Annotated in this window: 51 protein-coding genes and 2 pseudogenes (1 of these 53 only partly in view); 26 read left to right on the top strand and 27 right to left on the bottom strand. The window is 59.1% G+C overall.

Annotation, left to right across the window (positions count from 1 at the left end; translation table 11 throughout):
- Positions 1–326 precede the first annotated feature (326 nt).
- The 7 genes from hslV to AC07OG_RS03550 all read left to right on the top strand — a co-directional run bounded on the left by hslV (position 327) and on the right by AC07OG_RS03550 (position 8,154).
- Positions 327–857: an ATP-dependent protease subunit HslV gene (gene hslV, locus AC07OG_RS03520; RefSeq protein ID WP_007975582.1), complete on the top strand. Its 531-nt coding sequence runs from the start codon at positions 327–329 to the stop codon at positions 855–857.
- A gap of 55 nt (positions 858–912) precedes the next feature.
- Positions 913–2,250: an ATP-dependent protease ATPase subunit HslU gene (gene hslU, locus AC07OG_RS03525; protein ID WP_060542614.1), complete on the top strand. Its 1,338-nt coding sequence runs from the start codon at positions 913–915 to the stop codon at positions 2,248–2,250.
- Between the two features lie 114 nt (positions 2,251–2,364).
- On the top strand, positions 2,365–2,742 hold the full coding sequence (locus AC07OG_RS03530) for a gamma-butyrobetaine hydroxylase family protein (protein WP_060542613.1): 378 nt from the start codon (positions 2,365–2,367) through the stop codon (positions 2,740–2,742).
- Positions 2,743–2,999: 257 nt separating this feature from the next.
- Positions 3,000–4,679, top strand: coding sequence for a class II poly(R)-hydroxyalkanoic acid synthase (gene phaC, locus AC07OG_RS03535; RefSeq protein WP_495066234.1), 1,680 nt, complete (start codon positions 3,000–3,002; stop codon positions 4,677–4,679).
- 162 nt (positions 4,680–4,841) lie between these two features.
- Entirely contained in the window at positions 4,842–5,696 is an 855-nt protein-coding gene (gene phaZ / locus AC07OG_RS03540) for a poly(3-hydroxyalkanoate) depolymerase (RefSeq protein WP_060542611.1), read from the top strand.
- A 127-nt stretch (positions 5,697–5,823) separates the two neighbouring features.
- Complete coding sequence (gene phaC / locus AC07OG_RS03545; RefSeq protein ID WP_218424233.1) at positions 5,824–7,506, top strand: class II poly(R)-hydroxyalkanoic acid synthase; 1,683 nt, start codon at positions 5,824–5,826, stop codon at positions 7,504–7,506.
- Positions 7,507–7,533: 27 nt separating this feature from the next.
- The gene (locus AC07OG_RS03550; protein ID WP_060542609.1) at positions 7,534–8,154 is read left to right on the top strand and encodes a TetR/AcrR family transcriptional regulator; all 621 of its coding nucleotides are present in this window, start codon (positions 7,534–7,536) and stop codon (positions 8,152–8,154) included.
- Between the two features lie 186 nt (positions 8,155–8,340).
- Here AC07OG_RS03550 and AC07OG_RS03555 read toward each other — a convergent pair whose 3' ends face one another.
- The 3 genes from AC07OG_RS03555 to AC07OG_RS03565 form a co-directional block, all read right to left on the bottom strand.
- Positions 8,341–9,129, bottom strand: coding sequence for a phasin family protein (locus tag AC07OG_RS03555; protein WP_060542608.1), 789 nt, complete (start codon positions 9,127–9,129; stop codon positions 8,341–8,343).
- A gap of 10 nt (positions 9,130–9,139) precedes the next feature.
- Positions 9,140–9,562 carry a phasin family protein gene (locus AC07OG_RS03560; RefSeq protein WP_060542607.1) on the bottom strand — a complete coding sequence of 141 codons (423 nt, stop codon included), beginning with the start codon at positions 9,560–9,562 and terminating at the stop codon, positions 9,140–9,142.
- Positions 9,563–9,744: 182 nt separating this feature from the next.
- Positions 9,745–10,020: a polyhydroxyalkanoic acid system family protein gene (locus tag AC07OG_RS03565; RefSeq protein WP_060542606.1), complete on the bottom strand. Its 276-nt coding sequence runs from the start codon at positions 10,018–10,020 to the stop codon at positions 9,745–9,747.
- Positions 10,021–10,174: 154 nt separating this feature from the next.
- Between AC07OG_RS03565 and ubiE the strand changes: the two genes are divergently transcribed.
- From ubiE to AC07OG_RS03625, 12 genes and pseudogenes are all read left to right on the top strand, one after another.
- Entirely contained in the window at positions 10,175–10,945 is a 771-nt protein-coding gene (gene ubiE / locus AC07OG_RS03570) for a bifunctional demethylmenaquinone methyltransferase/2-methoxy-6-polyprenyl-1,4-benzoquinol methylase UbiE (RefSeq protein WP_060542605.1), read from the top strand.
- Positions 10,945–11,568: a ubiquinone biosynthesis accessory factor UbiJ gene (locus tag AC07OG_RS03575; RefSeq protein ID WP_495066235.1), complete on the top strand. Its 624-nt coding sequence runs from the start codon at positions 10,945–10,947 to the stop codon at positions 11,566–11,568. Before ubiE ends, AC07OG_RS03575 begins: the two co-directional genes overlap by 1 nt.
- Positions 11,565–13,169, top strand: coding sequence for a ubiquinone biosynthesis regulatory protein kinase UbiB (gene ubiB, locus AC07OG_RS03580; RefSeq protein ID WP_060542603.1), 1,605 nt, complete (start codon positions 11,565–11,567; stop codon positions 13,167–13,169). Before AC07OG_RS03575 ends, ubiB begins: the two co-directional genes overlap by 4 nt.
- A gap of 80 nt (positions 13,170–13,249) precedes the next feature.
- Positions 13,250–13,651 (top strand): phosphoribosyl-AMP cyclohydrolase, encoded by a 402-nt coding sequence (gene hisI, locus AC07OG_RS03585; protein ID WP_033045332.1) that lies wholly within the window; start codon positions 13,250–13,252, stop codon positions 13,649–13,651.
- A complete protein-coding gene (locus tag AC07OG_RS03590) occupies positions 13,644–13,976 on the top strand; it encodes a phosphoribosyl-ATP diphosphatase (protein WP_046816939.1) in 333 nt (110 codons plus the stop codon). Before hisI ends, AC07OG_RS03590 begins: the two co-directional genes overlap by 8 nt.
- Positions 13,977–14,001: 25 nt before the next feature.
- Complete coding sequence (locus AC07OG_RS03595; RefSeq protein ID WP_495066236.1) at positions 14,002–14,274, top strand: twin-arginine translocase TatA/TatE family subunit; 273 nt, start codon at positions 14,002–14,004, stop codon at positions 14,272–14,274.
- Between the two features lie 10 nt (positions 14,275–14,284).
- Complete coding sequence (gene tatB / locus AC07OG_RS03600; RefSeq protein ID WP_495066237.1) at positions 14,285–14,734, top strand: Sec-independent protein translocase protein TatB; 450 nt, start codon at positions 14,285–14,287, stop codon at positions 14,732–14,734.
- Entirely contained in the window at positions 14,731–15,525 is a 795-nt protein-coding gene (gene tatC, locus AC07OG_RS03605; RefSeq protein WP_060542601.1) for a twin-arginine translocase subunit TatC, read from the top strand. Before tatB ends, tatC begins: the two co-directional genes overlap by 4 nt.
- Complete coding sequence (locus AC07OG_RS03610) at positions 15,522–16,229, top strand: 16S rRNA (uracil(1498)-N(3))-methyltransferase (protein ID WP_495066238.1); 708 nt, start codon at positions 15,522–15,524, stop codon at positions 16,227–16,229. Before tatC ends, AC07OG_RS03610 begins: the two co-directional genes overlap by 4 nt.
- Before the next feature lie 80 nt (positions 16,230–16,309).
- Positions 16,310–17,371: pseudogene (locus AC07OG_RS03615) on the top strand (methyl-accepting chemotaxis protein); the annotation flags it as partial.
- Between the two features lie 141 nt (positions 17,372–17,512).
- Entirely contained in the window at positions 17,513–18,226 is a 714-nt protein-coding gene (locus AC07OG_RS03620) for a methyl-accepting chemotaxis protein (RefSeq protein ID WP_495066359.1), read from the top strand.
- A 238-nt stretch (positions 18,227–18,464) separates the two neighbouring features.
- Entirely contained in the window at positions 18,465–19,319 is an 855-nt protein-coding gene (locus AC07OG_RS03625; protein ID WP_495066239.1) for a PI-PLC domain-containing protein, read from the top strand.
- Positions 19,320–19,412: 93 nt separating this feature from the next.
- Here the strand turns inward: AC07OG_RS03625 and AC07OG_RS03630 are convergent, their stop codons facing one another.
- From AC07OG_RS03630 to AC07OG_RS03640, 3 genes are all read right to left on the bottom strand, one after another.
- Positions 19,413–20,147, bottom strand: coding sequence for an amino acid ABC transporter ATP-binding protein (locus AC07OG_RS03630; protein ID WP_060542597.1), 735 nt, complete (start codon positions 20,145–20,147; stop codon positions 19,413–19,415).
- Positions 20,140–21,099 (bottom strand): amino acid ABC transporter permease, encoded by a 960-nt coding sequence (locus AC07OG_RS03635; protein WP_495066240.1) that lies wholly within the window; start codon positions 21,097–21,099, stop codon positions 20,140–20,142. The genes AC07OG_RS03630 and AC07OG_RS03635 overlap by 8 nt, the downstream gene beginning before the upstream one ends.
- Positions 21,100–21,230: 131 nt before the next feature.
- Entirely contained in the window at positions 21,231–22,028 is a 798-nt protein-coding gene (locus AC07OG_RS03640; protein WP_218424229.1) for a transporter substrate-binding domain-containing protein, read from the bottom strand.
- A 340-nt stretch (positions 22,029–22,368) separates the two neighbouring features.
- Between AC07OG_RS03640 and AC07OG_RS03645 the strand changes: the two genes are divergently transcribed.
- The gene (locus AC07OG_RS03645) at positions 22,369–24,621 is read left to right on the top strand and encodes a YncE family protein (protein WP_495066241.1); all 2,253 of its coding nucleotides are present in this window, start codon (positions 22,369–22,371) and stop codon (positions 24,619–24,621) included.
- A gap of 73 nt (positions 24,622–24,694) precedes the next feature.
- Here AC07OG_RS03645 and mdoH read toward each other — a convergent pair whose 3' ends face one another.
- From mdoH to hutC, 14 genes are all read right to left on the bottom strand, one after another.
- Positions 24,695–27,265: a glucans biosynthesis glucosyltransferase MdoH gene (mdoH, locus tag AC07OG_RS03650; RefSeq protein WP_495066242.1), complete on the bottom strand. Its 2,571-nt coding sequence runs from the start codon at positions 27,263–27,265 to the stop codon at positions 24,695–24,697.
- Positions 27,258–29,042, bottom strand: a complete 1,785-nt coding sequence (locus AC07OG_RS03655) for a glucan biosynthesis protein G (protein WP_256352597.1) — start codon at positions 29,040–29,042, stop codon at positions 27,258–27,260. The genes mdoH and AC07OG_RS03655 overlap by 8 nt, the downstream gene beginning before the upstream one ends.
- A gap of 351 nt (positions 29,043–29,393) precedes the next feature.
- On the bottom strand, positions 29,394–29,831 hold the full coding sequence (gene dtd, locus AC07OG_RS03660) for a D-aminoacyl-tRNA deacylase (RefSeq protein ID WP_060542593.1): 438 nt from the start codon (positions 29,829–29,831) through the stop codon (positions 29,394–29,396).
- A complete protein-coding gene (gene pip, locus AC07OG_RS03665) occupies positions 29,828–30,799 on the bottom strand; it encodes a prolyl aminopeptidase (RefSeq protein ID WP_060542592.1) in 972 nt (323 codons plus the stop codon). Before pip ends, dtd begins: the two co-directional genes overlap by 4 nt.
- A gap of 208 nt (positions 30,800–31,007) precedes the next feature.
- Positions 31,008–31,811, bottom strand: a complete 804-nt coding sequence (gene hutG / locus AC07OG_RS03670; RefSeq protein ID WP_495066243.1) for an N-formylglutamate deformylase — start codon at positions 31,809–31,811, stop codon at positions 31,008–31,010.
- A 9-nt stretch (positions 31,812–31,820) separates the two neighbouring features.
- Positions 31,821–33,026 carry an imidazolonepropionase gene (gene hutI / locus AC07OG_RS03675; RefSeq protein ID WP_495066244.1) on the bottom strand — a complete coding sequence of 402 codons (1,206 nt, stop codon included), beginning with the start codon at positions 33,024–33,026 and terminating at the stop codon, positions 31,821–31,823.
- Between the two features lie 422 nt (positions 33,027–33,448).
- Positions 33,449–34,981, bottom strand: coding sequence for a histidine ammonia-lyase (gene hutH / locus AC07OG_RS03680; RefSeq protein WP_495066245.1), 1,533 nt, complete (start codon positions 34,979–34,981; stop codon positions 33,449–33,451).
- Positions 34,982–35,111: 130 nt separating this feature from the next.
- Positions 35,112–36,635 carry an HAL/PAL/TAL family ammonia-lyase gene (locus AC07OG_RS03685; protein WP_495066246.1) on the bottom strand — a complete coding sequence of 508 codons (1,524 nt, stop codon included), beginning with the start codon at positions 36,633–36,635 and terminating at the stop codon, positions 35,112–35,114.
- A 134-nt stretch (positions 36,636–36,769) separates the two neighbouring features.
- A complete protein-coding gene (locus AC07OG_RS03690) occupies positions 36,770–37,600 on the bottom strand; it encodes a quaternary amine ABC transporter ATP-binding protein (RefSeq protein ID WP_060542587.1) in 831 nt (276 codons plus the stop codon).
- On the bottom strand, positions 37,597–38,448 hold the full coding sequence (locus tag AC07OG_RS03695; protein ID WP_008018927.1) for an ABC transporter permease: 852 nt from the start codon (positions 38,446–38,448) through the stop codon (positions 37,597–37,599). Before AC07OG_RS03695 ends, AC07OG_RS03690 begins: the two co-directional genes overlap by 4 nt.
- A 70-nt stretch (positions 38,449–38,518) precedes the next feature.
- Complete coding sequence (locus AC07OG_RS03700; RefSeq protein WP_060542586.1) at positions 38,519–39,487, bottom strand: ABC transporter substrate-binding protein; 969 nt, start codon at positions 39,485–39,487, stop codon at positions 38,519–38,521.
- A 326-nt stretch (positions 39,488–39,813) separates the two neighbouring features.
- The gene (hutU, locus tag AC07OG_RS03705) at positions 39,814–41,481 is read right to left on the bottom strand and encodes a urocanate hydratase (RefSeq protein WP_156465531.1); all 1,668 of its coding nucleotides are present in this window, start codon (positions 41,479–41,481) and stop codon (positions 39,814–39,816) included.
- 534 nt (positions 41,482–42,015) lie between these two features.
- The gene (locus AC07OG_RS03710) at positions 42,016–42,585 is read right to left on the bottom strand and encodes a HutD/Ves family protein (RefSeq protein ID WP_495066247.1); all 570 of its coding nucleotides are present in this window, start codon (positions 42,583–42,585) and stop codon (positions 42,016–42,018) included.
- A complete protein-coding gene (gene hutC, locus AC07OG_RS03715) occupies positions 42,582–43,292 on the bottom strand; it encodes a histidine utilization transcriptional repressor HutC (RefSeq protein WP_177336984.1) in 711 nt (236 codons plus the stop codon). Before hutC ends, AC07OG_RS03710 begins: the two co-directional genes overlap by 4 nt.
- 146 nt (positions 43,293–43,438) lie before the next feature.
- On the opposite strand from hutC, the gene AC07OG_RS03720 reads away from it, so the two are divergent.
- A complete protein-coding gene (locus AC07OG_RS03720; protein ID WP_495066248.1) occupies positions 43,439–44,803 on the top strand; it encodes a formimidoylglutamate deiminase in 1,365 nt (454 codons plus the stop codon).
- Between the two features lie 123 nt (positions 44,804–44,926).
- On the opposite strand, the gene AC07OG_RS03725 is transcribed toward AC07OG_RS03720, so the two are convergent.
- Together AC07OG_RS03725 and AC07OG_RS03730 are read right to left on the bottom strand one after the other, a co-directional pair.
- Positions 44,927–45,496, bottom strand: coding sequence for a lipocalin family protein (locus tag AC07OG_RS03725; RefSeq protein WP_060542581.1), 570 nt, complete (start codon positions 45,494–45,496; stop codon positions 44,927–44,929).
- A gap of 31 nt (positions 45,497–45,527) precedes the next feature.
- Positions 45,528–45,782, bottom strand: a complete 255-nt coding sequence (locus AC07OG_RS03730) for a hypothetical protein (protein ID WP_060542580.1) — start codon at positions 45,780–45,782, stop codon at positions 45,528–45,530.
- Positions 45,783–45,811: 29 nt separating this feature from the next.
- Here AC07OG_RS03730 and AC07OG_RS03735 point away from each other — a divergent pair, with 29 nt between their 5' ends.
- The 3 genes and pseudogenes from AC07OG_RS03735 to AC07OG_RS03745 all read left to right on the top strand — a co-directional run bounded on the left by AC07OG_RS03735 (position 45,812) and on the right by AC07OG_RS03745 (position 47,957).
- The gene (locus tag AC07OG_RS03735; RefSeq protein ID WP_495066249.1) at positions 45,812–45,964 is read left to right on the top strand and encodes a hypothetical protein; all 153 of its coding nucleotides are present in this window, start codon (positions 45,812–45,814) and stop codon (positions 45,962–45,964) included.
- Between the two features lie 235 nt (positions 45,965–46,199).
- Positions 46,200–47,102, top strand: a pseudogene (locus AC07OG_RS03740) (HAMP domain-containing protein); the annotation flags it as partial.
- Positions 47,103–47,192: 90 nt separating this feature from the next.
- Positions 47,193–47,957 carry a methyl-accepting chemotaxis protein gene (locus tag AC07OG_RS03745; RefSeq protein ID WP_412071740.1) on the top strand — a complete coding sequence of 255 codons (765 nt, stop codon included), beginning with the start codon at positions 47,193–47,195 and terminating at the stop codon, positions 47,955–47,957.
- A gap of 421 nt (positions 47,958–48,378) precedes the next feature.
- Here the strand turns inward: AC07OG_RS03745 and AC07OG_RS03750 are convergent, their stop codons facing one another.
- The 3 genes from AC07OG_RS03750 to AC07OG_RS03760 form a co-directional block, all read right to left on the bottom strand.
- Positions 48,379–48,981 (bottom strand): DUF924 family protein, encoded by a 603-nt coding sequence (locus AC07OG_RS03750; protein WP_060542578.1) that lies wholly within the window; start codon positions 48,979–48,981, stop codon positions 48,379–48,381.
- Positions 48,982–48,984: 3 nt separating this feature from the next.
- A complete protein-coding gene (locus AC07OG_RS03755; RefSeq protein ID WP_218424220.1) occupies positions 48,985–49,995 on the bottom strand; it encodes a class 1 fructose-bisphosphatase in 1,011 nt (336 codons plus the stop codon).
- A 326-nt stretch (positions 49,996–50,321) separates the two neighbouring features.
- Positions 50,322–52,772 (bottom strand): glycogen/starch/alpha-glucan phosphorylase, encoded by a 2,451-nt coding sequence (locus AC07OG_RS03760; RefSeq protein ID WP_218424219.1) that lies wholly within the window; start codon positions 52,770–52,772, stop codon positions 50,322–50,324.
- A 249-nt stretch (positions 52,773–53,021) separates the two neighbouring features.
- On the opposite strand from AC07OG_RS03760, the gene AC07OG_RS03765 reads away from it, so the two are divergent.
- Positions 53,022–53,459: a YkgJ family cysteine cluster protein gene (locus tag AC07OG_RS03765; RefSeq protein WP_060542575.1), complete on the top strand. Its 438-nt coding sequence runs from the start codon at positions 53,022–53,024 to the stop codon at positions 53,457–53,459.
- Between the two features lie 429 nt (positions 53,460–53,888).
- Here AC07OG_RS03765 and typA read toward each other — a convergent pair whose 3' ends face one another.
- Together typA and thiI are read right to left on the bottom strand one after the other, a co-directional pair.
- Positions 53,889–55,709: a translational GTPase TypA gene (gene typA / locus AC07OG_RS03770; RefSeq protein WP_060542574.1), complete on the bottom strand. Its 1,821-nt coding sequence runs from the start codon at positions 55,707–55,709 to the stop codon at positions 53,889–53,891.
- Between the two features lie 139 nt (positions 55,710–55,848).
- The gene (gene thiI / locus AC07OG_RS03775) at positions 55,849–57,303 is read right to left on the bottom strand and encodes a tRNA uracil 4-sulfurtransferase ThiI (RefSeq protein WP_060542573.1); all 1,455 of its coding nucleotides are present in this window, start codon (positions 57,301–57,303) and stop codon (positions 55,849–55,851) included.
- Between the two features lie 328 nt (positions 57,304–57,631).
- Here thiI and glnA point away from each other — a divergent pair, with 328 nt between their 5' ends.
- On the top strand, positions 57,632–57,671 hold the 5' end (the start) of the coding sequence (glnA, locus tag AC07OG_RS03780) for a type I glutamate--ammonia ligase (RefSeq protein WP_060542571.1). 1,367 nt of this gene lie beyond the right edge of the window; only the first 40 of its 1,407 coding nucleotides appear in the window; the start codon lies at positions 57,632–57,634; its stop codon lies off the right edge, out of view.

Here is a 57,671-nt window from a genome sequence, read left to right on the forward strand (position 1 = left end):
GGGTGCGAAGCGCCCCCAAAACCCCTGTGGCGAGGGGGCTTGCCCCCGCTGGGGTGCGAAGCGCCCCCAAAACCCCTACACCGCGTTGCCTCAGGCAAATCCGGGATACTGATTTTGCGGCCGCTGCGCGACCGAACGGGGGCAAGCCCCCTCACCACAGGCAAGCCCCCTCACCACAGGCAAGCCCCCTCACCACAGCAAGCCCCTCGCCACAAGTTAGTGCACGCCATTCGTCCCCCATCGCTTCTCTCAGTTGAAATCCACTCCACCACCCCCATATGAATGGGCATAAGGCATTTTCGCCCCGCTGCGTGGAGACTCTTCCCTTGACCACCATCGTTTCAGTTCGCCGCCACGGCAAAGTCGTCATGGGCGGCGACGGCCAGGTTTCCCTTGGCAACACCGTGATGAAAGGCAACGCGAAAAAAGTTCGTCGCCTGTATCACGGTCAGGTCATCGCCGGTTTTGCCGGCGCTACAGCTGACGCCTTTACCCTCTTCGAGCGCTTTGAAGGCCAGCTGGAAAAACACCAGGGCCATCTGGTTCGCGCCGCTGTCGAACTCGCCAAAGAATGGCGCACCGACCGCTCCCTGAGCCGCCTGGAAGCCATGCTCGCGGTTGCAAACAAAGATGCGTCCCTGATCATCACCGGTAACGGCGATGTGGTTGAGCCCGAAGACGGCCTGATCGCCATGGGTTCCGGTGGAGCCTACGCTCAAGCCGCTGCCAGCGCGCTGTTGAAAAAAACCGACCTGTCTGCCCGGGAAATCGTCGAAACCGCCCTCGGCATCGCCGGCGACATCTGTGTATTCACCAACCACACCCAGACCATTGAGGAGCAGGACTGCGCCGAGTAAGCCCGTGCAGGCCATCGCGCCACGGCTCATTCTTGCTTGAGGTCCGCCAAATATTATGTCCATGACTCCCCGCGAAATCGTCCACGAACTCAATCGCCATATCATCGGCCAGGACGATGCCAAGCGCGCCGTCGCCATTGCCCTGCGCAATCGCTGGCGCCGGATGCAGCTGCCCGAAGAGCTGCGCGTTGAAGTGACGCCCAAGAACATCCTGATGATCGGCCCGACCGGCGTCGGCAAAACCGAAATCGCCCGTCGCCTGGCCAAGCTGGCCAATGCGCCGTTCATCAAGGTTGAAGCGACCAAGTTCACCGAAGTCGGCTATGTTGGCCGCGATGTCGAATCGATCATCCGTGACCTCGCCGATGCCGCCATCAAACTCCTGCGCGAACAGGAAATCGTCAAGGTCCGCCACCGCGCCGAAGACGCCGCCGAAGAACGCATCCTCGATGCACTGCTTCCTCCGCCGCGCATGGGTTTCAGCAACGACGACACCCCGACTGCCGACTCCAACACCCGCCAGCTGTTCCGCAAGCGCCTGCGTGAAGGTCAGCTGGATGACAAGGAGATTGAAATCGAAGTCGCCGAAATGGCCGGCGTCGATATCTCCGCGCCTCCGGGCATGGAAGAAATGACCAACCAGCTGCAAAGCCTGTTCGCCAATATGGGCAAGGGCAAAAAGAAAGCTCGCAAGCTCAAGGTCAAAGAAGCGTTGAAACTGGTGCGCGACGAAGAAGCCAGCCGTCTGGTCAACGATGAAGAGTTGAAGGCCAAGGCTCTGGAAGCGGTCGAGCAGCACGGCATCGTGTTCATCGACGAAATCGACAAGGTCGCCAAGCGCGGCAATTCCGGTGGCGTCGACGTGTCCCGCGAAGGTGTGCAGCGCGACCTGCTGCCGTTGATCGAAGGCTGCACCGTCAACACCAAGCTGGGCATGGTCAAGACCGACCACATCTTGTTCATCGCTTCCGGTGCGTTCCACCTGAGCAAACCGAGCGACCTGGTGCCCGAACTGCAAGGTCGTCTGCCGATTCGCGTGGAGCTCAAGGCGCTGTCGCCGGAAGACTTCGAACGCATCCTCAGCGAGCCGCACGCATCGCTCACCGAGCAATATTGCGCTCTGCTGAAAACCGAAGGCCTGGGCATCGAGTTCCAGCCGAGCGGGATCAAGCGTATCGCCGAGATCGCCTGGCAGGTCAACGAAAAGACCGAAAACATCGGTGCCCGCCGCCTGCACACCCTGCTCGAGCGCCTGCTCGAAGAGGTGTCGTTCAGTGCCGGCGATCTGGCCAGCAGCCATGACGGCAAGGTCATCCAGATCGACGCCGACTACGTCAACAGCCACCTGGGCGAATTGGCGCAGAACGAAGACCTGTCCCGTTATATCCTGTAGGTCATGTGATTCCTTGTAGGAGCCGGCTTGCTAGCGATGGCGCACCTCAGATCGCCATCGCCAGCAAGCCGGCTCCTACAAGGTCAGGCCACGCATACAAACGGACATTTGGTCATGACCCAACTCCCCACCGACATCAAACTGCACAAAGCCTCGAAAACCCTGTCGCTGAAATACGCGTCCGGCGAGGAGTACACCCTGCCTGCCGAATTCCTGCGCGTGCACTCGCCTTCCGCCGAGGTCCAGGGCCACGGCAACCCCATCCTGCAATTCGGCAAAATCAACGTCGCTCTCACCAAGATAGAACCGGCCGGTCAGTACGCACTGAAACTGACATTCGACGACGGTCACGACAGCGGCTTGTTCACCTGGGAATACCTGTACGAATTGGCGCGACGTTATGACGCACTCTGGGACGATTATCTTGGCGAGCTCAAAGCGGCCGGAAAAACCCGCGACCCGGACCAGTCCGTGGTCAAGCTGATGCTCTAATCCGAGCCTGTCGTTCTTTAGAAGGCATTTTCTAATTTCATCTGTTTGAATGCTCGGCTCCAGCGCCACAGATCGGCCTGCTTGCGAAAAAAATAAAACTCGGGTAACCAATGGAACTGGCAAGTTCCCTGCAGTGATCTCTGAACTGAAAAGCAGCGATGCAGTATTAACGGTCACCTGGGCGGGAGTACCTGGCATTAGCTGTGTGAGTACACAGCAGGACCCGGTACTGGTCTCAGGACAATGGAGCGTCGTAGATGAGTGACAAGAATAACGATGACTTGAAATACCAAGCCTCGGAAAACACCCTGGGTTTGAATCCAGTCGTTGGATTACGTGGAAAGGATCTACTGGCTTCTGCTCGCATGGTGCTCAGGCAGGCCATCAAACAACCAATTCACAGCGCCCGGCATGTTGCCCATTTCGGCCTGGAACTCAAGAACGTATTGTTGGGCAAATCCCAGTTGAACCCGTCGAGCGATGACCGTCGCTTCAACGATCCGGCCTGGAGCCAGAACCCGCTCTACAAACGTTATCTGCAGACTTACCTGGCGTGGCGCAAGGAGCTCCACCAGTGGATCGATGAAAGCAACCTGTCTGCCGGTGACGTCAGTCGCGGGCACTTCGTGATCAACCTCATGACCGAGGCCATGGCCCCGACCAACACCGCCGCCAACCCGGCTGCGGTCAAACGCTTCTTCGAAACCGGCGGCAAAAGCCTGCTCGACGGCCTTTCGCATCTGGCCAAGGATCTGGTACACAACGGCGGCATGCCGAGCCAGGTCAACATGGGCGCATTCGAGGTAGGCAAGACCCTGGCTGTGACCGAAGGTGCGGTGGTGTTCCGCAATGACGTACTGGAGTTGATCCAGTACAAACCGACCACCGAGCAGGTCCATGAACGGCCGTTGCTGGTGGTACCACCGCAGATCAACAAGTTCTATGTTTTCGACCTGAGTCCGGAAAAAAGCCTGGCGCGCTTCTGCCTGCGCAGCAACGTACAGACCTTTATCGTCAGCTGGCGCAACCCGACCAAGGCGCAACGCGAGTGGGGCCTCTCGACCTACATCGAGGCGCTCAAGGAAGCGGTCGACGTGATTAGCGCAATCACCGGCAGTAAAGACATCAACATGCTCGGCGCCTGCTCCGGCGGCATCACCTGTACCGCGCTGCTGGGTCATTACGCGGCGCTCGGTGAAAAGAAGGTCAACTCCCTGACTCTGCTGGTCAGTGTGCTCGACACCACCCTGGACAGCGACGTGGCCCTGTTTGTCGACGAGCAAACCCTCGAATCCGCCAAGCGCCAGTCCTACCAGGCCGGCGTTCTTGAAGGCCGTGACATGGCGAAAGTTTTCGCCTGGATGCGCCCCAACGACCTGATCTGGAACTACTGGGTCAACAACTACCTGTTGGGTAACGAGCCTCCGGTATTCGACATCCTGTTCTGGAACAACGACACCACCCGCTTGCCGGCCGCGTTCCACGGCGACCTGATCGAAATGTTCAAAAACAACCCGCTGATTCGACCTAATGCACTGGAAGTGTGCGGCACGCCGATCGATCTCAAGCAGGTCACGGTCGATGTGTTTTCCCTGGCCGGTACCAGCGACCACATCACCCCGTGGCGCTCGTGCTACAAGTCGGCACAACTGTTCGGCGGCAAGGTTGAATTCGTACTGTCCAGCAGCGGCCACATCCAGAGCATCCTCAACCCGCCAGGCAATCCGAAGTCGCGCTACATGACCAGCACCGAAATGCCCGTCAATGCCGATGACTGGCAGGAAGAGTCGACCAAACACACCGACTCCTGGTGGCTGCACTGGCACGCATGGCTGGGCGAGCGCTCGGGCAACCTGAAAAAGGCTCCACTGAAACTGGGCAACAAGGCTTATTCGGCAGGCGAAGCTGCACCGGGCACTTACGTACACGAGCGGTAACAGACACACCCCGCCCCCCTTTGTGGGAGCGGGCTTGCTCGCGAAAGCTATGGATCATCAACATCAACATCAATGTCGACTGACCTGACGCCTTCGCGGGCAAGCCCGCTCCCACAGGGGATCGAGGCAGAATTCGAAACTGCGACTCACAAGGCCTGAAGCATGCCGCAACCCTTTATATTCCGTACCGTCGATCTGGATGGCCAGACGCTCCGCACCGCGGTACGCCCCGGCAAGCCTCATTTGACGCCCCTGCTGATTTTCAACGGCATCGGCGCCAACCTGGAGCTGGTATTTCCGTTCATCGCGGCCCTGGACCCGGACCTGGAAGTCATCGCCTTCGATGTTCCCGGTGTCGGCGGTTCATCGACGCCGAGTCGGCCATATCGCTTTCCCGGACTGGCCAAGCTCACGGCACGCATGCTCGATTATCTCGACTACGGACAAGTCAATGTAATCGGCGTTTCCTGGGGAGGCGCCCTCGCCCAGCAGTTCGCCTATGACTATCCCGAGCGCTGCAAGAAACTGGTACTGGCTGCGACAGCGGCGGGCGCAGTGATGGTGCCGGGCAAGCCGAAAGTGCTGTGGATGATGGCCAGCCCTCGACGCTACATCCAGCCCTCCCACGTTATCCGCATTGCACCGCTGATCTATGGCGGCTCGTTCCGTCGCGATCCGACCCTGGCCGCCAATCACGCGGCAAAGGTCCGTTCGGCGGGCAAGCTCGGCTACTACTGGCAGCTGTTTGCCGGCTTCGGCTGGACCAGCGTTCACTGGCTGCACAAAATCAACCAGCCAACCCTGGTGCTGGCAGGGGATGACGATCCACTGATTCCGCTGATCAACATGCGCCTGCTGGCCTGGCGAATTCCCAACGCCCAGTTGCACATCATCGACGACGGACACCTGTTTCTGATTACCCGGGCCGAAGCAGTGGCGCCGATCATCATGAAATTCCTTGAGGAGGAGCGCCAGCGTGCGGTAATGCATCCGCATCCGGCACCATTGGGCGGCTAAACCGGCCTGGCTTTTGCTTGCGCAAAGGCATTGGCAGGACGCCGCGCCGCGCAACAACCCATTACAGTGTCTATGTTTGTTCTGGTTCGGTGTTTTGTTTGGCCTGAAGACGAAGGAGTGTTGATTCATGCGCGAGAAACCAGCGAGGGATTCCCTACCCACTCCCGCCGTGTTTATCAATGCACAAAGTGCGATTAGCGGCCTGAGTGGGCGAGATCTGTTATCGACCCTGCGCAGCGTTGCCGCCTACGGCGTACGCAATCCGCTGCACAGCGCACGACATGCCTTGAAACTCGGTGGTCAGCTTGGCCGCGTGCTGCTGGGGGATACCCTGCACCCGACCAATCCGCATGACGCTCGTTTCGCCGACCCGGCATGGAGCCTCAACCCGTTTTACCGTCGCAGTCTGCAGGCCTACCTCAGCTGGCAGAAACAGACCAAAACCTGGATCGACGAGAGCAACATGAGCACGGATGATCGCGCCCGGGCTCACTTCGTTTTTACCTTGCTCAACGACGCGGTGTCGCCGTCCAACAGCCTGCTCAATCCGCTGGCGATCAAGGAGATCTTCAACTCCGGCGGCAACAGCCTGGTCCGCGGCATCAGCCATCTGATCGACGATCTTCTGCACAACGACGGCCTGCCCAGGCAAGTCACCAAGCAGGCATTCGAGGTCGGCAGGACCGTCGCCACCACCACGGGTGCCGTGGTGTTTCGCAACGAATTGCTGGAGTTGATCCAGTACAAGCCGATGAGCGAAAAGCAGTATTCCAAACCGCTGCTGGTGGTGCCGCCGCAGATCAACAAATACTACATATTCGATCTGAGCCCCCATAACAGCTTCGTCCAGTACGCACTGAAAAACGGTTTGCAAACCTTCATGATCAGTTGGCGCAACCCGGATGTGCGTCACCGCGAGTGGGGGCTGTCGACCTACGTTGCAGCCGTGGAAGAAGCCATGAATGTCTGCCGGGCGATCACCGGTGCGCGCGAGGTCAACTTGATGGGCGCCTGTGCCGGCGGGCTGACCATTGCCGCGTTGCAGGGCCACCTGCAGGCCAAGCGTCAGCTTCGGCGGGTGTCCAGCGCAACCTATCTGGTGAGCCTGCTGGACAGCCAGATGGACAGTCCGGCGGCGCTCTTTGCCGATGAACAGACCCTTGAAGCCGCCAAGCGCCGCTCGTATCAGAAGGGCGTGCTGGACGGGCGCGACATGGCCAGGATTTTCGCCTGGATGCGCCCCAACGATCTGATCTGGAGCTACTTCGTCAACAACTACCTGTTGGGCAAGGAGCCGCCAGCGTTCGACATCCTCTACTGGAACAACGACAACACGCGCCTGCCGGCCGCCCTGCATGGCGACCTGCTGGACTTCTTCAAGCACAACCCGCTGACTCACCCCGGCGGGCTGGAAGTCTGCGGCACACCAATCGACTTGCAAAAGGTAAATGTCGACAGCTTCAGCGTGGCCGGCATCAACGATCACATCACGCCGTGGGACGCGGTGTACCGCTCCGCCCTGCTGCTGGGTGGGGAGCGGCGCTTTGTCCTGTCCAACAGCGGTCATGTGCAGAGCATTCTCAATCCGCCGGGCAACCCGAAGGCCAACTACGTCGAAAACGGCAAACTGAGCAGCGATCCACGGGCCTGGTACTACGACGCCAAGCATGTCGATGGCAGCTGGTGGACTCAATGGCTGCTCTGGATTCAGGAGCGCTCCGGCGCGAAGAAAGAAACCCACATGGCTCTCGGCAATCAGAATTATCCACCGATGGAGGCGGCGCCCGGTACTTACGTGCGCGTACGCTGACGCTAAACGAACCATTAAGAAGACTGGATGAAAACCCGCGACCGGATTCTCGAATGTGCCTTGCAGTTGTTCAACCAGAAGGGTGAACCGAACGTCTCGACCATGGAAGTTGCCAACGAAATGGGCATCAGCCCGGGCAACCTGTACTACCACTTCCACGGCAAGGAACCGCTGATTCTTGCGCTGTTCGAACGCTTTCAGAGCGAGCTTTCACCGCTGCTCGATCCACCGGCCGATGTCGAGCTGGCGCCAGAGGATTACTGGCTGTTCCTGCACCTGATCGTAGAACGCCTGGCGCACTACCGGTTTCTGTTCCAGGACCTGTCCAACCTCGCCGGACGCCTGCCGAAACTGGCCAAGGGCATTCGTAATCTGCTCAATGCACTCAAGCGCACCATGGCGTCGTTGCTCGCGCGATTGCAGGCTCGGGGGCTGGTGGTCAGCGATACCCAGGCGCTGGGACAGCTGGTGGAGCAGACCACCATGACGCTGCTGTTTTCCCTGGACTATCAGCGAATTCTCGATCGCGAAGGTGAAGTGCGACTGGTGGTTTATCAAGTGATGATGCTGGTGGCACCACACCTTTTGCCGTCGCTCAAGGCTGCGACTGAGCAGATGGCGATGCAGTATCTCGACGAGCACGGATAACTCTGACAATGCAGTCCCTGTAGGAGCGAGCCTGCTCGCGAAAAACCTGAGGGCGCCGCAGGCATTCAGGAAACCCGCGTTATCGTTGACGACCATCGCGAGCATGCTCGCTCCTACAGGGGAAATGCGACGCATAAAAAAACGCCCGACCTTCGCAGGCCGGGCGTTTTCTTGAGCCCTGAAGAATCAGGACTGACTGGTTGGCGTCGATGGAGCTGGCGCGACAGTCGGGGTCACAGCAGGGGTCGGCGCGGTAGCGGAGTTCGATGCGCTGACTGGTGCTGCCGGCTTGGCGGCAGGCACTGCTGGTTTTGCTGCGGCGGCCTTCGGAGCTGCCGGCTTCTTCACTGCAGGTTTTTTTGCGGCCGGTTTGGCTGCAGGTTTGGCTGCTGCAGTTTTAGCCGCTGGCTTGGCGGCGGCCGGCTTGGCCGCTGCTTTGGCTGCAGCAGGTTTGGCAGCGGCAGTTTTCGCCGCAGGCTTGGCAGCCGCCTTGGTCAGTGGCTTGGCAGCGGTTTTAGCTGCTGGCTTGGCTGCCGCGGTTTTGGCCGCAACAGGCGCAACCTTGGCACCGGTCAGTTTTTCGATTTGCTTGGTCAGGGTATCAACCTTGCTGTGCAGAGCCTTGACTTCATTGCGGCTTGGTACGCCCAGACGCGAAATGGCGCTGTTCAGACGCTTGTCGAAAGCACCTTCCAGCTCATCCCATTTGCCCAGGGCACGATCTTTCACGTCGCTGATACGCGACTTGGCGGAAGAAGCGGAATCCTTGGCGGCGTCGACTTTTTTGCCAACAGCGTTTTTGGTGAGCTTCTCGGCTTTCTCGCCGTCTTTTACCAATGCATCGAAGAGTTTGCTGCCGTCAGTGTCGATCTTCGAGTACACACCCAAGCCAGCCAGCCAGATCTTACGGGAGTAGTCTTCGACTTTCCCGATCCACGAGCTGCCTTCTTTCTCGGTGTTCTTTTTAACAGCCATCCCGTTCTCCTTAAGATTTACGCGCGACGCGTTCGAGCAATGCCGTCAGCTCATCGAGCTTGGCAGAGAGTGTCTCAACGTCATGTTTAGACGCAATACCGATACGATTCAAGGTACTTGCGACACGCGTGTCAAAGGCCTTCTCGACGCGGTCGAGCTGAACTTCAACCTTGCCTTTGAAAGTGCTGACTTCGCTCTTGGCTTCGTCGATCTCGCTATTGGCCGCTTCGATTTTCTCAGCGACTACTTTTTTGCCTTTCTTTTCAACAGCTTGACCGGACTTGACCAGCTCTTGAAAGTATTCGCCGCCCTCTTGGCCGACCTTGGCGTAGGCACCCAGCCCTGCCAGCCAGATCTTGCGGGCGTAGGATTTGACGTCGCCCAGAGCGCTGGTCGATGCGTCGATTTTTTTCTTCAGAATAACTTTGGCCATGGTGCACCTCACGCGCAAAAGGTTTGAGGAACTGCCCGGATAGGTGTCGGGCTCTGGCACAAAGTAGGGAGAAAAATTAGAAACGGCACCCTAACAACGAACTTGAAAGCTCGCACGCACCTGAAAACAGATGTGGGAGCCAGCCTGCTGGCTCCCACAAGGGATGTGGTTCGACCCGCAAATCAGACCAGGGCTTTATCCAGCGCCTTTTCGATTTCCGATTTGATCATGCCACTCATGGCCGACATCATCAGGCCCAGTTCGACATCGACCTTGATCGAGTCTTCACTGACATGCACCGCGCCTTTGACCCCGGAGCGCTTGAGGTTCAGGGTATCGCCTGACCACTGCGGCTCCAGGCCATACTGATCGGAGAGTTTCTGTGCCAGTTGGTCGGCCTTCTCGCGCGCCGCTTCCTTACCCAGGCCGTGGGCACGTTCAACACTAATTCGGGCCATTGAATGACTCCTGCTTTATGAATGCTTGGTCAGGACATTTGACCCGCGCTGCGTCAAATCGTCCCGGCGATTGCCTATCTTACCTTTAGCCATTCCAAGACAAAGCATGCCTTGGGGATTAGAATGGCGCGCATTCTCTTCTGGTGACAGCGATATGACTGATCAGCGCAAAGGCAGCGATGCCGAACCCACCACTCACTTCGGCTTCAAAAACGTTCCGGAAAGCCAGAAAGCGGAAAAAGTCGCCGAGGTTTTCCACTCGGTAGCCGCCAAGTACGACTTGATGAATGACCTTCTGTCGGGCGGCATGCACCGTCTGTGGAAGCGTTTTGCAATCGAACTGTCCGGCGTGCGCAGCGGTAACCGCGTACTTGACATCGCCGGCGGCACCGGTGACCTGACCAAAAAGTTCTCGCATCTGGTAGGCCCGACCGGCCAGGTCGTACTGGCCGACATCAACGAATCCATGCTCAAGGTCGGTCGTGACCGCCTGCTGGATCTGGGTGTGGCCGGCAACGTCGAGTTCGTCCAGGCCGACGCGGAAAAACTGCCGTTCCCGGACAACCATTTCGACTGCGTGACCATCGCCTTCGGCCTGCGCAACGTGACCCACAAGGAAGACGCCCTGCGCTCGATGCTGCGCGTGCTCAAGCCAGGCGGCCGCCTGCTGGTTCTGGAGTTCTCCAAGCCGACCAACGCGCTGATGTCCAAGGCCTACGACGCTTACTCGTTCGCCTTCATGCCGCTGATGGGCAAGCTGATCACCAACGACTCGGAAAGCTATCGCTACCTGGCCGAATCGATCCGCATGCACCCGAACCAGGAAACCCTGAAGTCGATGATGGTCGAGGCCGGTTTCGACCGCGTGACCTATCACAACATGACCGCAGGCATCGTTGCCCTGCACCGCGGCATCAAGCCCTGATGCTGCTCGCCGGCCTGCTCGCCAGCGTTGAACCCGGCCTGAACCGGGTGCTGCGCCTCGACAGCACGGCGCTGCCGCGGTTGGCGCATTTGAGCGGCAAGGTAATAGCCGTCGACTGCCGCAGCCCGGCGCTGCAACTGTTCATCCTGCCCAGTGATGAAGGCCTGATGCTCGCCTCCCAGTGGGAAACCGGCGCTGACTGCACCTTGCGTGCACCGGCCTCGAGCCTGCTGAAACTGGCCATGAGCAAGGACAAGACTGCGGTGCTGCACGCCCCGGAAGTCGAACTCGACGGTGACAGCGGCGTGCTGCTGGAACTGGCGGCGATCCTTCAGGACCTTGAGCTGGACTGGGAGTACGAACTCTCGCGCTGGCTGGGGCCGGTCGCCACCCAACTGGTCGGTGGTCACCTGCGCAGTCGCGCCCGCTGGTATCAGCAAGGGTTCGCCAGCCTGAACCAGAACCTGGGTGATTACCTGGCCGAAGAATCGCGCACCCTCGTCGGTCAGCGCGAAGCCGAGGCCCGCTTCAGTGAACTGGACCGGATCAAACTCGATCTGGAACGACTTGAGGCGCGCTTCGAGCGCCTTTCCCGATCCCTCGACCCAAGCGATAACGCATGAAGCTGCTTGCCGTCCGCCGTTTGTTGCGCATCCAGCGCGTTGTGATCCGCTACCGTCTCGATGACCTGCTGTTCGCCCTGCCGCTGCCCTGGTTTTTACGGGCGTTGCGGTATGCGCTGCCGTGGCGCTGGTTCCCGCGCAAGACTCTGGACCTGAGCCGTGGCGCGCGCCTGCGCCTGGCACTGCAGGACCTGGGGCCGATTTTCATCAAGTTCGGGCAGATTCTGTCCACTCGCCGCGACCTGCTGCCCGAGGATATTGCCGATGAGCTGATGAAGCTGCAGGACCGCGTGCCGCCGTTCGACTCGCAGGTGTCGGTCAAGCTGATCGAAGAACAGCTCGGCAAGAAAATCAGTGAAGTGTTCAGCCGTTTCGACGTCGAACCGCTGGCCTCGGCCTCGGTGGCACAAGTGCACGCCGCGCAGTTGAAAACCGGCGAAGAAGTGGTGGTCAAGGTGATCCGCCCGGGCCTCAAACCGGTGATCGCCCAGGACCTGGCGTGGCTGTTCATTCTCGCTCGCGCCGCTGAGAAACTTTCCGCCGATGCGCGCCTGCTGCATCCGGTCGACGTGGTTCAGGACTACGAAAAAACCATCTACGACGAACTCGACCTGCTGCGCGAGGCGGCCAACGCCAGCCAGTTGAAGCGCAACTTCGAAGGCTCGCCGCTGCTGTACGTACCACAAGTCTATTGGGACTGGTGCCGGCCGAAAGTACTGGTGATGGAGCGTATCTACGGCATCCAGGTCACCGATCTGGCCACCCTCGCCGACCAGCGCACCGACATGAAAATGCTCGCCGAGCGCGGCGTGGAGATTTTCTTCACCCAGGTGTTTCGCGACAGTTTCTTCCACGCCGACATGCATCCCGGCAACATCTTCGTCAGCACCGTGAACCCATGGAGTCCGCAATACATCGCGATCGACTGCGGCATCGTTGGCAGCCTCACGCCGGAGGACCAGGATTACCTGGCGCGAAACCTGTTCGCTTTCTTCAAGCGCGATTATCGCCGCGTGGCACAGCTGCACATCGATTCGGGCTGGGTGCCGGCGGAAACCAAACTCAACGAGTTCGAAGCCGCGATCCGTACCGTGTGCGAACCGATCTTCGAAAAACCGTTAAAAGATATTTCCTTCGGCCAGGTGCTGATGCGCCTGTTCCAGACCGCGCGGCGCTTCAACATGGAAGTGCAACCGCAGCTGGTGCTCTTGCAGAAAACCCTGTTGAACATCGAAGGCCTGGGCCGCCAGCTGTACCCGGACCTCGATCTGTGGAACACCGCGCAACCGTTCCTCGAACGCTGGATGCGCGAACGGGTCAGCCCCAAAGCTCTACTGGGCAATGTGCAGAGCCAGTTCGAACAGATCCCGCACTTGGCCAACATGGCCCGCGACCTGCTCGAACGAATGTCCCAGCCCCACGCCTACGACCCGCCACCACCGTGGCACCGTCGCCACGACGACTGGTTCCTGCGCCTGCTCGGCACGGCCCATCTGGCCGGTGGCGCGGTCCTCGCCGCAGGCGGGCCGTTGAACGATCTGGCCTACTGGCCGGCGGGCATCATGATGGCTGTCGGTTTGTATCTGGTCGTACGCCGATAGCCAGTTGTGCTGCGCACTGGCACACTGTTTCAACGTTGAGCCTGACTCATGAAATGTCGGGTTCGCTGTCGGAGTCGAAAATGAAAAACTGGCTGGACGAGATCAAGTGGGACGCAGATGGCCTGGTGCCGGCGATTGCCCAGGATCACAAGACCGGGCGCGTCCTGATGATGGCCTGGATGAATCGTGAAGCACTGGAACTGACTGCAGCCGAGAACCGCGCCATTTACTGGTCACGCTCGCGTGGCAAACTGTGGCGCAAGGGTGAAGAGTCCGGCCACGTGCAGACCCTGCACGAGATGCGCCTGGACTGTGATGCCGACGTGATTATCCTGATGGTCGAGCAGATCGGTGACATTGCCTGTCATACCGGTCGCCAGAGCTGCTTCTATCGCGTTTTCGAAAACGGCGACTGGACGACTGTCGACCCCGTCCTGAAAGATCCGCACGCCATCTATTGCGCAGGACACAAACATGAGTGACACGCTGACCCGTCTGGCCCAAGTGCTGGAAGAGCGCAAAGGCGCCGCCGCCGACAGCTCATATGTCGCCAGCCTGTACCACAAGGGCTTGAACAAGATTCTGGAAAAAGTCGGCGAAGAGTCGGTCGAAACCATCATTGCAGCCAAGGATGCCGCCGTCAGCGGTGACTGCAGCGATGTAATCTACGAGACTGCCGACTTATGGTTCCACAGCATGGTCATGCTCGCCCAACTGGGGCAGCATCCACAGGCTGTACTCGATGAACTGGACCGTCGTTTCGGTCTGTCCGGACACGCCGAGAAAGCCTCGCGCCCGTCCGCCTGAATAACGATTAGAGAGGAGCAGCAGCATGGGCATTTTTGACTGGAAACACTGGATCGTCATCCTGGTTGTCGTGGTGCTGGTATTCGGTACCAAGAAACTGAAAAACCTTGGCACCGACGTCGGTGAATCGATCAAGGGCTTCCGCAAAGCCATGAACGATGACGAAAAACCGGCCGATCCGACCGCGACCCCAGCCCAACCGGTTCCGCCGGTTCAGCCACAGGCCTCTGTAAACCAGCCGCACACCATCGACGTGCAGGCACAGAAAGTCGAAGAGCCGATCCGCAAAGACGTGTGAGCACTGACTAATGTTTGGTATCAGCTTCTCTGAATTGCTGCTTGTCGGCCTCGTGGCCCTGCTGGTGCTGGGCCCCGAGCGTCTGCCGGGCGCTGCGCGCACCGCAGGCCTGTGGGTCGGGCGACTGAAGCGCAGCTTCAATGCGATCAAACAGGAAGTTGAACGTGAGATCGGTGCCGACGAAATTCGTCGGCAACTGCACAACGAACACATCCTGTCGCTTGAGCAGGAGGCGCGGAAGATCTTCACGCCGACCCAGCAGGAGCCGACGCCGGTCGAACACGTTGGAGCGCAGACGATTCACACTGCCGCCGCGCCAACACCTGCGCCGGCGCCCGCTGTCGCCACAACTGAAGCTGCGCCAGTCGTTGTGGCGACCCCGGAAGAACCTGTTGCTCCAGCCGCCGCGCCGACCACGGCAGCGCCCAACGACACTACTTTGCCGCCGCGAGCCCCATGAGCGACCTTCCTGAAAATGACCAGCACATGCCGCTGGTTTCGCACCTCACCGAGCTGCGTACCCGCCTGCTGCGTTGTGTAGCGGCGATCTTCATCATCTTCGCCGGGTTGTTCGCTTTCACCCAGCAGATCTACACCTTCGTCTCCACGCCGCTGCGCGAGTACCTGCCGGTCGGCGCGACGATGATCGCCACCGACGTGTCGTCGCCGTTCCTGACGCCGCTGAAGCTGACCATGATGGTCTCGCTGTTCCTGGCCATCCCGGTGATCCTGCATCAGATCTGGGGCTTCATCGCCCCGGGCCTGTACAAGCATGAAAAGCGCATCGCCGTGCCCCTGCTGGTTTCGAGTATTTTGCTGTTCTACGCTGGCATGGCGTTCGCCTATTACCTGGTGTTCCCGCTGATCTTCAAATTCTTCGCCGCCGCCACCCCGGCCGGAGTTGAAATGATGACCGACATCAGCAGCTACCTGGATTTCGTCATGACGCTGTTCTTCGCCTTCGGCGTGGCGTTCGAGATTCCGGTGGCCGTGGTGCTGCTGGTGTGGATAGGCGTGGTCGACGTCAAATACCTGAAGAAAATCCGCCCGTACGTGATCATCGGCTGCTTCGTGGTCGGGATGATCCTGACGCCGCCGGACATCTTCTCGCAGACACTGCTGGCCGTGCCGATGTGGATGCTGTTCGAGGTTGGCATCCTGTTCGGCAGCCTGATCAGCAAGCGCGGCGAACATCCGGACGACCAACCGGCTGACGATCACAACGACCAGCCGCCAGCGACTCAAGCGTGAACCTGCTGCTCCTCGAGGAGGCCGACTTCATCGCGGCTGACCGGGTGGTCCTGCGCGACCGTCGTTTGACTCACATGCAGCAAGTACATCGCTGCGAAGTCGGCGACAGCATGCGTGTCGGGCGGATCGGCGGGCTGATGGGATCGGCCGAGGTGTTGCGCCTGGACGCCGCTGAAGCGGAGTTGCGCGTCACACTCGACCAATCGCCGCCGGCCAAGCTGCCGCTGACCCTGGTACTGGCCCTGCCACGACCCAAGATGCTGCGCAGGGTGTTTCAGACCGTGGCCGCCATGGGAGTGCCACGCATCGTGCTGGTCAACAGCTATCGCGTCGAGAAGAGCTTCTGGCAGACACCATTCCTTGAGCCTGAAGCGATTCGCGAGCAATTGATCCTCGGCCTGGAACAAGCCCGGGACAGCGTGCTGCCACAGGTTATTATCGAGAAGCGCTTCAAGCCGTTTGTCGAAGACCGCCTGCCGGCGATTAGCGAAGGCACCCTGGGCCTGGTCGGGCACCCGGGCAACTACCCGCCCTGCCCTCGTGCGCTGAACGAGCCGGTGACCCTGGCGATCGGCCCCGAGGGCGGCTGGATCCCCTACGAAATCGACCTGCTGGGCAAGTCCGGCCTGCAACCGGTGCAGTTGGGCGAGCGTATCCTTCGCGTCGAAACCGCCGTAACCGCGCTATTGGCCCGCCTCTTCTAAATTCACACAGCCCTACAGAATATCTGCGCGCCGCCGATATACCCCCCACAAAACCAATTTGCGGTCCGGGGAGAAGTAGCATGTACAGTTGGCTAGCCGAGAATCTTGGGCACATACGTGTCAAACGCAAACTGGGAATCGGTTTTGGCCTGCTGTTATTGCTGACACTGCTGATCACCTTCACCGGCTGGTCCGGTCTGAGCGGCGTGATCAGCCGTGGCGACAAGCTTGGCTTCATCGCCACTGTCAACGAGCTGACCAAGGATCTGCGCCTGGCGCGCATGGACTATGAAATGCGTCGCGGCGAGCAAGGCCCCGCAGCCGTCAACGACCTGTTAGGCAAGCTCGAAACCGGCCTGCATACCGCGCGCAGCCTGATCGAGCAACCAGCTGACGCCGCCATGGTGGATCAACAACTGGCCGCTGTCGCCGAGTACCGCCGCGCGTTCAGCGACATGACCCGGGCAGGCGCCCAGCGCGAGGACGCCCGCAGCAAACTCGGCGCCACTGCCGACACCGCAGCGGCCCGTGTCGCCGAAGTGGAAAAATCCATGCTGCAAGGCGACAGCGTGAGCGCCTTCAACAGCGTGATCAACCTCAGCAAGCTGATCCAGCAGGCACGCTTCCAGGTACGCGGCTACACCTACAGCGGCAAGAGCGAAGCTGCACAGCCCGCCCTGGACGCGATCGACAATGCCCTGAAAAACCTCGAGAGCCTTCCAGCCACATTGCCCGAAGAGCACCTGGCCAACCTGCAACAGGCCACCGACGCCCTCAAGGCCTATCGCGCCGCTGTCAGCCAGTTCAGCGATTCCCAGATGGCCACGACCCAATCACTGGCGCGCATGGCCGCCCAAGGCGACATCCTGCTGGACCTGAGCAAGAAACTCACCGTTTCGCAAACCGTTGTCCGCGACACCGATGCCGCTCACGCCAAGAACATGCTGACCCTGGTTACCGCGCTGGCGATTGCCTTCGGCTTGCTGGCGGCATGGGCAATTACCCGGCAAATCGTCATCCCCCTGAACCAGACCCTGGCAGTGGCCGAACGCGTGGCCGCCGGTGACCTGACGCAAAACCTTGTGTCCCTGCGCCGCGATGAGCTTGGTCAACTGCAACGCGCCATGCAAGGCATGACCCGGGGTCTGCGCGAACTGATCGGTGGGATCAGTGATGGCGTCACCCAGATCGCCAGCGCTGCCGAGGAGTTGTCCGCCGTCACCGAGCAGACCAGCGCCGGGGTTAACAGTCAGAGAGTCGAGACCGATCAGGTCGCCACCGCCATGAACGAAATGGCCGCCACCGTGCAGGAAGTCGCACGCAACGCCGAGGAAGCATCCGAAGCGGCGGTCGCCGCCGACCAGCAGGCCCGCGAAGGCGACAAGGTGGTCGGCGAAGCGATCGCCCAGATCGAGCGCCTGGCCAGGGAAGTCGGTAACTCCACCGAAGCCATGGGTGAGCTCAAGCGCGAGAGTGACAAGATCGGCAGCGTATTGGACGTGATCAAATCCGTGGCCCAGCAAACCAACCTGCTGGCACTCAACGCGGCGATTGAAGCGGCCCGTGCCGGGGAGGCCGGGCGCGGTTTTGCCGTGGTCGCCGACGAAGTCCGCAGTCTGGCCCAGCGCACCCAGAAGTCCACCGAAGAGATCGAAGAACTGATCGTCGGCCTGCAAAACGGCACCCAGCAAGTGGCGACCATCATGGACAACAGCCGCAACCTGACCGACAGCAGCGTCGAACTGACCCGCCGTGCCGGTACTTCACTGGAAAGCATTACCCGTACCGTATCGACCATTCAGGCGATGAACCAACAGATTGCAGCGGCGGCCGAGCAGCAAAGCGCCGTGGCCGAGGAAATCAACCGAAGCGTGTTGAACGTACGGGATGTGTCGGATCAGACGTCAGCGGCGAGTGAAGAAACGGCAACGTCCAGTGTTGAGCTGGCGCGGTTGGGTACACATCTGCAAATGTTGGTGGGGCGCTTTAAAGTTTGAATATTTAAAGAGGGCTTGCCCAACGCGGACAAGCCCTCCCTCACTCAACAATATAAAAACACTAACTTACGACTGTAGAAAAACTGAATACAAAGGCGCCGAACACAAACCAAAAACCCGGCATGCTAAGTTCACTCCTCAATCAAAGGAACCACAGCAAAGCACTATGTTAATAGCGCAGACGCGATTATTACGCATAGACATGCTTGTTGTTGGCTAATCACAAGGAGTGAACATCATGAACGTAACAAATTTTACACTTGGCAATGCCTGGATGACGGGCATCTATGAACATATCAAGAACCTGCGCGTGCACCAGCTCGCTCTACCCTCTGCCCATAATTCCGGTGTGGATAAAGGCTCACTGGATCCTGTTTTCGGCAATTGGATGGCATGCCAGGACTATTTTTTCGGCACCCAATTGAACCAGGGTGCCCGTGTCCTCGATTTGCGCGTTACCGACTACAGTTACAGAAAAGATGTTGGTGGCTCGAAGGTCCCTCGATACAAATTCATCGAGGAGTTCAAGTGTGTACATGGTTTACCTGGAAGAAATTTCGACCAATGCCTTGCGGAGGTCAAAAGGTTCGCGGAGTCAAATCGTGGCGAGCTGATAATACTGGACATTCACAAGTTTGACCGTGGCAGAAATCTTAATGACAGCATTGGACGCTTTCGAAACAAGTTAAGCCAACTGAATCATTTACTGATCCCACCCACCGCTAGAAACCTGACTTTGGCCGAAATCAAAAAGAGCCACCCTAATCGCAATGTAATCATTTGCTGGGAAGGCGGCACCTACTGGAATACCATCCAGCACATATGGGAAGGCGATCAGACAACTCGAGCACAACTTGAAAGTTTCATCAACAGAGCCAGGGCAAGAGTTTCCAGCAGTACATTCAGCTCACTGTCAGCGACCATTTATAACACCGGAGGCCCAATGCGCCTGAGGCGAGGCGAGAAAGTCTGGACAGACGTGTTCCATCCGCAACATAGCGTTTTCAACATCATCAATGCAGACTTCATTCAAGACACAGGCATCGTCGAAAAATGCATTGAGCTTAACAAGGCCAGAGGCGCGCGCAGCTAATTGATATCGGCTGATATCAGCATCCGCCCCCACGTCGCCGAGCCTGCTCACGGCAAAGCGACGTGCTGGATAACCTGGCTACAGGCGCTTGCGCTATAGAACCTGGCGCAAAAATGCCTGAGCCCGCGGATCTTTCGGGGCATCGAAAAACTGCGCTGGCGATGCATCTTCCAGCAACTTGCCATGATCGAAGAACAGCACACGATCGGCTACTTCCCGGGCAAAACCCATTTCGTGGGTGACGCACACCATGGTCATGCCTTCCACGGCCAGGTTCTTCATCACATCCAGCACTTCGCCGACCATTTCCGGGTCCAACGCCGAGGTCGGCTCATCGAACAGCATCACCTTTGGCTCCATCGCCAGCGCCCGGGCGATCGCCACGCGCTGTTGCTGACCGCCGGACAGGCGTGACGGAAACTCGTTGGCCTTCTGCGCAATCCCGACCTTTTCCAGCAGCGCCAAGGCCTTGGCTTCACGCTCCTTCTTGCCGCGTTTGCGCACGACTTTCTGCGCCAGGCAAAGGTTTTCCAGAACGGTCATGTGCGGGAATAGATTGAAGTGCTGGAACACCATGCCGACCTCTCGGCGATAGGCGTTCACATCGGTTTTCGGATCGGCCAGTTGCAGACCATCGATGCTTACCGAGCCCGAATCAAACTCTTCCAGGCCATTGAGGCAGCGCAGAAAGGTCGACTTGCCGGAACCGGACGGGCCGATCACCACCAGTACTTCGCCCTTGGCCACCGTGGTGCTGACGTTATCCACCGCACGCACCACCTGACCACGGGTGTCGTAGACTTTTACCAGATCGCGGACTTCAATCACTTTGCGCGAGCCTCCGCTCAAGCCGGCTGGCGATTTTCGACAGCGGCAGGTTGATCAACAGGTACAGGCCGGCGACACAGAACAGGATTTCGAACGGCGAGAACGACGTGGTAATGACTTCACGACCGCTTTTGAGCAGTTCGGTAATCGCGATCACCGACACCAGCGAGGTGTCCTTGACCAGGCTGATGAACTGCCCGGCCAGCGGTGGCAACACGCGCTTGAACGCTTGCGGCAGCACCACATGGCGCATCGACTGACCCGCACTCAGGCCCAGGGACCGTGCAGCTTCATTCTGACCACGGGCGATCGACTGCACGCCCGAGCGGATGATTTCCGCTACGTAAGCACCTGTAAACAGCGACAGCGCAGCGATCCCGGCGAACTCCCGGGACAGGTTCATCACCGTACCGATGAAGAAGTAGAAAATGAAGATCTGTACCAGCAGCGGCGTGCCACGCACCAGTTCGACGTAAATGGTCGAGAGGTCGCGCAAGGTCGGGTTGTTCGACAGGCGGCACAAGCCGGTGGCGAGGCCGATCAGCAGACCCAGCACACCAGAGACCACCGATAGCCACAAGGTGGTCCAGAGGCCCCACATCAGCGGTCCTGCGGCCCAATGGCGGGTTACGCCGACCACGTCACCTTCGGCCAAATCATCGCCCTGGGCGACTTGCAGGCTGTTTTCGTCGACGGTCAGGTGTTGTTCATCGCCTGCATCGTTGCGCAGGGTCACTTGCGCCTTGTCGCCTTTACGCACCAGTTCGCTGACGGTGGAGATGTCGGCGGCGCGTTGGGATTCTTCGGCGTGGTAGGCGAAGTACTGCGGTACGCGGTTCCAGCGCCATTCGTAGGACATCAGCGAGGTGGCGTAATACAACGCGCCGGCCAGACCGATCAGCACCAGCACGGTCAGGGCGTGCCAGGGCCATTGGGCTTTTTTCTGTTTCATTGCAGGTTCCGGAATTTGTGTTGCCTTGGAGGCCGTCATCGCCAGCAGGCTGGCTCCCACAGGGGAATGCATTTCATTGTGAGAGCCAGCCTGCTGGCGATTCGGCGCGACGCGGTCTATCTGACCGAGCCTTACTCCATGTCCTTCTGCCAAGCGGTGTCTTTGAACCACTTGTCATGGATGCGATCGTAGGTGCCGTCTTCGTGGATCTGGTGCAGGAAGTTGTTGATGAAGTTGATGCTGTCGTAGTCACCCTTCTTCAGGCCGAACGCCAGGGGCTCGTAGGTGAACGGCTTGTCGAGGAATACCAGCTTGCCGTTGCCGACCTTGTTCACGGCCACAACGTTGTAAGGCGCGTCGTAGATAAAGGCATCGGCCTTGCCATTGACCACGTCGAGCACCGCTTCCTGCTCATTGTCATAGCCGTGGTATTTGGCTTTGGAGATCAGCTTCTTCGCGACCATCTCACCGGTGGTGCCAAGCTTGGAGGTGATGCGGTAGTCGGCAGTGTTCAGGTCTTTGTAGGACTTGATGGTGCCTTCCAGCTCCTTGCGGATCAGCAAGGTTTGGCCGACCACGATGAACGGTTCGCTGAAATTCAGGCGCAGGTTGCGCTCTTGGGTCAGGGTCATGCCGCTGCCGATCATGTCGAACTTGTCGGTGAGCAGGGCCGGGATGATGCCGTCGTAACCAGTAGACACCAGCTCCAGCTTGACACCCATGGCCTTGGTCATCGCTTTGAGGATGTCGACTTCGAAACCGATGATCTCGCCGCGCTTGTTGGTCATCTCGAACGGCATGTAGGTCGGGTCCATGCCGACCTTCAAGGTGCCGCGCTTGACCGCGTCATCAATGGCACCGGCCTGCGCCGCGCCGACTGCAACCAATGCCGTGACGCCGACCAGCAGCATCGACAGATACTTCTTCATCTTCAAGTCCCCAAAACCATTGCGATATGAGGCGCGCAAATGGTGGCTTCCGTAAGGAAACACACCAATACGGAGAAAAATTATCCGGGCGCACCAATTCGGGGATGGATGCTAACGCACTCGTTCATTTGCACAAGAGCTTGGCGACGTTCAGGCAAAAAAAGCCCGTTATTCCATGAAAGTAACTGTACTGACCTATGCATCGGGTCGCAGCCACTGGTCGCAACTGTCATTTATGACAGCTACACAGCTAGCGCTTTTAAGAATTTACTTGGGTAGGCGCCCCTGTCGGATTCTCATCTCTCAAGGGCCTCATTCCAATACTGACAAGGAGTTCAACGTGTCTACTACCTCCCCCAATATAGCCACATCCCTCTTGCCGGCCGCCATCGTCACTGAAGCCCCAAATGGCGAATTGCCGAAAAAATCGGCACTGATCACCGTGAATATCGAGCCGCACGAGGGTAACCCTCTTGACGCCATCCTCCTCATATTGAATGGTATCCGTGAGGACGGCATGCCGTATCACTGGACCCTTCCGCCAAGGCCCACAGGCAATGGCCCTATCATTTTTCGCTTGATCAACGAGCGCGACATCGATATCGAGAACCTGAAAATCCTCAAAATTACCTACGAGATCGTCACCCAGCAAGGGACGCATTTACCCTCTGAAACACTGCACCTCAATGTCGTCACGGAAAAATTACCGCGCGTCGATATCGTGGAAGCTGCGGCACCGGGATTCGTGTTTGACCCGAAGCAATCGCTGTTTGATGCGACGATCATCGCCCGGACACACCCCGACTTTATCGCCGGGCGTTCTGTTTGGCTGCATTTCGAAGGCGGTGCGGCGGGAGGCAGCATCACCAAGGAGTTTCCGATTGAGTTTATCTGGGAGGGCAAGGACCTGTATTTCACCGTTGATCGCGCGATTGTCCTGGCGAACCTGAATGGCCCTGTAAAAATCTACTACACGCTGGTGGATGGGCAGAGCTCCCGCTGCTCCGAGGTCGTGGAGATGTGGGTCGGCTCGGCACTGGAATTGCCCGTGCCGGAGATACTGGAAGCGACCCTGGACAATCCCGCCACGGCCACGATTGACCCCATGAAAGTCCTGGAGTTGGGAACTTTCACGCTCCGTGTACGCAACCCCGACATGCTCGGCACCGACGAGATCGAGGCGTACGTTAAGGGTACCCCCAACGCCGGAACACCAGTGATCCCGCCAAAATATGGTGATGCCGATAAGCGCTTGGTTGATTTCTATTTGGATATCAACGTCATCGCGGCCAACTTGGGTCAAAACTTCACGGCAAGCTACAAGTACACGCGTGGTAGCAGAAGCAAATTGTCGGATGTTCTGCAAGTGAAGGTGCTACCTCTGCTGCCTTCGGCTATGGATTTGGTGAAAGTGCCCGGAGCTGTAGACGGTAAGCTCGATCCGCGCGACAGCCACGCCGTTCAGATCTCCGAGTTTCCATTTATGCGAACAGGCCTGGCAGTCTGGATTTTCCTGGAAGGAAACCAGGGAAAATATACGCTGCGCGACGGGGTCCCCGTGAGTCAATTGGAGTTTGATGCCAAGCGGATCGAACAAATGATTCCGGCAGACTACCTGAATACGCTGCCCCATGACGAAGTAGTTAAAGTGATTGCCCTGGTCTCGCTGAATGCAACGGGCGAGATAAGTTCTGCCGTCCCTTTTGTAGTTCGCGAATATCACATAGCAAGAGAACCTAAAGTCATCGCTACCATTGCTGTTGGTACTTCCCCAACACAAGTTGGAGTTAGCATTGACGGAGGGAAAGTCTTTGTAGCAAACAGTGGAAGCCAAAGCATTTCTGTCATTGACACTAAAAGCAATACCGTAATACACACTATACCCCGACCTCGCGGGAAGGCTACAACCATCGCTGTTCATCCCGGCGGGCAGCACCTCTACGGATGTGACAACGCAGACTCATACACATATGTCTACAATACGAATTCCTATGAGATGACTCATGACTTAGATGGCCTTACTGGCACCTTCGACATGAAATTCAGTACAGATGGCGAAAACGTATACAATGCTAATAATAGATCCGTTAGACGATTCCGCGCTCTTTCTGGAAATCAGTTAGCCGTGAATGACATCGACTCTTTCGCCCTGGCATTATGCCCCCGTAATACTTGCCTTTATTCAGTGCACCCATCATCAGATGACGTACTGGTTCTTGACGTTAATGATTTGCAAATAATAGAGAGAATTCCGGCAAGCGCCAGCCAAACAATTGCCTTGACCCGAACCAACGCCCACAGCCCATACTTGTACTGTGGCGGGAGCAAATTAGTAGTTATCGATACCGCGACCAATACGGTCATCGGCGACCTGATCACTCGTGATAGCGTCCGCAGTATTGCAACACACCCAAGCATGCCACTAGCGTACGTCGTTTCAGGTAATTTTTTATTAATTATCAACACAAACACGCATGAAATCATCCAAGAAATCTGGGTGGGCGGGGGCGCTTTTATAGCCATTACTCCTGACGGCTCGAAGGCCTACATCTCCCAAGAAAATAGCAACACAGTCGTAGTAGTTGCCCTTTAACAGCAGCAACAATGACATCTATTGTGAATCACAGGCACCAAAAAAAACCCCGCTAACTTAGCGGGGTTTTTTATCATGCCAACTGAGGCTGCGCACTCAGCGGCTTGAGCGGCAGCAGCGGCGCATGGGGATCGGCTTTCACCGACTTGCGCCACGCAGCCAGCCACTCGGGGTGACCTTCGCTCCACACTTGCTCGTGCAAGCGAGCCAATGCCACCGGGTCGCTCAGCAGTTGCACACGCTCATTGTTGTTCAGCCCATCAGGCCCGACCTTCATGGCGTGCCGTACCCGTTCTATCCGCAGCCATTCGATCGGCTCGGCCTGCCCGTGACGGGAGGTTGCCAGCGAGCACGCCAGGGCGTTCTGCTGTGGATCGACCACCGAACGAACGAAGCCGTCGTTCAGCGCATGCCAGCGGTTTTCATGGGTGTACTGGTCGGTTGCCAGCAACGCCTGTGGCGGATTGTATTCCTCAGGGATCAGGAACAGACTCTCGTCACGGGACTTCAGGCCCAGGCCAACGCGGCTGGAAATCACCGACACCGGAATCGACAGCATCAATGAGCCGACGATCGGCACCAGCCACCACAGGAAGCTCGGGTTCAGCCAGATCACCAGCAAGGCCCAGAAGAAGCCCAGCAAGGTTTGCGGACCGTGGCGCTTGACCGCCTCGCTCCATGGCGTGGAGTCGTCGTCACGTTGCGGCGAGTTCCAGGTCGCGGCCCAGCCGAGGAACGCGGCGAGAACGAAACGGGTGTGGAAAATCATCCGCACCGGCGCCAGCAACATGGAGAACAACATCTCCAGGAGCATCGACAGGGTCACCTTGAACTTGCCGCCGAACTCTTTCGCGCCCTTGGCCCAGATCAGGATGATGCTCAACAGCTTCGGCAAGAACAACAGCACGATGGTGGTCGAGAACAGCGCGATGGCCTTGTCCGGGTGCCATTGTGGCCACAGCGGATAAAGCTGGCGCGGTTCAAGGAAGTACTGCGGCTCCATCAGCGTGTTGACCGCCAGCAGCGCCGTCGACAGCACGAGGAAGAAGAACCACAACGGCGCCGACAGGTAGGACATCACGCCGGTCAGGAACACCGCCCGGTGTACCGGGTGCATGCCTTTTACCAGGAACAGCCGGAAGTTCATCAGGTTACCGTGGCACCAGCGACGGTCACGCTTGAGTTCGTCGAGCAGGTTTGGCGGTAGCTCTTCGTAGCTGCCTGGCAAGTCGTAGGCAATCCACACGCCCCAGCCGGCACGACGCATCAGCGCGGCTTCGACGAAGTCGTGGGACAGAATCGCACCGGCAAACGCGCCTTTACCGGGCAACGGCGCCAGGGCGCAGTGCTCGATGAACGGTTTCATGCGGATGATCGCGTTGTGACCCCAGTAGTGGGATTCGCCCAACTGCCAGAAGTGCAGACCGGCGGTGAACAGCGGACCGTACACGCGGGTAGCAAACTGCTGCATGCGCGCATACAGGGTATCCATGCCCGACGCACGTGGCGCGGTCTGGATAATCCCGGCGTCCGGCGTGGCTTCCATCAGGCGCACCAGACTGGTCAGGCACTCGCCGCTCATCACCGAGTCGGCATCGAGCACGACCATATACTTGTAGTCACCACCCCAGCGACGGCAGAAGTCGTCGAGGTTGCCGCTTTTACGCTTCACGCGGCGACGGCGGCGGCGATAGAAAATCTTGCCGAAGCCCTTCGCTTCGCGGCAGACGTCCAGCCAGGCCTGCTGTTCGGCGACACAGATATCGGCGTCGTTACTGTCGCTGAGGACGAAGAAGTCAAAGCGATCCAGATCACCCGTGGCCGCAACCGACTCGAACGTTGCGCGCAGACCGGCGAATACCCGAGGCACGTCTTCGTTGCAGATCGGCATCACCAACGCGGTGCGTGCATCCTTGGGAATCGGCTCATTACCGGCACTTTTACCGGAGATACGGTATTTATCGTGACCGGTGAGCAACTCGAGGAAGCCCATCAGCGCCGTCCAGAAACCGGCCGACACCCAGCAGAACAAGATACCGAACAGGATCAGGATACTGGTCTGCAGCGCATACGGCAGCACTTGCGTCGCAGTCTGCAACAACGGTTGGTTCAGCACTTCGTTCAGGTCGACGAACGACCAGCCCTGGTACGGCATGATGCCTTTCATGTACCAGCCGGCGACGATGGTCTGGCCCAGCATCAACACCAACAGAATATAACGACGGATCGAGCCGACCGTACGCCAGCGCGCTGCCGGCAGTACTCGCTCATCCTTCGGCGGCTTCGGCGGATTGGTCCGTCCGGTCATCCGGCGCCAACCGCGCACCAGAATGTTGGTGCGCCACGGCTCCGGCACAACCTTGGTCCGACGAATCGGCGGCGTCGCCTTCAGGCAAACGCGACCGCTGGCGTCGAGCGCCAGCATTTCGGCGTCCTGCAACTCTTCGGCGGTGCTCAGGGTCAGGCGCTTGCCGACCGAAGCCTGGACGGCCTCGGTCGGAGCGTCGAACATCGAGGACGACAAACGCTCGTGCAACTCGCTGAAGGACTTGCAACCCGCGAGTTCCGCGCGTTGCTCGTCGGTCATGGGCAGATGCGCCAGATACTCGGAAAGCGTCTCTGGCTGTACTTGAGAATTACTCATCGGCAGGCAACTGATAGCTCCAGGTCTCGGTCAGGACTTCTTCAGTCGGGGCCGATTCCGGTGTGGCTGGGACCGCGTCGGCAGCGGCAGGCTGCTTGGCGTCTTTTTTGGCCTGATCCTTGGCATCAGCAACCGGCTTGGTCTCGGCCTGTTTGGCCTCCGCTTGCTTGGCTTCCTTGTCCGCTTTCTCCTGCTGCTTGGCGGCAACCTTGTCGGCCTTGGCAACCGACGAGTTGGACGCTGGAACCGAGGTCTTGGCCAGGTCCGCCGGTACGATGTTCTGCACCAGCGCAGCGCGCATCTCGGTGGCCTTGCTCGGGTCCTTGATCTTCATCCGCAGGGTCAGGCGCCAGCCCTTGGTTTCAGGGTTGTAGCGCACACTGTTTTCCACCAGTTCAGCGTTGTCGCCAACGCTCACCTGGCTGCGAACTTCCGTATCTGCAGGCAATGCCGACAGGGACGGGCCTTCGAAGTCCACCAGATAGGCAACGCTGCCGTCCGGCTGACGAATCAGGTTGGACTGCTTGACGTCGCCAGTGGAGCGCAGAGTCTGTTTGACCCAGGCACTGTCAGGCGCATGAATCGAGGCTTCGTCCATGGTCCAGTGCATACGGTAAGCAACGTCGAGCGGTTGACCTGGCTCTGGCAGTTTTTCCGGATTCCAGAAAGCCACGATGTTGTCGTTGGTTTCGTCGGCGGTCGGAATCTCGACCAGATCGACGGTACCTTTGCCCCAGTCACCCTTAGGTTCGATCCAGGCGCTTGGGCGCTTGTCGTAACGGTCGTCGAGGTCTTCGTAGTGGCTGAAGTCGCGACCACGTTGCAACAGACCGAAACCACGCGGGTTCTCGACCGAGAAGTTGCTCACCGCCAGGTGTTTCGGATTATTCAGTGGGCGCCACAGCCATTCGCCGTTGCCGGCGTGAATCGCCAGGCCGCTGGAGTCGTGCAGCTCACGACGATAGTTGAGGACTTTCGACGGCTGGTTGGCACCAAACAGGAACATGCTGGTCAGTGGCGCAATGCCCAGTTTGCCGACCTTGTCACGCAGGAACATCTGCGCCTTGACGTCGACAATGGTGTCGCTGCCCGGACGCAGGGTCAGACGATAGGCACCGGTGGCCCGTGGGGAATCCAGCAGCGCGAAAATCACCAGGTGCTTGTCGCCCGGCTTCGGCTGTTGAATCCAGAATTCACGGAAACGCGGAAACTCTTCGCCGGACGGCAAGGCGGTGTCGATTGCCATGCCGCGAGCGGACAGGCCATAGACGTGACCTTTGCCCACGACGCGGAAATAACTCGCGCCGAGCATGGTCATGATTTCGTCTTGTTTGTCGGCCTTGTTGATCGGGTAAAGCACGCGGAAACCGGCATAACCCAGTTGCTCGGTGGCTTTAGGATCGAACTGCAAATCGCCGAAATCAAATCGACTCGGGTCGTATTTGATCTCTTCGACGGTGTTCGCCGTGATTTCATTGATTTTCACCGGCGTATCGAAATGCATACCCTGGTGGTAGAACGACAGCTTGAATGGCGTCTTCTGGTCGGCCCATTCTGCTTTTTCCGTCAGAAAACGAATCTTCTGATAGTCGGCGAATTTCATTTCGCGGAATTCGTTCGGCAGGTTACTGCGCGGTACTTCGTACTTCTGCGCGGCCAGCTCTTTTGCCTTGACCGAGACATCATCCAGACTGAATGCCCAAAGCTGGCCGGCGCTGAGCAGGCAGAGCAGGGCTGAGCCCGCTACCAGAGCGCTACGAAACCGTTTGGCAGACATTCTTGGTGCATTACAGGGACTAACAATCACGAGCAACCCTCGCCGAAAACAGATCAAAAAACCAACGGCCAGTTGACGGGCCTGTGCGTTACCGAGCCTGAAAAAGCCGACCTCACAAACCACTCTTGCCAAGTTGGCGAGCATTGTTCCGACTCCGATGAGGCAAAATGATTCCCCAAACGGTTCCGGACAAGTCTCTACCTAAGTCAAAATGGACCAACGAACGCCGATCCCCGTAGCGCGCGATTATCTAGCAGGCCGCGTTACAACGCATCAGGCGTAACAAAGTATTTATCGCGAAAAGCCCCTGTTTTCAGTGGAAATGAGCTTAAAAAGTTGTTTCAAGCGCTTTCAGGTCTGTAACAGGAAGGTGACCGGGCCATCATTGACCAGGTGCACCTGCATATCCGCGCCGAATCTACCTGATGCCACAGTGCCATGCACCTGTTTCGCTTTGCTTAATAGATAGTCGAACAGCTCCTCGCCCAAAGCAGGAGGGGCCGCGGTCGAAAAACTTGGACGCAGGCCGCTTTTAGTGTCTGCGGCCAGGGTGAACTGAGAGACCAGCAGCAACCCGCCGCCCACATCCGCCAGGGACAGATTCATCTTGCCCTCGGCGTCACTGAACACCCGATAGTTAAGCAGCTTATGCAGAAGTTTGTCGGCGCTCGCCCGGGTGTCCCCCGGTTCCACTGCAACCAGAACCAGCAAGCCCTGATCGACGGCACCCACCACCTCACCTGCTACCTCGACGCGCGCGCCGCGCACGCGTTGCAACAAGCCTTTCATGCTTCTTCGGGCGGCAAGTCGAGCAGGCGCCGTGCCATCTGGTCGGTGGCCCGCACCAGCGCGTCAGTGATCCCCGGTTCGGAGGCGGCATGGCCGGCGTCGCGAATGACTTGCAGCTCGCTGTTCGGCCAGGCCTGGTGCAATTCCCAGGCATTATCCAACGGGCAGATCACGTCATAACGGCCATGCACGATCACACCCGGCAAGTGGGCGATCTTGCCCATGTCGCGAATCAACTGGTTCGGCTCAAGGAAGGCGTTGTTGCTGAAGTAATGGCATTCGATGCGGGCAATGGACAATGCACGTTGCGGCTCGGAGAAACGATCGATCACCAGCGGGTTCGGGCGCAATGTCGCGGTGCGGCCTTCCCAGGTCGACCAGGCCTTGGCCGCATGCATCTGGGCAATTTGATCGTTGCCAACCAGGCGTTTGTGGAAGGCGGTGAGCAAGTCGTCACGCTCGTCCAATGGGATTGGCGCGATGTAGTCCTGCCAGTAATCGGGGAACAGACGGCTGGCACCGGCCTGATAGAACCATTCGATTTCCTGTGGACGGCAGAGAAATATCCCACGCAGGATCAAGCCGTGCACACGCTCCGGATGGGTTTGCGCGTAGGCCAGTGCCAGGGTCGAACCCCACGAACCGCCGAACAGCACCCACTTGTCGATGCCCAGGTGCTGGCGAATCCGCTCCAGGTCGGCGACCAGATCCCAGGTGGTGTTGTTTTCCAGGCTGGCGTGAGGCGTGGAGCGACCGCAACCGCGTTGATCGAAGGTGACGATGCGATAGATGTTGGGGTCAAAGAAACAACGACTCTGGGCATCACAACCGGCGCCGGGGCCGCCGTGAATGAACACCACCGGCAAACCTGCCGGTGAACCGCTTTCGTCGACGTAGAGGGTGTGAGTTGCATCGACGGCCAGATCGTGCCGGGCGTAGGGTTTGATCTGCGGGTACAAAGTCTGCATTGCGCACTCCGTAAGGGGTCGAGGTCATCCCTGGGGGGACTTCTATTATTCTGCCGTTGGGCATCATAAACCCGAATTACGTCGGTGAGCATGCACATGTAGGAGCGAGCCTGCCCGCGAAGAACCTGAAGGCGCCGCATTCATCCAGGCAGCCCTCGTCATCGTTAACGTCCATCGCGAGCATGCTCGCTCCTACAGAGGGGTACGTTTAACGCTGGTAGCGCTTGTCGCCCCAATCCAACAACCCTTGCAACAACTCTTTCAAGACCACCCGCGTCGGCTCCGCCAGATCCGGCCGGTAACGGAACGGCTCGAACTCTTCCATGTAAGTGCACTGCCCCAACTCCAGCTGCACGGCATGGATATTCTCGGCCGGGTTGCCGTAATGCCGGGTGATATGACCACCCTTGAAGCGCCCGTTCAGTACATGGCTGTACTCCGTGTGACGGGCGCAGATGGCTTCCAGCCCGGTCGCCAGCTGAGGATCGCAACTGGCGCCATTGAAGGTGCCAAGGTTGAAGTCCGGCAGCTTGCCGTCGAACAGGTGCGGGATGATCGAGCGGATGGAGTGGGCATCGAACAACAGCGCGTAGCCGAACTCGGCCTTCAGCCGTGCCAGCTCGTTCTGCAAGGTACTGTGGTACGGCGTCCAGATCTGCTCCAGATAAGTCGCGCGCTCTTCTTTCGAAGGCTCCAGCCCCTCGCGGAACAACGGTATGCCGTCGAACAGCGTCGCCGGGTACAGACCGGTGGTGGCGCCCACGTACAAAGGCTTGTCGTCGGACGGCCGGTTCAGGTCAATGACGAATCGCGAATATTCGGCGGCCAGGGTGCTGGCACCCAGCTTGGCGGCGAAATCGTAAAGCTGCGGGATATGCCAATCGGTGTCCGGCAGGCTTTTCGCGTCGGGAATCAATCCGGCTTCCACCGCCGGGGTCAGACGCACACCGGCGTGGGGCATGCTGATCAGCAGCGGCACGCGGCCTTGTTTGAAGTTCAGAACCTTATCCACAACGCTCTCCTACAGGCTTGTCTCGACGCCGTGACGCACGACGCGTTTTTCCAGGTCGCCGCCCAGCCAGTACGACAGATCGGCCGGGCGATCGATTTGCCAGGCGACGAAATCAGCGACCTTGCCGGCCTCCAGCGAACCGTGGGTAGCGGCCATGCCCAGCGCGGTGGCGGCATGAATCGTGGCGCCGGCCAGGGCTTCTTCCGGGGTCATGCGGAAACAGGTGCAGGCCATGTTCAGCATCAGGCGCAGCGACAGGCCCGGCGAGGTGCCCGGGTTGAGGTCGCTGGCGATGGCGATTTTTACCCCGTGTTTACGCAAGGCGTCCATTGGCGGCAACTGGGTTTCGCGCAGGAAGTAGAACGCGCCCGGCAGCAGTACGGCCACCGTACCGGACTCGGCCATGGCAATGGCGTCCTCTTCGGTCATGAACTCCAGATGATCGGCGGACAGGGCGTGGTAACGCGCCGCCAAAGTAGAGCCGTGCAGTGACGAAAGTTGCTCGGCATGCAGTTTCACGGGCAGTCCGAGTTTTTGCGCAGTGACGAATACGCGCTCGACCTGGGCCGGCGAAAACGCCAGGTATTCACAGAACGCGTCCACCGCATCTACCAGCCCTTCTGCAGCCAGGGCCGGCAGCATTTCCGCGCAGATGTGATCGATATAATCGTCGGCGCGATCGGCGTATTCCGGTGGCAAGGCATGCGCCGCCAGGCAGGTGCTGCGCACGCTGACCGGCAGTTCGGCGCCGAGGCGACGCGCCACGCGCAGCATCTTGCGTTCGTTGGCGAGGTCCAGGCCGTAGCCGGATTTGATCTCGATGCTGGTGACGCCATCGCGCATCAGGCTTTTCAGGCGTTTGGCCGCGCTGATGAACAGTTCGTCTTCGCTGGCTGCGCGGGTGGCACGCACGGTGCTGGCAATGCCGCCGCCGGCCGCCGCGATTTGCGCGTAGCTGACGCCTTGCAGACGCTGCTCGAACTCACCGCTGCGGTTGCCGCCGAAGACCGTGTGGGTATGGCAATCGATCAGGCCCGGAGTAACCCAGGCCCCCTTCAAGTCATTGACCGCCGGGTATTCGCCCGCCGGCAGTTCGGTGCGCGGTCCGACCCATTCGATAAGCGCACCGGATGTCACGATGGCCGCATCCTCGATGATCGAGTAGACGCCTTGGGCCATGGTTGCGACGTGGCAGTGTTGCCAGAGGGTTTTCACTGTTGGCCTCCGTTGGGATTCGTTTGGCGGGGAGCCCTCAAGAGCCCCCTCACCCTAACCCTCTCCCGGAGGGAGAGGGGACTGACCAGGTTGAATGTTCGATGTACTGCGACCTGAAATTTCGAGCCGAACTCAGGCCTGGAAAAACACGAAGATCTAAACCCTTTCCTCATGCGGGTGGGAACTGACCGTGTTGCTTGTCCGGTTTGCATCCACCTGAAACCTCGAGTCGAACCCAGACCTGGAAAAACATGAAGATCTGCTCCCTTTCCTCTTGCGGGAGAGGGAACTGACCGTGGTGTTAGTCAGGTCGGCATCGTCCCTAAACTCGAGTCGAACTCAAACCTGGAAAAACCTGAAGATCTGCTCCCTTTCCCCCTCTCCCCCCCTGGGGGAGAGGGTTGGGGTGAGGGGGTTGGTTCTTACAGGCTCGGCAGCAACTTCGCCGACACCAGTTCGTTCAGGCAGCGCGAAGCCAACAACTCAGTGGCTGCATTAATGTCCGGAGCAAAGAACCGGTCCTTCTCATAAAACGGCACTTCCTTACGCAAAATCGCCCGAGCCTTCTCAAGCGCTGGCGAAGTCTTCAGGCCATTGCGCAAATCCAGCCCCTGAACCGCCGCCAGCCATTCCACCGCGAGAATCCCGCGGGTGTTTTCGGCCATTTCCCACAGGCGCTTGCCCGCAGCCGGGGCCATGGACACGTGGTCTTCCTGGTTGGCGGAAGTCGGCAGGCTGTCCACCGAATGCGGATGGGACAGCGCCTTGTTTTCGCTGGCCAGTGCCGCTGCGGTCACCTGGGCGATCATGAAGCCGGAGTTCACGCCGCCATTGGCCACCAGAAACGGCGGCAGTTGCGACATGTGCTTGTCCATCATCAGCGAGATGCGGCGTTCGCTCAGGGAGCCGATTTCAGCGATGGCCAGGGCCATGTTGTCGGCGGCCATGGCCACCGGTTCCGCGTGGAAGTTACCGCCGGAGATCACGTCGCCTTCAGCGGCGAACACCAATGGATTGTCCGATACGGCGTTGGCTTCGACAGCCAGCACTTCGGCCGCCTGACGGAACTGGGTCAGGCAGGCGCCCATGACTTGCGGCTGGCAGCGCAGGGAGTACGGGTCCTGGACCTTTTCGCAGTTCTCGTGGGAGTCGGACACTTCACTGCGCTCGCCGAGCAAATCGCGGTAAGCGGCAGCGGCGTCGATCTGGCCTTTCTGGCCACGGGCGGCGTGGATGCGCGCATCGAACGGCGAGCGCGAGCCCAGCACGGCTTCAACGGTCAGGCCACCGAGGGCCAGGGCGCCGGCGAACAGATCTTCGCCTTCGAACAGGCCACGCAGGGCGAAAGCGGTGGACACCTGAGTACCGTTAAGCAGCGCCAGGCCTTCTTTCGCGGCCAGGGTCAGCGGGGTCAGACCGGCGACTTTCAGCGCTTCGGTCGCTTCCATCCACTCACCCTTGTAACGCGCCTTGCCTTCACCCAGCAGCACCAGCGACATGTGCGCCAACGGTGCCAGGTCGCCGGATGCACCGACCGAGCCTTTGAGTGGAATGTGCGGGTAAACCTCAGCGTTGATCAGGGCGATCAGCGCGTCGATCACCACCCGGCGGATACCGGAGAAACCACGGCTGAGGCTGTTGACCTTGAGCACCATGATCAGCCGCACCAAGTCATCGCTGATCGGCTGGCCGACACCGGCGGCGTGGGACAGCACCAGCGAGCGCTGCAGGTTTTCCAGATCTTCGCTGGCGATACGGGTCGAAGCCAGCAGGCCGAAACCCGTGTTGATGCCATAGGCGGTGCGGTTCTCGGCGAGGATCTGCTCCACGCAGGCAACGCTGGCTTCGATCTGCGCCGAGGCGCTGTTGTCTAGGGTCAGTGTCACCGGTTGCTGATAAACGTCACGCAGCTGAGCAAGGCTCAACTGGCCGGGAATTAGGTTTAGGGCAGTCATTTTTGGCTCCTTGTATGAGTTTCGTCTCTTGTGTAAAGAGACCTACCAGTCGCTCCGGAGATATCCGTTGTCCGTCGCCTCCCCCTTTTTAAGGGGGCTGGCGCCTTGGCACGCTGGTTTTGTATGGAAATCAGTTCAGATTCGGTAAGGTTTTGTGCAGCAAATTCGCGTCTTTCAAAACACTGGCAGCGGCGGCAATGTCCGGTGCCAGCCAACGGTCCTGATCATAAGCCGGGACACGCTCGCGCAGCAGACGCCAAGCGGCATCGGTACCAGCGCCAAAACTCTGCTCTTTCAGAAACTCGAACGCCTGGGCCGCCAGCAGATACTCGATAGCGAGGATCTGCGTGCAGTTTTCCAGTGCCTGATGCAGTTTCAAGGCAGCGTTGGTCCCCATGCTCAGGTGATCTTCCTGCAGGCCCGAAGTGACGTAATTGTCGAGCACCGCCGGTTGCGCCAACTGACGGTTTTGCGCACACAGCGAGGCGGCAACGTATTGCACGATCATCATCCCGGAGTTCACGCCCGGGTTGGCCACCAGGAACGCCGGCAATCCGCTGACGTGCGGGTTGATCAGGCGGTCCAGACGACGCTCGGCAATCGAGCCGATTTCCGCCATGGCGATGGCCAGCAGGTCCGCCGCCAACGCCACGGACTGGCCGTGCGGGTTGGCCTGGGACACCACGCGATAATTGTCTGGAGTGCCCAGCACCATCGGGTTGTCGCTGATGCCGTTGAGTTCCGTTTCGATCTGCCTGGTCGCATGAACCAGCTGATCACGGGCGGCGCCGTGCACTTGCGGAATAGAACGAATACTCAAGGCATCCTGGGTGCGAATGCCTTTGCTCTGGGCGATGACTTCGCTGCCTTCGAGCAATGCCCGCAGGTTGATACCGACCTGCTGCATGCCCGGGTGCGGCTTGAGCGCGATGATCTCGGCATCGAACGCGTTGATCTGCCCGCGCTGGGCTTCAAAGCTCATGGCGCCGATCACATCAGCCCAGTGCAGCAGGCGCGTGGCGTCGGCAATTGCCAGGCAGCTCAGGCCGGTCATGCACGGCGTGCCGTTGACCAGGCACAGGCCATCTTTGGCGCCAAGCTTGACCGGTTGCAGCCCTTCTTCCGCCAGGGCCTGCTGCGCGGAAACGATCTGGCCGCGATAGCTGACATTGCCGACCCCCAACAGTGAAATACCGATGTGGGCCATGTGAGTCAGGTAGCCGACGGAGCCTTGAGATGGCACTTGTGGGGTGATGCCATGGTTGAGCAACGCCAGCAGCCCTTCGACTACCTGCCGGTGCAGGCCGGACTTGCCGTGGCTGTAATTGATAATCGCGGCGCAGATGATTGAGCGGGTCTGCTCGTCGGTCAGCGGCGCGCCGACGCCGCAGGCGTGACTGAGCAAAGTATTGCGCGACAACTGGCTGAGTTGCTCGTCATGCAGCGAGACGTTGCACAGCGCGCCCAGGCCGGTGTTGATGCCGTAGGCATTCTCGCCGCTGGTGACGATGCGCTGGACAATGGCTTGCGCGTTTTCGATGCGTGCCCAGATCGGTGCCGACAGCTCAAGCCGTGCGCCATGACGAGCAACGGCGACCACGTCCTGCCAAGTGACCTGCGCTTCGGTGATAACGATTTTTTCAGCCTGGGACATTTTGAACCTCATCCAAATATTGATGCAGCTTCACCGCCGCCTTCGCGAGCAAGCCCGCTCCCACAGGGGGATTGCATTCCAAATGTGGGAGCGGGCTTGCTCGCGAAGGGGCCCGAACAGCCACCGAAAATCTCTTAAACCACCGCCGCCCGGCGCTGCACAAAGCGGTCGACATACTCATCCGCCGGCGAATGCAGGATCTCCCTCGGAGTGCCGACCTGAATCAGGCGGCCGTCCTTGAGGATCGCAATGCGGTTGCCGATGCGCACGGCCTCGTCGAGGTCGTGAGTGATGAACACGATGGTCTTGTGCAGGGTCTTTTGCAGCTCCAGCAACTGGTCCTGCATCTCCGCACGAATCAGCGGATCAAGGGCGCTGAACGCTTCGTCCATCAGGATGATGTCAGTGTCCGCCGCCAAAGCACGGGCCAGGCCCACACGTTGACGCATGCCGCCGGAGAGCTGATGCGGGTATTTGTTTTCGTAGCCCTTCAGGCCCACGGTGTTGATCCAGTGCAGCGCGCGTTCGCTGCACATGGCCTTGCTCTCGCCACGGATCTTCAGGCCATAGGCAACGTTGTCCAGCACGCTCTTGTGCGGCAACAGGCCGAAGCTCTGGAATACCATGCTGATCTTGCGCCGACGAAATTCGCGCAGGGCGTCCATGTCGTATTGCAGGATGTCCACGCCGTCCACCAGGATCGCACCGCTGGTCGGGTCGATCAGGCGGTTGAAGTGACGCACCAGTGTGGACTTGCCGGAACCCGACAGGCCCATGATCACGAAGATCTCGCCGCTGCCGATGCTCAACGACAGGTCGTTCACGCCGACCACGCAGCCGGTTTCGGACAATACCTGGTCCTTGGTCTTGCCCTGGCCGATCATGGCCAGCGCATCCTTGGAACGGTTGCCGAAAATCTTGAAGACGTTTTTGACTTCGATCTTGCTCACGGTTGCGTTGTTCATTTGCTCACCTCATGCCGTGCCCGACCGTACGCCTGAGTAATGCGGTCGATCACCACAGCCAGAATCACGATCGCCAGACCGGCTTCAAGGCCACGTCCGACGTTGAGGGTCTGAATCCCCACCAGCACGTCTTCACCCAGGCCACGGGCGCCGATCATCGAGGCAATCACTACCATCGACAGGGCCATCATGGTGGTCTGGTTGATGCCCGCCATGATGCTCGGCAGCGCCAGCGGCAGTTGCACACCGAACAATTGCTGCCAGCGGTTGGCACCGAAGGCGTTGATCGCTTCCATCACTTCGCCGTCAACCTGGCGAATGCCCAGATCGGTCAGGCGGATCAACGGTGGCGCGGCGTAGATCACCGTGGCGAAAATCGCCGGGACCTTGCCCAGGCCGAACAGCATCAGTACCGGGATCAGGTACACGAAACTCGGCATGGTCTGCATGATGTCGAGCAACGGCATCAACACTGAACGCAGGCGATTGCTGCGGGCCGAGAGAATGCCCAGCGGTATGCCGATCAGCACCGAAATGATCGTCGCCACCATCATCAGCGCCAGGGTTTGCATCAATTTGTCCCAGAGGCCGACCGCGCCGACCAGGAACAACAGACCGACGATCACGGCGGTGGTCACCACCTTACGTGTCGCGTGCCAGGCCACGCCCGCCACGATGGCCAGCATCAGCCACCAGGGCGCAGCGCGCAGCAACCCTTCAAGATTGACGATGGCCCACAACAGAGTGTCGGAGATGTGCCGGAACACGTCACCGTAGTTGGTGACCAGCGAATCGACCCAACTGTTGACCCAGTCGGCGATGGAAAAGGTAAAGCTTTCGGGAAACATAAGAGACTCTCAATCAAGGGGTTGCGATCAAGCCTCCGACTGCCGGTTACGACAGTCGGAGAGGCCGGACCTACAAGGCCGCGTCGATTTTCTTGGCTGCGTCTTCACTAACCCACTGGTGCCAGACTTCAGGATGTTCCTTCAGGAAGATCTTGGCCAGTTTTGGTGATTCGATCCGCTCCTTGGCCATGCGACCGAGGTTCTCGTTCAGCAGTTCGATTGGAACGTTGACCTTTTCCAGCACGGCCACCAGCTCCGGCGCTTCGTCGTGGAAAGTCTTGGACAGACCGACCTTGATATCCACGGCCTTGTTCACGCCTGGTTTCTCTTCAAGTTTCACGACGTCGATCTGGCCCATCAGCGGCGTTGGCGACCAGTAGTAAAACAGGATCGGCTCGCCACGCTTGTAGCTCGACAGCACCGCGGCATCCAGCGCCGGGCCGGTGCCTGGACGGAAGTTGGTGTAGGTGCTTTCCAGGCCGTAGCTTTTCAGCATTTCGCTGTTGTCGAGCTCACAGGTCCAGCCGGCCGGGCAGTTGTAGAAACGGCCCTTGGATGGCTCTTCGGCGTCTTTGAATACCGCCGCATATTTGCCCAGATCGGCAATGTTCTTCAGGTCCGGCGCCTTGGCTTCCAGCTTGCGCTTGGCGTCGCCTTCGATCACATAGCGCGGTACGTACCAGCCTTCGATGGCGCCGACAATAGGAGCGCCGATACCAACGACTTTGCCGGCCTTCTCGGCCTTGTTCCAGACCTCGCTGCGACCGACCCACTCTTCGGCAAACACCTGGATATCGTTACTGCTCAGGGCGTTTTCCATGGTAATGGAGTTGCCGGGCAGGCTGTCGGTCTTGCAGTCGTAGCCTTTCTCCAACACGACTTGCAGCACATCGGTCAGCAACATGGCGCTTTCCCAGTTCAGGCCGGCAAACTTCACCGGTTTGCCGGACTCGCACCAGCCCGCCGCCTGAGTGGCGCCAGCGCTGGCCAGCAGGCCCATGGAAAGCAACGTGGTCAGCAGGGTCTTGTTCGATTTCATTATTGTGACGCTCCTAATCATGAATTGGCTTACGGCAGTCAAGAGGCATCCAGCCCTGTCCACATCCAATCAGGCCTGCGCCGCGGCGCGACCGACACTCAGCTTTTGTTCGATATCGCGTCCTGCTCGACGGCAGGAACAAACGATCCAGGGTTGCGCTTTGATTCAACCGGGAATTCGTTGTGAAACCGTTTTCCATGGCGCTGCTTTTTTGTGGGAGCGGGCTTGCTCGCGAAAGCGGCGTGCCAGCCAGTACAGATGTTGAATGTACCGGCCTATTCGCGAGCAAGCCCGCTCCCCCACAAAGCAGTTTGCACAGGTTAGTTTTACTTGCCGGTAATCATCGGCAGGTTCAGCCCTTGTTCCTTGGCGCAGTCAATTGCGATCTGGTAGCCCGCGTCGGCATGGCGCATGACACCGGTCGCCGGGTCGTTGTGCAGGACGCGAGCGATACGCTCGGCCGCTTCGTCAGTACCGTCGCAGACAATCACCATGCCCGAGTGCTGGGAGAAGCCCATGCCGACGCCGCCGCCGTGGTGCAGGGAAACCCAGGTCGCGCCGCTTGCGGTGTTGAGCAGTGCGTTGAGCAGTGGCCAGTCGGACACGGCGTCGGAACCATCCTGCATCGATTCGGTTTCACGGTTCGGGCTCGATACGGAACCTGAGTCCAGGTGATCCCGACCGATCACGATGGGCGCGGACAACTCGCCGCTGCGGACCATTTCGTTGAACGCCAGGCCGAGCTTGGCGCGCAGACCCAGGCCAACCCAGCAGATACGTGCCGGCAAGCCCTGAAAGCTGATGCGCTCGCGGGCCATGTCCAGCCAGTTGTGCAGGTGCGCGTCGTCCGGGATCAGTTCCTTGACCTTGGCGTCCGTCTTGTAGATGTCTTCAGCGTTACCCGACAGTGCAGCCCAGCGGAACGGGCCGATACCACGGCAGAACAGCGGACGGATGTAGGCCGGTACAAAGCCTGGGAAGTCGAATGCGTTTTCCACGCCTTCTTCTTGCGCCATCTGACGGATGTTGTTGCCGTAGTCGAAAGTCGGTACGCCCATTTTCTGGAAGTCGAGCATCGCTTTAACGTGTACGGCCATCGATTGCTTGGCGGCTTTGATTACAGCGGCTGGTTCAGTCTTGGCGCGTTCGCGGTATTGATCCCAGGTCCAGCCGGCCGGCAGGTAGCCGTTGAGCGGGTCGTGGGCGCTGGTCTGGTCAGTGACCATGTCCGGGCGAACGCCGCGCTTGACCAGTTCCGGCAGGACTTCTGCCGCGTTGCCCAGCAGGGCGATGGAAATCGCTTTACCTTCGGCGGTGTATTTGGCAATGCGGGCCAGAGCGTCGTCGAGGTCGGTGGCTTGTTCATCGACGTAACGGCTTTTCAGGCGGAAATCGATGCTGACCTGCTGGCATTCGATGTTCAGCGAGCACGCACCGGCCAGGGTTGCGGCCAGAGGCTGGGCGCCGCCCATGCCGCCCAGGCCAGCGGTCAGTACCCATTTGCCTTTCAGGTCATCGTTGTAGTGCTGACGACCGGCTTCGACGAAGGTTTCGTAGGTGCCTTGGACGATGCCCTGGCTGCCGATGTAGATCCAGCTGCCGGCGGTCATCTGGCCGTACATGGCCAGGCCTTTGGCATCGAGTTCGTTGAAGTGCTCCCAGCTCGCCCAGTGCGGCACCAGGTTGGAGTTGGCGATCAATACGCGCGGTGCGTTGCTGTGAGTCTTGAACACTCCGACCGGCTTGCCGGATTGCACCAGCAGGGTCTCGTCGTCGTTCAGGTTGGTCAGGCTTTCAACGATCTTGTCATAGCATTCCCAGTTACGTGCCGCACGACCGATGCCACCGTAAACCACCAGCTCCTTAGGGTTCTCGGCGACTTCCGGGTCGAGGTTGTTCATCAGCATGCGCAACGGCGCTTCGGTCAGCCAGCTTTTGGCGGTCAACTTGTTACCGCGGGCAGCGCGGACTTCGACGTCACGAAACTTGGTCATCTTGTTGTCAGTCACGAAAGAAACTCCTCAGCGATCAATCCAAACCAACCCTGGCGGTGGGTAAGCCAGCCTGCGCGCGTCAAAGCGCCACAAGCGAATCAGTGGACGTTGCGGGGAGTCTCGGTCGACTCATACGCATACGTCTTTACTTGTACATACAAGCATATGCAATCGAGCGGCCAACTTGCTGGATGCGCAGTGGAGAAAAATTCTGAAACAGCTGGAGAGCGCCTGAAACAGGGGTTCTGGCGAAGATGAATTTTTTCTGGGGGATATTCTGCAAGCGATGTTGGTTGTTACTTGAACGTGGTTTTGCGCCACGCTGGGGCGTTCGGTAACAAAGTAGTGCGGGTTTTGAAACAAGAAATGTGAATGCTTTTGTGGTGAGGGGGCTTGCCCCCGTTCGACTGCGAAGCAGTCGCAAACCGACTTGTGCGGTGCATCCGAAAAGATTCGGCCGCAGGCTTTGGGGCCGCTCCGCGACCCAACGGGGGCAAGCCCCCTCACCACAATGAAATTTCGCTAGCAGCTGGATCAGTGTGCAGCCAGCTCAATCACACAGCAGTCAGCGTTGACGCCGATCTCGACCAACCCATTGTTACCGACCAGTTGCAGACAATCATGCCGACCCAGTTTCGAAGCGCCGTTACCGACCACCACTTCCAGCGCATCGCTGTTGCTGAACACCAACACGGTGCCCGCCGAACTGAAGAACCGCTGCTCCCCCTTCAACCACTGCAACCGCGCGGCATAACGCTGCGGCGCATAAATCAGGTTGAAGTCGCGAATCGGACTACCCAGTAATGTGCAGGACACGTGGCTTTCGCCACTGAAGGCAAACGGATCCAGTGGTAACAGTGCTCGAGTGTTCCGACCATCCACCGACAGGGTCATGCCGTCGCCCTGCAACACGGTGATGATCCGCTCGTAACCGGCAAACATGGAAAACCCGCCCGATTCACCGATATCGGCAATCGACAAGCGCCAGCCGAAACCATCCAGGCCGGTGCCGGCATCGCGGGTGATTTCTTCGGTGCTGCCGCCGCCGTTTTTCCATGGCATGCGCGGGTAATCCTTGGCGCGTAAAACTTTCAATTCGCTCATTTGTGGAACCGACCTTCAAGTCGATGACGGGAACCAGGGTGGATAAGACGAGCGGCGGTCACCGGCTGTCGGCCGGACCATGTGCGACGACGGATCAGCAGGCACGGCTCGCCTTTTTCAATCTGCAGCAATTTGCATTCGGACGACTCGGCCAGGATCGCCTCGACCACGTGCTCGCCTTCGGTCAGCGGCGCGACCTGGTTCAGATAGGCATATGGCGTTTGCAGGGTGAAATCCTGCTTGAGGTAGTCCGGCGCTACGAGCGCATTGACGAAGCGATCTTCGATTTGCACCGGAATATCGTTTTCGAAATGCACGATCAGCGAGTGAAACACCTTCTGGCCTTCACGCATGTCCAGGGCCAGCGCACGTTCGGAACCGGCGGCCTCTTCTTCAAGCGTGATGACCTGACAGGTGTGGCGATGCCCACGGGAAGCGATTTCGTCGGCGATGTTGTGTACTTCAAACAGCGCTGACTGGCTTTTGGGCTCGGCGACGAACGTACCGACGCCCTGCATGCGCACCAGCAGACCATCGGCGGTCATCTCGCGCAGGGCACGGTTGATGGTCATGCGGCTGAAGCCCAACTGGCTGACCAGCTCGCTTTCCGACGGCACGCGGTAATGCGGCGGCCAGTTTCCACTGTCGATTTGCTGGGTGATCATTTGTTTGACGCGGGCGTACAAGGGCGCCGGACTGTCGCCCATGTTCGCGGCCAACGGAGAGACTGGAGGCGGAGTCGGCACGGTTGATCCCTGTTATTTGTTGGAAGATTGCTAGCTTGCCGGAGTTTACCGGGCAGGCAAACGTCTGTATATGTATATACAAATAACACACGATGGGGTGCTGAACCATGTCCGCCTTCTTTGCCGAACGCGCGCTGCTGCCTAATGGATGGGCCAACAATGTACGTCTTGAGCTCAGCGCCGATGGCGTCCTGACCCATATCCAGGCCGATTCACATGCAGATGGCGCCGAACGGCTGAGCGGTCCGCTGCTGCCGGGCATGCCGAATCTGCACTCTCACGCCTTCCAGCGCGCCATGGCCGGGCTGGCGGAAGTGGCGGGTAATCCGAACGACAGTTTCTGGACCTGGCGCGACTTGATGTATCGCCTCGTCGGAAAGATCAGCCCGGAGCAACTCGGCGTGATCGCCCGTCAGCTGTATATCGAAATGCTCAAGGCCGGTTACACCTCGGTCGCGGAATTTCATTACGTACACCACGACACCAATGGCCAGCCTTATGCCGATCCGGCCGAGCTGGCCCTGCGCATCAGCCAGGCAGCCAGCTCCGCCGGGATCGGCCTGACCCTGTTGCCGGTGCTCTACAGCCATTCCGGTTTCGGTGGCCAGACGCCGAACGACGGCCAGCGCCGCTTCATCAACAGCACCGAAAACTACCTCAACCTGCAATCGCGTTTACAGCCGCTGCTGGCGCAGCAACCGGCACAGTCCCTGGGTTTGTGTTTCCACTCGTTGCGCGCGGTGACTCCGCAGCAGATCAGCGAAGTACTGGCGGCCAGCGACAAGCAGTGCCCGGTGCATATTCATATCGCCGAACAGCAGAAAGAAGTCGACGATTGCCTGACCTGGAGCGGTCGTCGCCCGCTGCAGTGGCTGTACGAAAATACCGAAGTCGACCAGCGCTGGTGCCTGGTCCACGCCACCCACGCCAACCCGGAAGAAGTCACGCTGATGGCCAGGAGTCGCGCCATCGCCGGCCTGTGCCTGACCACCGAAGCCAACCTCGGCGACGGGATTTTCCCGGCGGTGGATTTCCTGGCCCAAGGCGGGCGCATGGGCATCGGTTCCGACAGCCATGTGTCGTTGAGCGTGGTGGAAGAGTTGCGCTGGCTGGAATATGGCCAGCGTCTGCGTGACCAGCGTCGTAACCGTTTGTATGGCGCGGATCAGCCGATGGTCGGCCGTACCTTGTTCGACGCCGCGCTGGATGGCGGAGCGCAGGCACTGGGCCAGCCGATTGGTGCTCTGGAGGTTGGTAAACGTGCCGACTGGCTGGTGCTCGACGGTAACGACCCGTACCTGGCGACGGCAGATGGTGACGGGATTCTCAATCGCTGGCTGTTTGCCGGAGGCGATCGTCAGGTGCGCGATGTGCTGGTCAACGGCCAGTGGGTGGTGCGAGATGGGCGCCATGCGGCTGAGGAAGAAAGCAATCGCGCTTTCACCCAGGTCCTGCGCGAACTACTGGGCTGACAAGAAATAAAAAGTGGGAGCGGGCTTGCTCGCGAAGGGGTCGTAACACTCAACATCTTCGTTGAATGTTAAACCGCCTTCGCGAGCAAGCCCGCTCCCACATTGGTTATGTGGCGAGGTTTATCAGTTTGAGGTCTCGGCCATCTGCGTGTCAGACGTACGCCAGATCAACCGGGTCGTGTCGTACCCTTGCTGACGCGCCTTGCTCAGCAGCTCCTCGCGAACAACGCCATTGACCTTCGGTGTGCGTGACAACAGCCACAGATACTTGCGACTCGGGTCACCGACAATGGCCGTCTTGTAGTCGTCGCTGACGTACAACACCCAGTACTCACCTTTCGCCACGCCCGGTATCAGCCTGGAGAACCAGGTATCGAACTCGACCCACAATTTGTCGGTCTTGCCTGGCACCTGTGGATAAGCCGTGCCCTTGACCTCTTTCCATTGCCACTGCGCTGTCAGGCACCGGTTCAGCACCGCTACTTTGCCGTCAGGCAAGAGCGTGTAATGGGCCTCCGATTGTGCGCACTCGTTCTGGAAGAACATCGGCAGACGGGCCAATTCGTACCAGGTGCCCTGATAGCGCTTGAGGTTGACGCTGTTGGCAGTCTTGGGCGCCAACGGATCCTGGCCAGACGTGGCACAGCCAGCCAACACCAGGCTGGCAAAAAGGATGATCAATAACCGCTTCATTATTCTTCTCCCGTGGGCACGTAGCCCCGGTTTACTTCAGGCCTTGGCCGGAAAACATCAGCACTTTGTCACCGGCGAACTGCACACTGATAAAGCTTTTCTGGTCGCCCCAGGTACAGCTGGACATGCCGAGCGCGCCTGAACAATCGGTGGGTTTGCCCAGCAGGGTCTCGACTTCCGTCTTGGCCATGCCGGCCGAGAGCTTCGAGTAATTTTCCTGATTGACCTTGCTGCATGCAGCCAGCAGCACGCAGAACGAAAGCAGGGCGATGGATCGCAGCGACATGGGGTAACTCCGGGTACGAGGATATTGGCATGACTGCCAAGCTGAAGCTTAGAAGTGAAAACCCCCATCTGGTTCCCTGCCCGGCAGGCTATTTATTGGTCCACTCGTCTGCCTTTTGCCGAAATATCAGCGACTTTCCCGCCCTTTGGGATATTTCGCCGGTTTTAATTGAAACGGCCTAATCTTTGGCGCTGCCCAGTCGACATAAATGCAACGCAAAACCACGCCCGTGGCCCTTGCCCCCTTTTTTTGTTGACCAGCCCTTCTGCGGTAGCGCACCCAATGACCCGAAACATGAAATTCAGCCACAAGATCTTGCTGGCTGCCGCCCTCGTGGTGGCCGTCGCATTCGCTTGTTTCATCCTGTTCAACGACTATCGCCAGCGCCAGACCCTGCGCAGCAGTACCGAAGCTTCGATGCAGGAACTCGGCAGCCTGACCACCAGCAACATCCAGACCTGGCTGGAAAGCCGCATGCAGTTGCTGCAATCGATGGCGCAACAGGTCAGCGCCGACGGCAATGCCGCTGCCAGCCTGAAACGCATCATCGACCTGCCCGCCTACACCGCCAATTTCCAGCTCAGTTATTTCGGTGGTGCCGACGGCGTGATGTTCTCGGTCCCGGCGGGCAACCGCGCGGCGGATTACGACCCGCGCGCCCGCGGCTGGTACAAGGCCGCCAATGGCGCCCGACAAACCATCGTCACCGAGCCTTACATCGCGGCCTCTTCCGGCAAACTGGTCATCACCGTGGCAACCCCGGTGCAACACCAGGGCCAGATGATCGGCGTCGCCGGTGCCGACATCGACCTGTCCAGCGTCAGCGCGACCATCAACTCGCTGAACTTCGGTGGGCACGGCCATGCGTTCATCGTCAGTGCCGACGGAAAGATCCTGATCCACCCGGACAGCAAACTGGTGCTCAAAAGCCTGAGCGAGGCCTACCCGGGCGACACACCAAAAGTCCGCCCGGGCATGCAAGAAGTGGAGATCGACGGCAAGCGCCAGTTCATCACCTTTACACACGTCAACGGCGTGCCGTCGGCGGACTGGTTCGTCGGCCTGGTGCTCGACCAGGACACCGCCTTCTCGATGCTCAGCGAATTCCGCACCTCGGCGATCATCGCCATGGTCATCGCTGTGGTGATCATCATCGTCCTGCTGGGTATCTTGATCAGCCTGCTGATGCAGCCGCTGCTGACCATGGGCCGAGCCATGCATGACATCGCCGAAGGCGATGGTGACCTGACCAAACGCCTGACCATTCACGGTCATGACGAGTTTGGCGCGCTGGGCATGTCGTTCAACCGTTTCGTCGAACGCATCCACGCCTCGATCATCGAAGTTTCGTCCGCCACCGGCCAGGTCAACGAAGTGGCGTTGCGCGTGGTGGCGGCTTCGAACTCGTCGATGTTCAACTCTGACCAGCAAGCCTCGCGCACCAGCAGTGTCGCCGCTGCGATCAATCAGCTTGGCGCCGCCGCGCAGGAAATCGCCCAGAACGCCGCCCTCGCCTCCCAGCATTCGAGCGACGCCCGCTCCCTGGCCGAAGATGGCCAGCAGGTTGTGGATAAAACCATCGCGGCGATGCAGCAGCTCTCGGCGAAGATCAGCGACTCGTGCGGCAACATCGAGACGCTCAACAGCAACACGGTCAACATCGGGCAGATTCTGGAAGTGATCACCAGCATCTCCCAGCAGACCAACCTGCTGGCACTGAACGCGGCGATCGAAGCGGCCCGCGCCGGTGAAGCTGGACGTGGTTTTGCGGTAGTGGCCGATGAAGTGCGCAATCTCGCCCATCGCACCCAGGATTCAGCGCAACAAGTACAGACAATGATCGAAGAGCTGCAGGTCGGTGCCCGGGCGGCAGTGGGCATCATGACCGACAGCCAGCGCCAGAGCGAAAGCAGCGTAGGTATCGCCAACCAGGCTGGAGAACGACTGGGCAGCGTGACCCAGCGCATCGGTGAGATCGACGGCATGAACCAGTCGGTGGCGACCGCCACTGAGGAGCAGACGGCTGTGGTGGAGTCGATCAATGTCGACATTACCGAGATCAATACGCTGAATCAGGAAGGCGTGGAGAACCTGCAGGCTACCCTGCGAGCGTGCGCCGATCTTGAGCAGCAGGCGGCGCGATTGAAGCAGTTGGTGGGTAGTTTCCGGATCTGAAGATCAAGAGCCAGGATCAAGAGCTACCCCCTCACCCCAACCCTCTCCCCCAAGGGGGAGAGGGGAAAGGGAGCCGATCTTCGATGCTTTCAAATCCTGAGTTCGACTGAAGAGTTTCAGGTCGATGTTTCCAGACTAAACACCTCGGTCAGTCCCCTGTCCCACAGTGGAGAGACGGGAAAGGGAGCCGATCTTCGATGCTTTCGAATCCTGAGTTCGACTGACGAGTTTCGCGTCGATGTATCCAGACTAAACACCTCGGTCAGTCCCCTGTCCCCCAATGGAGAGAGGGAAAAGGGAGCCGATCTTCGATGCTTTCGAATCCTGAGTTCGACTGACGAGTTTCAGGTCGATGTTTCCAGACTAAACACCTCGGTCAGTCCCCTCTCCCCCTGGGAGAGGGCTAGGGTGAGGGGTAGCTTTAGAAGCGCGACCCAGGCTGCGAAAGAAACGCCAATTCCTCAGCCGTTGATTCGCGCCCCAACACCGCATTGCGATGGGGAAACCGTCCAAACTGCGCGATCACTTTCTGATGCCGCTCGGCAAAGTCCAGGTAATCGGCAAACAGGGCCTGATCAGCCCCGGGCTGCTGCGCGACCAGATCGATGTACCGGGAGACACCTTCGTTCTGCACCGCGAGGTTCTCGCTGTGCTCGAACACCAGGTAGATGAACACCCGCTCAATTGGCTGCAACTGCCGATCGAAATCCGCAGCAATGCCCTGGGCCACCAGCTTTTGCGCCCGCAGATCACCTGCAAAGGCTTTGGGAGTATCACGGAAGATCATGCGCGGGATTTGATCGAGCAACAGCACCAGAGCCAGCCAACCTTCGGGACGTTGCATCCACTCGGTCAATCCGCCGGCCAGTGCCTGCTCGACCTGGCCCCCGAAACGCTCTCGCGCTTCGAGGTCCTGGCTGTCGCGCTTGCCAAACCACAACTTGCCCTTCTGCGCCGCCACTTCGCTCGCTGACCCGGAACTCCCGAACCACCAATCAAGCAACGGCTGCCAAGGGGCGTTCATGGCTTATTCCTTATGGTAAGCCGTGGCGCGTGCAACTTCTTCCTTCGAGCCGAGGAACACCGCTACACGCTGGTGCAGGCCGTCAGGCTTGATGTCGAGGATGCGCTGGTGACCGTCGGTGGACGCGCCACCCGCTTGCTCCACCAGGAACGACATCGGGTTGGCTTCGTACATCAGGCGCAGTTTGCCCGGCTTGGACGGCTCGCGGCTGTCACGTGGGTACATGAACAGACCGCCACGGGTCAGGATGCGGTGCACATCGGCGACCATCGCAGCAACCCAACGCATGTTGTAGTTCTTTTTCAGCGGGCCTTCTTCGCCTGCCAGCAGTTCGCTGACGTAGCGTTGTACCGGGGCTTCCCAGTGGCGCTGGTTGGACATGTTAATGGCGAATTCCTGGGTCGATTCAGGAATGGTGATGTTTTCGTGGGTCAGTACGAAACTGCCCATTTCACGATCCAGGGTGAAGCCTTTCACGCCGTCGCCCAAGGTCAGGATCAGCATGGTCTGTGGACCGTAGATCGCGTAACCGGCGGCCACTTGCTGGGTACCAGGCTGAAGGAAGGCCTTTTCATTCAAAGGTTCGTTCTGGCTCAGGTATTCGTTCGGGCAACGCAGCACCGAGAAGATCGTGCCGACCGGGGCGTTGATGTCGATGTTCGACGAGCCGTCCAGCGGGTCGAATACCAGCAGGTACGCACCTTTCGGGTACTTGCCCGGGATCTGGTAGGCGTTGTCCATTTCTTCGGACGCCATGCCGGCCAGGTGACCGCCCCATTCGTTGGCTTCGAGCAGGATCTCGTTGGAGATCACGTCGAGCTTCTTCTGCACTTCGCCCTGGACGTTTTCAGTGCCCATGCTGCCCAGAACGCCGCCGAGGGCGCCTTTGGACACGGCGTGGTTGATCTCCTTGCAGGCACGCGCCACCACTTCGATCAGGAAGCGCAGATCGGCAGGAGTGTTGTTGCTACGGGTCTGCTCAATCAAATAGCGACTCAAGGTAACGCGGGACATGGAAGGCTCCGGAGGAATGGGGGGGCTAAAAACCCGCGCAGTTTAACGCGAGTCGGGGCGCATTTCCTCCCATCAGACGTAATCCGCTAAAGAGAGTTCATGCGCCGGGGTGAGCGTAGTTGGAAATGGCCCGAATGTGAGGGGCCAAGCAGCAGCCATTTCGGCAAATCTGGCGACAGAATGCCCTGCCCCCTACCCCCTGCAGGAGCGAGCATGCTCGCGATGGACGCCAAGGCAACGCGGGCCATCAGGCAACACGCGTTATCGTTAACGACCATCGCTAGCATGCTCGCTCCTACAGATACAGGGATCAGTGCTGAGGGAATTTATTCCAGCGCCTTCCAGATATCCGTCGCGTACTCACGAATGGTCCGGTCGGAGGAGAACCAGCCCATTCGCGCCGTGTTCAATACAGCAGAGCGCCACCACTCTTTCGAGTCGTGCCAATGGGCCTCGACGCGCATTTGTGCATTCCAGTAGGAGTCGAAATCGGCACAAACCAGGAAGCGGTCATAATCCACCAGCGAGTCGATCAGCCCGGCGTAACGGGACGGATCATCCGGCGAGAACACCCCGCCGCGTATTGCTTGCAGCACATCGTTGAGACGATGGGACGCGGCGATGTCCGGCACTGCACTGAACTCATGGTTCTGTTTGCGCGCTTCCACCTGCTGGGCGCTGAGGCCGAAGATGAACATGTGCTCGTCACCGATGCGATCGCACATTTCCACGTTGGCACCGTCCAGGGTACCGATGGTCAGCGCGCCGTTCAGGCCGAATTTCATGTTACTGGTGCCCGAGGCTTCGAAACCGGCGGTGGAAATCTGCTCGGACAAATCCGCCGCCGGAATGATGCTCTCCGCCAGGCTGACGTTGTAATTGGGCAGAAATACTACCTTGAGCAAACCGCGCACGGTTGGATCGTTGTTGACCACCCGGGCAATGTCATTGGTCAGTTTGATGATCAGCTTGGCCTGGTGATAACTGGCCGCCGCCTTGCCGGCAAAGATTTTCACCCGGGGCACCCAGTCGATTTCCGGCTCGGCACGAATCGCCTGGTAGAGCGCCACGGTGTGCATCAGGTTGAGTAGTTGACGTTTGTATTCGTGGATCCGTTTGACCTGTACGTCGAACATCGCTGCCGGGTTGACCGCAACACCCAGCCGCTCATGAATCAGATACGCCAGGGCTTTTTTACTGTGCAGCCGTTGTTCGGCGAACGACTTGCGGAACGCACTTTTCTCGGCGAATGGCTCAAGGGCGAGCAAGCGCTCCTCAGGGTTATCCAGCAAGTCCGGACCAAGAGCGTCAACCAGCATCGAGGTCAGCTCGGGGTTGGCCTGATACAGCCAGCGACGGAAAGTGATGCCGTTGGTCTTGTTGTTGATCCGCTCCGGATAGAGCTTGTGCAGCTCGGAGAACACCGTTTTGCGCATCAACTGCGTGTGCAGCCCCGATACGCCGTTGACACTGTGAGAGCCGAGAAACGCGAGGTTGCCCATGCGCACTCGACGGCCATTGTCTTCCTCGATCAGCGAGACCGCGCGCAGTACGTCGAAGTCATGGATGCCCTTGGCCCGCAGCGAGTCGATGTGCTGGGCGTTGATCAGATAAATGATCTGCATGTGCCGCGGCAGCATGCGCTCCATCAGGCCGACCGGCCAGGTTTCCAGCGCCTCGGGCAACAGTGTGTGGTTGGTGTAGGACAACGTATCGACGGTGATCTGCCACGCGGCGTCCCAGGCCACGTCGTAGACGTCGACCAGTTGCCGCATCAATTCGGCCACGGCAATCGAGGGGTGCGTGTCGTTGAGCTGGATCGCCGCATGGTCGCCCAGGGTCAACACCGAGGTGTGCATGTTGCGATGGCGACGCAGCAGGTCCTGCAGGGATGCGGCCACGAAGAAGTACTCCTGGCGCAGCCGCAGCTCCTGCCCGGCCTCGGTACTGTCCGCCGGGTAAAGCACCCTGGAAATACTTTCCGCCCGGGCCACCTCGGCCACGGCGCCCAGGTGGTCGCCGGCGTTGAAGCGTTCCAGGTGCAGATCTTCCATGGCCCGGGCCCGCCACAGGCGCAGGGTGTTGACGCTCGCTCCGCGCCAGCCGACCACCGGGGTGTCGTAGGCAATCGCCCGCACGGTTTCCGCCGGGGACCAGATTTGTCGGGCTTTGCCAGCGTCGTCGGTCAGGGTTTGTACGCTGCCGCCAAAACCGATGGGGTAAACCACTTCCGCCCGCTCGAACTCCCAGGGGTTGCCGAAATCCAGCCAGTGTTCGGTCTGCTCCTGCTGCCAGCCGTCGACGATGGCCTGGCGGAACAAGCCATGTTCATAACGGATGCCATAGCCATGGCCGGCGATGCCGAGGGTCGACATGCTTTCCATGAAACACGCCGCCAGCCGACCGAGGCCACCGTTGCCCAGGGCTGCATCAGGCTCCAGCAGGCGGATGCGCTCCAGGTCGACGCCAAGCTCGGTCAGGGCCTCACGGGCAACATCGAGCAGGCCGAGGTTGCTCAGACTGTCGTAGAGCAGCCGGCCGATGAGAAATTCCAGGGAGAGGTAATAAACGCGCTTCTGACCTTTGCGGTAGATTTGCCGCGTGTGGTCCATCCAGTGCTCGACCATGTGGTCGCGCGCGGCCAGGGCAATGGCCTCGAACCAGTCGTGATCGAAGGCGTGATCCGGGTCTTTGCCTACCGCGTAGGTCAGTTTGGTCAAGACGGCGTCGCGGAATGCGGCCACCTCTGCTTCGCGAACAAGTGGTTCTTGAGTCATCGATAAGACCTCGAGCGAGCTTGGGTTGTCTGAGCCTAGACGGTCTGACAGGCGGTAGAGGCTCCGGTTCGGCAGTATTTCCCGTGTGTGCGATTTCAGGCTTGGCGTGAGCCTGAAAGAATGCAGGGCTCGTGCCGTTTTTTCAGTCGCTGAACCTGAATGTGAAAAAATCTGGCGAAAGGTTGTTCAAAAATCCACCAGTCCCGGTATCATCGCGCGCCCTGATGCACACACGCCTGGTAATTCCCGATGATGAAGCCCAACCTGATTGCCGCCGCCGAGATCGACCGTCTCGATACGTGGGCCAAATATTCGGCCCCGATGTGCGGCTCTTGTGTGTCCAGCTGCTGCACGCTGCCGGTCGAGGTCAAGATCAAGGATCTGGTGCGCATCGGCGTGGTCGACGAGTTCGAACTGGGCGACCCGCCGAAGAACATTGCCAAGCGCCTGCAAAAGGAAGGGCTGGTTGAGCGATTCAACCAGAAATCCGGAATTTTCACCCTCCAGCGCATGAGCAACAACGATTGCTACTACCTGGATCGTAAGAGCCGCCTGTGCACCATTTATGACAAGCGTCCCGACACCTGCCGCAACCATCCGAAAATCGGCCCGCGGCCGGGGTATTGCGCGTACAAGCCCAAGGAAGTGGAGCGTGAGCGGAATTCGCGGAGTATCGAGCGGTTCTGAGTAAGGCCGGATATGAGCGGCGGGCTTCAGACCTGCACCCTCACCCCAGCCCTCTCCCAGAGGGAGAGGGAGCCGACCGAGGTGTCTTGAGCTATCCATCGACCTGACAATACGAGCCGATTGTGGATTCAGAAGCCCTTTTGGGATGCCTGCGCTACCCATCGACCTGATAATGCGAGTCGATTGTGGATTCAGAAGCCCTTTTGAGATGCCTGCGCTACCCATCGACCTGATAACGCGATTCGGTTATGGATTCGGCAGAGCTCTTTCAGGTCGATAAATTTCTGCAGCATCCCACGATCAGTCCCCTCTCCCAGGGGGAGAGGGCTAGGGTGAGGGGAAAACGCCTCCCAACATTTCCCCCAGACAAACAAAAACGCCCCCGGTCTCTCGACCGGGGGCGTTTTCATTTCAGCTCAGGCTAAAACATCAAGCCTTGGCTTTCTTGGCAGCGCGGGTACGCTCGCTTTCGTCCAGGATCTTCTTGCGAAGACGGATGGACTTAGGAGTTACTTCACACAGCTCGTCGTCCTGGATGAATTCCAGAGCCTGTTCCAGGGTGAAGCGAACAGGTGGAACCAGAGCGATGGTCTCGTCTTTACCCGAAGCACGCATGTTGTCGAGCTTCTTGCCCTTGGTAGGGTTAACGCCCAGGTCGTTGTCACGGCTGTTCAGACCAACGATCTGACCGTTGTAGATTTCCTGACCGTGTTCTACGAACAGCTTGCCACGCGCCTGCAGGGTTTCCAGGGAGTAGGTCAGTGCCTTGCCGGTTTCAACCGAAACCAGAACGCCGTTCTGACGGCCGGACATGTCGCCGGACTTCATGGTGTCGTAACGATCGAAGATCGAGGTCAGGATGCCAGCACCGTTGGTCAGGGTCAGGAACTGGTTACGGAAACCGATCAGACCACGAGCAGGGATGTTGTATTCCAGACGTACACGGCCTTTGCCATCCGGCACCATGTTGGTCAGGTCGCCTTTACGCAGGCCCATCTCTTCCATCACCTTGCCCTGGGATTCTTCCGGCAGGTCGATGGTGACGTTTTCGAACGGTTCGTGCTTCACGCCGTCTACCAGACGGATGATCACTTCCGGACGGCCTACAGCCATTTCGAAGCCTTCGCGACGCATGGTTTCGATCAGTACCGAGAGGTGCAGTTCGCCACGGCCGGAAACCTTGAACTTGTCAGCCGAGTCGCCTTCTTCAACGCGCAGTGCAACGTTGTACAGCAGCTCTTTGTCCAGACGTTCCTTGATGTTACGGGAAGTCACGAACTTGCCTTCTTTACCGCAGAATGGCGAGTCGTTTACCTGGAAGGTCATGGAAACGGTTGGCTCGTCGACGGTCAACGGCTTCATCGCTTCAACGGTGTCCGGGTGGCACAGGGTGTCGGAGATGAACAGCGAGTCCATACCGCTGATGCACACGATGTCGCCTGCAGCAGCTTCTTCAACGTCTACACGGTGCAGACCGTGGTGACCCATCAGCTTCAGGATACGACCGTTACGCTTCTTGCCGTCGGCGCCGATAGCGACAACCGGGGTGTTCGGCTTGACGCGACCACGAGCGATACGGCCAACACCGATAACACCCAGGAAGCTGTTGTAGTCCAGTGCGGAGATCTGCATCTGGAACGGACCATCACGGTCAACAGCCGGCGCCGGTACGTTGTCGACGATCGACTGGTACAGCGGGGTCATGTCTTCAGCCATTTCGGTGTGGTCCAGACCGGCAATACCGTTCAGGGCCGAGGCGTAGACGACTTTGAAGTCCAGCTGTTCTTCGGTGGCACCCAGGTTGTCGAACAGGTCGAAGATCTGGTCCAGAACCCAGTCCGGACGCGCGCCTGGACGGTCAACCTTGTTGATGCACACGATCGGACGCAGGCCGGCTTCGAAAGCCTTCTTGGTCACGAAACGGGTTTGCGGCATAGGGCCGTCTTGAGCGTCAACCAGCAGCAGAACGGAGTCAACCATCGACATAACGCGTTCAACTTCGCCGCCGAAGTCGGCGTGGCCCGGGGTGTCCACGATGTTGATGTGGTAGCCGTTCCAGTTGATGGCGGTGTTTTTCGCCAGAATGGTAATACCGCGCTCTTTTTCCTGGTCGTTGGAGTCCATCACGCGCTCGTCGTTAAGCTCGTTGCGCTCCAGAGTGCCGGATTGACGCAGGAGTTTGTCTACCAGGGTGGTTTTACCATGGTCAACGTGAGCAATGATGGCGATGTTGCGTAGATTTTCGATCACTTGTGTATCTCGATCAGAGGATTCGGTGTGCTGACAAGTCTTGGCAGCGATTTACAGTAGAGTCAGGCCTTGCCGTTACAGCTTGACGGCGGCGTCGGGGGGCCGGTGACGCAAGCCACAGGCAAACAGCCCCGGGCACTTAGCTCGGTCGATAAACGCGCACATTGGCATGCCCCTCACTGAGCAAATGGTGGGCATGCAGGCGACTCATCACGCCTTTGTCGCAATAAAGCAGGTACTGGCGAGTAGGGTCCAGTTCCTTGAAACGAGCGTTCAGTGCATAAAACGGCATCGTTTGTACCTCGATGCCAGCAAGGTCCAGCGGGTCGTCTTCAGCGGCATCCGGGTGACGGATATCGATGACGATCTGACCGGCCAGCGCTTCGCTGACTTCTTCAATTTGAACATCCTGGCCCAATTCGTCGATCACCCGATCGATCGGTACCAGTTTGGCGTTTTCGAGCGCACGCTCGAGTACCGCCATATCGAATTCTTTCTCTTCATGCTCGACGCGATGGCGCTTGGCTGCGGTCTTCGGATTGACCGAGATGACGCCGCAGTATTCCGGCATGTGCCGGGCGAAATCAGCAGTGCCGATCTCGTTGGCCAGGTCGATGATGTCCTGCTTGTGGCTGGCGATGAGCGGACGCAAGACCAGTTTCTCGGTCACGCAGTCGATCACGTTCAGGTTCGGCAATGTCTGGCTCGAAACCTGGGAGATCGCCTCACCGGTCACCAACGCCTCAATGTGCAGTCGATCGGCAATTTGGGAGGAAGCGCGCAACATCATACGCTTCAATACTACGCCCATATGACTGTTATCGACTTTGCCGAGAATTTCGCCCAGCACTTCCTCGAACGGCACACTGACAAATAGCACGCGTTGGGAGCTGCCGTACTTCTTCCAGATGAAATGCGCGACTTCCATGACGCCCAGTTCGTGGGCACGTCCGCCCAGATTGAAGAAGCAGAAATGCGCCATCAGGCCGCGACGCATGATCTGGTAGGCCGCCACAGTGGAGTCGAAGCCGCCGGACATCAGAACGAGCGTCTGTTCCAGGGCTCCCAGCGGATAACCGCCGATGCCGGTGTGCTGGCTGTGGATCACGAACAACCGTTGGTCGCGAACTTCGATGCGGACTTCGATTTCGGGCTTTTTCAGGTCGATTCCGGCGGCACCGCACTGGCGGCGCAACTGGCTGCCGACGTATTTCTCGATGTCTATGGAGCTAAATGGGTGCTTGCCGGCGCGTTTGCAACGCACCGAGAAAATCTTCCCGGCCAGTGCATCGCCGTAGTGCTGCTTGCACTTCTCGACGATGTCGTCGAAGTCACCCAGCGGGTACTCGTCGATCTGCAGGAAATGCGCGATGCCCGGCATGCAGCTCAGGCGTTCGCCCATCTCTTTCAGGGCCTTGGGATCGCTGACGCGGGTTTCCAGCTCGAGGTTGTCCCACACACCGTTCACCACCACAGCCGGGTCCAGATCGCGGAGCACAGCACGGATGTTCTTGGCCAACTGACGGATGAAACGCATCCGTACCGGGCGGCTCTTGATGGTGATCTCGGGGAAGACTTTTACGATTAATTTCATGGAAACAGCGCGCGCAGGGCCTGCCGAAAAAGGGGGGCGCGGATTATAGCGGAAATTGCTCAAGGTTTAACCAGTTAATATGCAGAAGGTTTTACATGCACCAAAACAGGTCATTTGTCGTCTTCGACGCAACATTACAGGGCGGGATTTTCTTCCTTAAGGGCCAATATGCCCTGATAAGCGAGATTTTGGGGCAAAAAACCCATGCTGGGGCACTGGCATGCAATTTGCTCCCTTGTGAGGCAGGTTGCCTTGGCAGAATATTCGCGCCGGCATCACAAACATTAAAGGGCATCCACTACCAGCCCTAATCCACCCGGAGGACACTATGTCGAAGTCGGTTCAACTCATCAAAGATCATGACGTCA

This window comes from Pseudomonas sp. GW821-FHT09H03, assembly GCF_059415945.1.

Bases quoted from the DNA above. Each gene is read 5' to 3' on its own strand.
- AC07OG_RS03695 (WP_008018927.1), bottom strand. From the start codon at position 38,448: ATGTTTCCCGAAAGCTTTACCTTTTCCATCGCCGACTGGGTCAACAGT.
- tatB (WP_495066237.1), top strand. From the start codon at position 14,285: ATGTTTGGTATCAGCTTCTCTGAATTGCTGCTTGTCGGCCTCGTGGCC.
- AC07OG_RS03690 (WP_060542587.1), bottom strand. From the start codon at position 37,600: ATGAACAACGCAACCGTGAGCAAGATCGAAGTCAAAAACGTCTTCAAG.
- thiI (WP_060542573.1), bottom strand. From the start codon at position 57,303: ATGAAATTAATCGTAAAAGTCTTCCCCGAGATCACCATCAAGAGCCGC.
- dtd (WP_060542593.1), bottom strand. From the start codon at position 29,831: ATGAAAGGCTTGTTGCAACGCGTGCGCGGCGCGCGCGTCGAGGTAGCA.
- ubiB (WP_060542603.1), top strand. From the start codon at position 11,565: ATGAAGCTGCTTGCCGTCCGCCGTTTGTTGCGCATCCAGCGCGTTGTG.
- AC07OG_RS03745 (WP_412071740.1), top strand. From the start codon at position 47,193: ATGTTCAACTCTGACCAGCAAGCCTCGCGCACCAGCAGTGTCGCCGCT.
- AC07OG_RS03765 (WP_060542575.1), top strand. From the start codon at position 53,022: ATGATGAAGCCCAACCTGATTGCCGCCGCCGAGATCGACCGTCTCGAT.
- AC07OG_RS03760 (WP_218424219.1), bottom strand. From the start codon at position 52,772: ATGACTCAAGAACCACTTGTTCGCGAAGCAGAGGTGGCCGCATTCCGC.
- AC07OG_RS03565 (WP_060542606.1), bottom strand. From the start codon at position 10,020: ATGGCCCGAATTAGTGTTGAACGTGCCCACGGCCTGGGTAAGGAAGCG.
- AC07OG_RS03730 (WP_060542580.1), bottom strand. From the start codon at position 45,782: ATGTCGCTGCGATCCATCGCCCTGCTTTCGTTCTGCGTGCTGCTGGCT.
- phaZ (WP_060542611.1), top strand. From the start codon at position 4,842: ATGCCGCAACCCTTTATATTCCGTACCGTCGATCTGGATGGCCAGACG.
- AC07OG_RS03555 (WP_060542608.1), bottom strand. From the start codon at position 9,129: ATGGCTGTTAAAAAGAACACCGAGAAAGAAGGCAGCTCGTGGATCGGG.
- AC07OG_RS03635 (WP_495066240.1), bottom strand. From the start codon at position 21,099: ATGAAACAGAAAAAAGCCCAATGGCCCTGGCACGCCCTGACCGTGCTG.
- hslU (WP_060542614.1), top strand. From the start codon at position 913: ATGTCCATGACTCCCCGCGAAATCGTCCACGAACTCAATCGCCATATC.
- phaC (WP_218424233.1), top strand. From the start codon at position 5,824: ATGCGCGAGAAACCAGCGAGGGATTCCCTACCCACTCCCGCCGTGTTT.
- AC07OG_RS03685 (WP_495066246.1), bottom strand. From the start codon at position 36,635: ATGTCCCAGGCTGAAAAAATCGTTATCACCGAAGCGCAGGTCACTTGG.
- AC07OG_RS03750 (WP_060542578.1), bottom strand. From the start codon at position 48,981: ATGAACGCCCCTTGGCAGCCGTTGCTTGATTGGTGGTTCGGGAGTTCC.
- AC07OG_RS03575 (WP_495066235.1), top strand. From the start codon at position 10,945: ATGCTGCTCGCCGGCCTGCTCGCCAGCGTTGAACCCGGCCTGAACCGG.
- AC07OG_RS03640 (WP_218424229.1), bottom strand. From the start codon at position 22,028: ATGAAGAAGTATCTGTCGATGCTGCTGGTCGGCGTCACGGCATTGGTT.
- hutC (WP_177336984.1), bottom strand. From the start codon at position 43,292: ATGGGCGACAGTCCGGCGCCCTTGTACGCCCGCGTCAAACAAATGATC.
- AC07OG_RS03655 (WP_256352597.1), bottom strand. From the start codon at position 29,042: ATGTCTGCCAAACGGTTTCGTAGCGCTCTGGTAGCGGGCTCAGCCCTG.
- AC07OG_RS03595 (WP_495066236.1), top strand. From the start codon at position 14,002: ATGGGCATTTTTGACTGGAAACACTGGATCGTCATCCTGGTTGTCGTG.
- phaC (WP_495066234.1), top strand. From the start codon at position 3,000: ATGAGTGACAAGAATAACGATGACTTGAAATACCAAGCCTCGGAAAAC.
- AC07OG_RS03625 (WP_495066239.1), top strand. From the start codon at position 18,465: ATGAACGTAACAAATTTTACACTTGGCAATGCCTGGATGACGGGCATC.
- pip (WP_060542592.1), bottom strand. From the start codon at position 30,799: ATGCAGACTTTGTACCCGCAGATCAAACCCTACGCCCGGCACGATCTG.
- AC07OG_RS03755 (WP_218424220.1), bottom strand. From the start codon at position 49,995: ATGTCCCGCGTTACCTTGAGTCGCTATTTGATTGAGCAGACCCGTAGC.
- AC07OG_RS03735 (WP_495066249.1), top strand. From the start codon at position 45,812: ATGACTGCCAAGCTGAAGCTTAGAAGTGAAAACCCCCATCTGGTTCCC.
- AC07OG_RS03560 (WP_060542607.1), bottom strand. From the start codon at position 9,562: ATGGCCAAAGTTATTCTGAAGAAAAAAATCGACGCATCGACCAGCGCT.
- AC07OG_RS03620 (WP_495066359.1), top strand. From the start codon at position 17,513: ATGAACGAAATGGCCGCCACCGTGCAGGAAGTCGCACGCAACGCCGAG.
- AC07OG_RS03700 (WP_060542586.1), bottom strand. From the start codon at position 39,487: ATGAAATCGAACAAGACCCTGCTGACCACGTTGCTTTCCATGGGCCTG.
- AC07OG_RS03725 (WP_060542581.1), bottom strand. From the start codon at position 45,496: ATGAAGCGGTTATTGATCATCCTTTTTGCCAGCCTGGTGTTGGCTGGC.
- ubiE (WP_060542605.1), top strand. From the start codon at position 10,175: ATGACTGATCAGCGCAAAGGCAGCGATGCCGAACCCACCACTCACTTC.
- hutH (WP_495066245.1), bottom strand. From the start codon at position 34,981: ATGACTGCCCTAAACCTAATTCCCGGCCAGTTGAGCCTTGCTCAGCTG.
- AC07OG_RS03710 (WP_495066247.1), bottom strand. From the start codon at position 42,585: ATGAGCGAATTGAAAGTTTTACGCGCCAAGGATTACCCGCGCATGCCA.
- AC07OG_RS03550 (WP_060542609.1), top strand. From the start codon at position 7,534: ATGAAAACCCGCGACCGGATTCTCGAATGTGCCTTGCAGTTGTTCAAC.
- AC07OG_RS03590 (WP_046816939.1), top strand. From the start codon at position 13,644: ATGAGTGACACGCTGACCCGTCTGGCCCAAGTGCTGGAAGAGCGCAAA.
- hisI (WP_033045332.1), top strand. From the start codon at position 13,250: ATGAAAAACTGGCTGGACGAGATCAAGTGGGACGCAGATGGCCTGGTG.
- mdoH (WP_495066242.1), bottom strand. From the start codon at position 27,265: ATGAGTAATTCTCAAGTACAGCCAGAGACGCTTTCCGAGTATCTGGCG.
- AC07OG_RS03530 (WP_060542613.1), top strand. From the start codon at position 2,365: ATGACCCAACTCCCCACCGACATCAAACTGCACAAAGCCTCGAAAACC.
- AC07OG_RS03720 (WP_495066248.1), top strand. From the start codon at position 43,439: ATGTCCGCCTTCTTTGCCGAACGCGCGCTGCTGCCTAATGGATGGGCC.
- tatC (WP_060542601.1), top strand. From the start codon at position 14,731: ATGAGCGACCTTCCTGAAAATGACCAGCACATGCCGCTGGTTTCGCAC.
- hutU (WP_156465531.1), bottom strand. From the start codon at position 41,481: ATGACCAAGTTTCGTGACGTCGAAGTCCGCGCTGCCCGCGGTAACAAG.